Source organism: Klebsiella ornithinolytica NBRC 105727 = ATCC 31898, assembly GCF_001598295.1.
Taxonomy (GTDB): Bacteria; Pseudomonadota; Gammaproteobacteria; order Enterobacterales; family Enterobacteriaceae; genus Klebsiella; species Klebsiella ornithinolytica.
The window spans coordinates 56074-112993 of record NZ_BCYR01000003.1 but is presented as its reverse complement, the minus strand read 5'-3'; the positions used below and the strand labels follow the sequence as shown (position 1 = coordinate 112993).

53 protein-coding genes (2 of these 53 running past the window's edge) are annotated in these 56920 nt (G+C 57.4%); 27 read left to right on the top strand and 26 right to left on the bottom strand.

The features are described from left to right. From ROR01S_RS08075 to ROR01S_RS08060, 4 genes are all read right to left on the bottom strand, one after another. On the bottom strand, positions 1–29 hold the start of the coding sequence (locus tag ROR01S_RS08075; RefSeq protein WP_015584248.1) for a Zn-dependent oxidoreductase. Its footprint begins 985 nt before the window's first position; the window shows 29 of its 1014 coding nt (coding positions 1–29); the start codon lies at positions 27–29; its stop codon lies beyond the left edge, outside the window. A gap of 10 nt (positions 30–39) precedes the next feature. After that, positions 40–1254 carry a D-mannonate dehydratase ManD gene (gene manD / locus ROR01S_RS08070; RefSeq protein WP_004862427.1) on the bottom strand — a complete coding sequence of 405 codons (1215 nt, stop codon included), beginning with the start codon at positions 1252–1254 and terminating at the stop codon, positions 40–42. Between the two features lie 142 nt (positions 1255–1396). After that, entirely contained in the window at positions 1397–2680 is a 1284-nt protein-coding gene (locus ROR01S_RS08065) for an MFS transporter (protein WP_015584247.1), read from the bottom strand. 111 nt (positions 2681–2791) lie between these two features. After that, positions 2792–3118, bottom strand: a complete 327-nt coding sequence (locus ROR01S_RS08060) for a YnfA family protein (protein ID WP_004862432.1) — start codon at positions 3116–3118, stop codon at positions 2792–2794. A gap of 154 nt (positions 3119–3272) precedes the next feature. Between ROR01S_RS08060 and ROR01S_RS08055 the strand changes: the two genes are divergently transcribed. Both ROR01S_RS08055 and speG read left to right on the top strand, forming a co-directional pair. Next, the gene (locus ROR01S_RS08055) at positions 3273–3614 is read left to right on the top strand and encodes a DUF1283 family protein (protein WP_004862434.1); all 342 of its coding nucleotides are present in this window, start codon (positions 3273–3275) and stop codon (positions 3612–3614) included. Positions 3615–3675: 61 nt separating this feature from the next. After that, positions 3676–4236: a spermidine N1-acetyltransferase gene (gene speG / locus ROR01S_RS08050; protein WP_004862437.1), complete on the top strand. Its 561-nt coding sequence runs from the start codon at positions 3676–3678 to the stop codon at positions 4234–4236. Here the strand turns inward: speG and ROR01S_RS08045 are convergent. Beyond that, positions 4230–4907, bottom strand: coding sequence for a YnfC family lipoprotein (locus ROR01S_RS08045; protein ID WP_054829311.1), 678 nt, complete (start codon positions 4905–4907; stop codon positions 4230–4232). The genes speG and ROR01S_RS08045 overlap by 7 nt on opposite strands. 135 nt (positions 4908–5042) lie before the next feature. Here ROR01S_RS08045 and ROR01S_RS08040 point away from each other — a divergent pair, with 135 nt between their 5' ends. The 5 genes from ROR01S_RS08040 (at position 5043) to clcB (ending at position 10939) form a co-directional block, all read left to right on the top strand. After that, complete coding sequence (locus ROR01S_RS08040) at positions 5043–5306, top strand: DUF1161 domain-containing protein (RefSeq protein ID WP_004862440.1); 264 nt, start codon at positions 5043–5045, stop codon at positions 5304–5306. A 144-nt stretch (positions 5307–5450) separates the two neighbouring features. Further along, a complete protein-coding gene (ynfE, locus tag ROR01S_RS08035) occupies positions 5451–7901 on the top strand; it encodes a selenate/tellurate reductase subunit YnfE (protein ID WP_064359295.1) in 2451 nt (816 codons plus the stop codon). A 54-nt stretch (positions 7902–7955) separates the two neighbouring features. Further along, positions 7956–8813 (top strand): DmsC/YnfH family molybdoenzyme membrane anchor subunit, encoded by an 858-nt coding sequence (locus ROR01S_RS08030; protein ID WP_064359294.1) that lies wholly within the window; start codon positions 7956–7958, stop codon positions 8811–8813. Between the two features lie 42 nt (positions 8814–8855). Next, on the top strand, positions 8856–9464 hold the full coding sequence (dmsD, locus tag ROR01S_RS08025; protein ID WP_015584242.1) for a Tat proofreading chaperone DmsD: 609 nt from the start codon (positions 8856–8858) through the stop codon (positions 9462–9464). Positions 9465–9643: 179 nt separating this feature from the next. Next, a complete protein-coding gene (gene clcB, locus ROR01S_RS08020) occupies positions 9644–10939 on the top strand; it encodes a voltage-gated ClC-type chloride channel ClcB (RefSeq protein ID WP_064359293.1) in 1296 nt (431 codons plus the stop codon). Here the strand turns inward: clcB and bioD are convergent. From bioD to ynfL, 3 genes are all read right to left on the bottom strand, one after another. Next, a complete protein-coding gene (gene bioD, locus ROR01S_RS08015) occupies positions 10892–11587 on the bottom strand; it encodes a dethiobiotin synthase (protein ID WP_015584240.1) in 696 nt (231 codons plus the stop codon). The two genes, clcB and bioD, sit on opposite strands and share 48 nt — an antisense overlap. 127 nt (positions 11588–11714) lie before the next feature. Beyond that, complete coding sequence (gene mlc, locus ROR01S_RS08010; RefSeq protein WP_015584239.1) at positions 11715–12935, bottom strand: sugar metabolism global transcriptional regulator Mlc; 1221 nt, start codon at positions 12933–12935, stop codon at positions 11715–11717. Positions 12936–13059: 124 nt separating this feature from the next. Further along, positions 13060–13962 (bottom strand): multidrug efflux transcriptional activator YnfL/SxtR(Kp), encoded by a 903-nt coding sequence (ynfL, locus tag ROR01S_RS08005; RefSeq protein ID WP_064359292.1) that lies wholly within the window; start codon positions 13960–13962, stop codon positions 13060–13062. 117 nt (positions 13963–14079) lie between these two features. Between ynfL and ynfM the strand changes: the two genes are divergently transcribed. After that, complete coding sequence (gene ynfM, locus ROR01S_RS08000; RefSeq protein WP_004862448.1) at positions 14080–15330, top strand: multidrug efflux MFS transporter YnfM/SxtP(Kp); 1251 nt, start codon at positions 14080–14082, stop codon at positions 15328–15330. Positions 15331–15364: 34 nt separating this feature from the next. Here ynfM and ROR01S_RS27390 read toward each other — a convergent pair whose 3' ends face one another. Continuing rightward, a complete protein-coding gene (locus ROR01S_RS27390) occupies positions 15365–15457 on the bottom strand; it encodes a KPN_01571 family protein (protein ID WP_004862449.1) in 93 nt (30 codons plus the stop codon). Between the two features lie 266 nt (positions 15458–15723). Here ROR01S_RS27390 and ROR01S_RS07995 point away from each other — a divergent pair, with 266 nt between their 5' ends. From ROR01S_RS07995 to ydgU, 3 genes are all read left to right on the top strand, one after another. Further along, a complete protein-coding gene (locus ROR01S_RS07995) occupies positions 15724–17211 on the top strand; it encodes a carboxypeptidase M32 (protein ID WP_004862454.1) in 1488 nt (495 codons plus the stop codon). A gap of 183 nt (positions 17212–17394) precedes the next feature. Then, positions 17395–17871: an acid resistance repetitive basic protein Asr gene (gene asr / locus ROR01S_RS25910; protein WP_015584237.1), complete on the top strand. Its 477-nt coding sequence runs from the start codon at positions 17395–17397 to the stop codon at positions 17869–17871. 69 nt (positions 17872–17940) lie between these two features. Beyond that, complete coding sequence (gene ydgU / locus ROR01S_RS27810; RefSeq protein WP_099130682.1) at positions 17941–18024, top strand: small membrane protein YdgU; 84 nt, start codon at positions 17941–17943, stop codon at positions 18022–18024. Between the two features lie 184 nt (positions 18025–18208). Here the strand turns inward: ydgU and ROR01S_RS07985 are convergent, their stop codons facing one another. After that, positions 18209–18817: a LysE family translocator gene (locus tag ROR01S_RS07985; protein WP_004862458.1), complete on the bottom strand. Its 609-nt coding sequence runs from the start codon at positions 18815–18817 to the stop codon at positions 18209–18211. 117 nt (positions 18818–18934) lie between these two features. On the opposite strand from ROR01S_RS07985, the gene ROR01S_RS07980 reads away from it, so the two are divergent. Both ROR01S_RS07980 and ROR01S_RS07975 read left to right on the top strand, forming a co-directional pair. Continuing rightward, a complete protein-coding gene (locus tag ROR01S_RS07980) occupies positions 18935–19852 on the top strand; it encodes a LysR substrate-binding domain-containing protein (RefSeq protein WP_064359422.1) in 918 nt (305 codons plus the stop codon). Between the two features lie 661 nt (positions 19853–20513). Continuing rightward, complete coding sequence (locus ROR01S_RS07975) at positions 20514–21326, top strand: trypsin-like serine peptidase (RefSeq protein ID WP_004862464.1); 813 nt, start codon at positions 20514–20516, stop codon at positions 21324–21326. A gap of 4 nt (positions 21327–21330) precedes the next feature. Here the strand turns inward: ROR01S_RS07975 and ROR01S_RS07970 are convergent, their stop codons facing one another. The 4 genes from ROR01S_RS07970 to ROR01S_RS27805 form a co-directional block, all read right to left on the bottom strand. Beyond that, positions 21331–23487 carry a putative bifunctional diguanylate cyclase/phosphodiesterase gene (locus tag ROR01S_RS07970; protein WP_048024976.1) on the bottom strand — a complete coding sequence of 719 codons (2157 nt, stop codon included), beginning with the start codon at positions 23485–23487 and terminating at the stop codon, positions 21331–21333. A gap of 105 nt (positions 23488–23592) precedes the next feature. Beyond that, positions 23593–23922: a multidrug/spermidine efflux SMR transporter subunit MdtI gene (gene mdtI, locus ROR01S_RS07965; protein WP_004862469.1), complete on the bottom strand. Its 330-nt coding sequence runs from the start codon at positions 23920–23922 to the stop codon at positions 23593–23595. After that, entirely contained in the window at positions 23909–24271 is a 363-nt protein-coding gene (mdtJ, locus tag ROR01S_RS07960; RefSeq protein ID WP_004862471.1) for a multidrug/spermidine efflux SMR transporter subunit MdtJ, read from the bottom strand. Before mdtJ ends, mdtI begins: the two co-directional genes overlap by 14 nt. A 115-nt stretch (positions 24272–24386) precedes the next feature. Next, a complete protein-coding gene (locus ROR01S_RS27805; RefSeq protein WP_463732742.1) occupies positions 24387–24467 on the bottom strand; it encodes a hypothetical protein in 81 nt (26 codons plus the stop codon). A 353-nt stretch (positions 24468–24820) separates the two neighbouring features. Here ROR01S_RS27805 and ROR01S_RS07955 point away from each other — a divergent pair, with 353 nt between their 5' ends. The 9 genes from ROR01S_RS07955 (at position 24821) to mdcH (ending at position 33565) form a co-directional block, all read left to right on the top strand. Continuing rightward, entirely contained in the window at positions 24821–25852 is a 1032-nt protein-coding gene (locus ROR01S_RS07955; RefSeq protein WP_004862473.1) for an AI-2E family transporter, read from the top strand. Positions 25853–26363: 511 nt separating this feature from the next. Further along, complete coding sequence (gene mdcA / locus ROR01S_RS07950) at positions 26364–28019, top strand: malonate decarboxylase subunit alpha (protein WP_004862476.1); 1656 nt, start codon at positions 26364–26366, stop codon at positions 28017–28019. Beyond that, positions 28019–28879, top strand: a complete 861-nt coding sequence (locus tag ROR01S_RS07945; protein WP_064359291.1) for a triphosphoribosyl-dephospho-CoA synthase — start codon at positions 28019–28021, stop codon at positions 28877–28879. Before mdcA ends, ROR01S_RS07945 begins: the two co-directional genes overlap by 1 nt. A 10-nt stretch (positions 28880–28889) precedes the next feature. Continuing rightward, positions 28890–29189: a malonate decarboxylase acyl carrier protein gene (gene mdcC / locus ROR01S_RS07940; protein WP_004862481.1), complete on the top strand. Its 300-nt coding sequence runs from the start codon at positions 28890–28892 to the stop codon at positions 29187–29189. Continuing rightward, positions 29182–30015, top strand: coding sequence for a biotin-independent malonate decarboxylase subunit beta (locus ROR01S_RS07935; protein WP_064359290.1), 834 nt, complete (start codon positions 29182–29184; stop codon positions 30013–30015). Before mdcC ends, ROR01S_RS07935 begins: the two co-directional genes overlap by 8 nt. Then, a complete protein-coding gene (gene mdcE / locus ROR01S_RS07930) occupies positions 30015–30815 on the top strand; it encodes a biotin-independent malonate decarboxylase subunit gamma (RefSeq protein WP_064359421.1) in 801 nt (266 codons plus the stop codon). The genes ROR01S_RS07935 and mdcE overlap by 1 nt, the downstream gene beginning before the upstream one ends. 269 nt (positions 30816–31084) lie before the next feature. After that, positions 31085–32044 carry an AEC family transporter gene (locus ROR01S_RS07925; RefSeq protein ID WP_004862487.1) on the top strand — a complete coding sequence of 320 codons (960 nt, stop codon included), beginning with the start codon at positions 31085–31087 and terminating at the stop codon, positions 32042–32044. 1 nt (position 32045) lies between these two features. Beyond that, positions 32046–32666 (top strand): malonate decarboxylase holo-ACP synthase, encoded by a 621-nt coding sequence (locus ROR01S_RS07920; RefSeq protein WP_064359289.1) that lies wholly within the window; start codon positions 32046–32048, stop codon positions 32664–32666. Further along, a complete protein-coding gene (mdcH, locus tag ROR01S_RS07915; RefSeq protein ID WP_048024979.1) occupies positions 32663–33565 on the top strand; it encodes a malonate decarboxylase subunit epsilon in 903 nt (300 codons plus the stop codon). Before ROR01S_RS07920 ends, mdcH begins: the two co-directional genes overlap by 4 nt. On the opposite strand, the gene ROR01S_RS07910 is transcribed toward mdcH, so the two are convergent. From ROR01S_RS07910 to ROR01S_RS07895, 4 genes are all read right to left on the bottom strand, one after another. Next, on the bottom strand, positions 33555–34481 hold the full coding sequence (locus ROR01S_RS07910) for a LysR substrate-binding domain-containing protein (RefSeq protein ID WP_064359288.1): 927 nt from the start codon (positions 34479–34481) through the stop codon (positions 33555–33557). The genes mdcH and ROR01S_RS07910 overlap by 11 nt on opposite strands. A gap of 160 nt (positions 34482–34641) precedes the next feature. Further along, positions 34642–35844: a multidrug effflux MFS transporter gene (locus ROR01S_RS07905; RefSeq protein WP_004862496.1), complete on the bottom strand. Its 1203-nt coding sequence runs from the start codon at positions 35842–35844 to the stop codon at positions 34642–34644. A gap of 212 nt (positions 35845–36056) precedes the next feature. Next, positions 36057–37715, bottom strand: coding sequence for a malate dehydrogenase (quinone) (gene mqo / locus ROR01S_RS07900; protein WP_004862499.1), 1659 nt, complete (start codon positions 37713–37715; stop codon positions 36057–36059). A 271-nt stretch (positions 37716–37986) separates the two neighbouring features. Then, a complete protein-coding gene (locus tag ROR01S_RS07895; RefSeq protein WP_004862501.1) occupies positions 37987–38907 on the bottom strand; it encodes an N-acetylmuramic acid 6-phosphate etherase in 921 nt (306 codons plus the stop codon). A 173-nt stretch (positions 38908–39080) separates the two neighbouring features. Between ROR01S_RS07895 and ROR01S_RS07890 the strand changes: the two genes are divergently transcribed. Together ROR01S_RS07890 and dcuR are read left to right on the top strand one after the other, a co-directional pair. After that, complete coding sequence (locus ROR01S_RS07890; protein ID WP_064359287.1) at positions 39081–40700, top strand: sensor histidine kinase; 1620 nt, start codon at positions 39081–39083, stop codon at positions 40698–40700. Continuing rightward, positions 40697–41416: a two-component system response regulator DcuR gene (gene dcuR / locus ROR01S_RS07885; protein ID WP_004862505.1), complete on the top strand. Its 720-nt coding sequence runs from the start codon at positions 40697–40699 to the stop codon at positions 41414–41416. The genes ROR01S_RS07890 and dcuR overlap by 4 nt, the downstream gene beginning before the upstream one ends. On the opposite strand, the gene ROR01S_RS07880 is transcribed toward dcuR, so the two are convergent. Together ROR01S_RS07880 and ROR01S_RS07875 are read right to left on the bottom strand one after the other, a co-directional pair. Then, a complete protein-coding gene (locus ROR01S_RS07880) occupies positions 41397–42359 on the bottom strand; it encodes an FAD:protein FMN transferase (protein WP_032717606.1) in 963 nt (320 codons plus the stop codon). The two genes, dcuR and ROR01S_RS07880, sit on opposite strands and share 20 nt — an antisense overlap. Positions 42360–42441: 82 nt before the next feature. Then, positions 42442–45219, bottom strand: coding sequence for a flavocytochrome c (locus ROR01S_RS07875; protein WP_004862509.1), 2778 nt, complete (start codon positions 45217–45219; stop codon positions 42442–42444). A 636-nt stretch (positions 45220–45855) separates the two neighbouring features. Between ROR01S_RS07875 and ROR01S_RS07870 the strand changes: the two genes are divergently transcribed. Then, the gene (locus ROR01S_RS07870) at positions 45856–47367 is read left to right on the top strand and encodes an anion permease (protein WP_004862511.1); all 1512 of its coding nucleotides are present in this window, start codon (positions 45856–45858) and stop codon (positions 47365–47367) included. 54 nt (positions 47368–47421) lie between these two features. Further along, positions 47422–49071 (top strand): class I fumarate hydratase FumA, encoded by a 1650-nt coding sequence (gene fumA, locus ROR01S_RS07865; RefSeq protein WP_064359286.1) that lies wholly within the window; start codon positions 47422–47424, stop codon positions 49069–49071. A 442-nt stretch (positions 49072–49513) separates the two neighbouring features. On the opposite strand, the gene ROR01S_RS07860 is transcribed toward fumA, so the two are convergent. Genes ROR01S_RS07860 through ROR01S_RS07850 form a run of 3 tightly spaced genes read right to left on the bottom strand, consistent with a single transcriptional unit; the run spans position 49514 to position 52718 of the window. Further along, positions 49514–51049, bottom strand: coding sequence for a DHA2 family efflux MFS transporter permease subunit (locus tag ROR01S_RS07860; RefSeq protein ID WP_004862517.1), 1536 nt, complete (start codon positions 51047–51049; stop codon positions 49514–49516). 10 nt (positions 51050–51059) lie between these two features. After that, complete coding sequence (locus ROR01S_RS07855) at positions 51060–52238, bottom strand: HlyD family secretion protein (RefSeq protein ID WP_004862518.1); 1179 nt, start codon at positions 52236–52238, stop codon at positions 51060–51062. Positions 52239–52262: 24 nt separating this feature from the next. Next, positions 52263–52718 (bottom strand): MarR family transcriptional regulator, encoded by a 456-nt coding sequence (locus tag ROR01S_RS07850; RefSeq protein ID WP_015584227.1) that lies wholly within the window; start codon positions 52716–52718, stop codon positions 52263–52265. 283 nt (positions 52719–53001) lie between these two features. Here ROR01S_RS07850 and ROR01S_RS07840 point away from each other — a divergent pair, with 283 nt between their 5' ends. After that, the gene (locus tag ROR01S_RS07840; protein ID WP_064359420.1) at positions 53002–54621 is read left to right on the top strand and encodes a mechanosensitive ion channel family protein; all 1620 of its coding nucleotides are present in this window, start codon (positions 53002–53004) and stop codon (positions 54619–54621) included. A 41-nt stretch (positions 54622–54662) separates the two neighbouring features. Here ROR01S_RS07840 and pcaC read toward each other — a convergent pair whose 3' ends face one another. The 3 genes in view from pcaC to ROR01S_RS07825 are tightly spaced (each overlapping or abutting the next) and all read right to left on the bottom strand, a layout consistent with a single transcriptional unit that may run on beyond the window. Then, positions 54663–55052, bottom strand: coding sequence for a 4-carboxymuconolactone decarboxylase (pcaC, locus tag ROR01S_RS07835; protein ID WP_004862525.1), 390 nt, complete (start codon positions 55050–55052; stop codon positions 54663–54665). Next, entirely contained in the window at positions 55042–55809 is a 768-nt protein-coding gene (pcaD, locus tag ROR01S_RS07830; protein WP_004862527.1) for a 3-oxoadipate enol-lactonase, read from the bottom strand. Before pcaD ends, pcaC begins: the two co-directional genes overlap by 11 nt. Then, a protein-coding gene (locus ROR01S_RS07825; protein WP_015584223.1) for a 3-carboxy-cis,cis-muconate cycloisomerase crosses the window boundary here: on the bottom strand, positions 55799–56920 show its 3' portion. Its footprint extends 231 nt past the window's final position; only the last 1122 of its 1353 coding nucleotides appear in the window; the start codon falls outside the window, past its right edge — the gene reads right to left on this strand; it ends in the stop codon at positions 55799–55801. The genes pcaD and ROR01S_RS07825 overlap by 11 nt, the downstream gene beginning before the upstream one ends.

Genomic DNA, 56920 nt, shown 5'->3' with positions numbered 1-56920 from the left:
TTGGGTTGTCGTATCACGATGCTTTTCATTTTTATCTCCTTACCAGTTCCATAAGGTGCCGTCGTCCAGTCTGGCTACCGGCAGACAGGCGGGCTCATACGGGTATTTTGCTGCCCGTTTTTCATCAAACTCGATACCCAACCCCGGCTTTTCTCCTGGATGCATATAGCCGTTGTCAAAGGTCCAGCTGTGTGGGAAAACCTCCAGCATCTGCCCGGAATAACCCATATATTCCTGGACGCCGAAGTTCGGCACCCACAGGTCAAAATGAAGCGCCGCAGCCATGCAGATCGGCGACAGATCGGATGGCCCGTGCGAACCGGTACGGACCTGATAAAGCGAAGCAAAATCGGCAATGCGGCGCATGCCGGTAATCCCGCCAGCATGGGTGATAGTGGTGCGGATATAGTCGATCAGCTGTTCTTCAATCAGCTGCTTGCAATCCCAGATGCTGTTGAAGACTTCACCGACGGCAATGGGCGTCACGGTGTGCTGGCGAATCAGGCGGAAGCACGCCTGGTTCTCTGCCGGGGTAGGATCTTCCATCCAGAACAGGCGATACTCTTCGATGCTTTTACCAAAGCGAGCCGCTTCAATGGGCGTCAGCCGATGATGCATGTCGTGCAGCAGATGCTCGTTAAAGCCAAACTTTTCACGCACGGCGGCAAACAGCTGCGGCGTAAAATCCAGATATTTCTCCGTTGACCACAGCTGCTCTTCCGGCCACTGGCCCTTGGTCGCCGGCTCGTACGCCTGGCCTTTACCCTTCGCCATTCCATAGGTCGTTTTCATACCCGGAACGCCGCACTGCACGCGAATGGCCTTAAAGCCCATCTCCTGGTGGCGGGCATAGTCCTCCAGTACTTCATCGATGGAGTGCCCGGTGGTGTGGCAGTAAACCATCACGCCTTCTCGCGATGCACCGCCCAACAGCTGATACAAAGGCATCCCCGCCGCTTTCGCTTTTATATCCCACAGCGCCATATCGACGGCAGAAATAGCCGACATGGTGACCGGCCCACGGCGCCAGTACGCTCCTTTGTAGAAAAACTGCCAGATGTCTTCAATGCGGTGCGCATCGCGGCCAATAAGCTGCGGACAGAGATGATCCTGCAGATACGATGCCACGGAGAGCTCACGTCCGTTCAGCGTCGCATCCCCCAGCCCGACAACCCCGTCATCGGTGGTAATTTTAAGGGTGACAAAGTTACGTCCGGGGCAAGTGACGAAAACTTCAGCGGCAACGATCTTCATCTCTGTTTCCTTCCATCCTGACGATAAGTGATCAAAATTAAAGCATCAGACCTACTACCATACAAGTATGAAATTAGAAAAAGACGCGTTCGGTCACATTCTTCAGACGAGGTGAAGCGGCGCTGAGCGCCGCTTCTGTAGGCTAATGAATAGGGTCTTTTACAATGAAGAAGTAGCAAAGTGCGCCGGTAAAAGTCACACAGGCGGCAATGACCAGCGCAAGATTGAATGAGTGGGTGGTGTCGACGACCCAACCGGTAACGACCGGGGCAAAAGAGGCAAAAACGAAACTGCCGAAATTCTGAATCGCCGCCACCGAGGCAACTTTCTGCTCACTGACCAGCACCTGTACCAGCCCCCACGCCGAGGTTCCGGCAAAATGAACGCAGAACAGCGCCATCGAGATAAAAGCCACGGCCTGAGCCGGCGATGAGGACTGCACCACCAGCAGCGTGCCCAGCGCGGAAAGCAGCAGACCAACAACAATCGCGGTTTTGCGTGTCTTCGCCAGATCATATCCCCGGCGCGCCAGGGCATCGACGACAATACCATTAACCCACATGCCAACGGCAGCGGCCAGGAAAGGAATGGCCGCCACCCACCCCGTTTTTGCAAGACTGAGTCCCTGCTGCGCCTGAAGGTATCCCGGCAGCCAGGCAATATACAGCCAGCCGGTATAGTTCACGCCCGAAAAACCCAGAATCATGCCCCAGGTCGTCCGGCGTTTAAACAGCCCCAGCCACTCGCTAAAATTCAGCGTCGGACGCGCCTGCACCGGCGCCGCAAGGTAGAGCCGCTCATCCTGCTGCAGATCAAACTGCGCCCGGTTGCGATACCAGGCATACCAGCACAGACCCACCACAATACCCGCCAGACCAATAACCACGAACATCGTCCGCCAGCCCCAGGCAATCTGCATCAGCACCAGCGCTGGCGGCGCAATCGCCTGCCCTAATACCGTCGATGAGTTAAAGATCCCCACGGCCGTTCCGCGCTCTTTCTGAACATACCAGTCGTTGATCGATTTAACGCCCGCGGGCATAAACGGGGCTTCGCCAATGCCAAGACCAATACGCAGGAGAATAAAATGGCTGAATGAGTTCACCATCCCGGTCAGTGCCTGCATTAATGACCAAAAGATGAGTCCGGCCCCGAGCACAATGCGCGGGCCAAAGCGGTCCAACAGCATGCCTGAAGGTAGTTGAGCGAAACCATAGGATAGTGAAAACGCCGACAGCAGCACACCGAACTCGGTCGCACTCAGCCCCAAATCACCGCGAATAGCCTCTCCCGCGACGCTTAACGACGAACGATCGAGGAAATTGACGATGCCAGCGATAAACAGAAGCACCAGCGTCACATTCTGTACCCGGCGAATGCGAGCCGGTTTGGCGCCAGTCTGGCTGGCGAGAGTCTGGATAGCCATAGTTGTTCCTTACTGTAATTGACGATATGCATTTAACAGTAAGACAACAAGCCAACTACCATACAAGAATAAAGGTTAAAATTAGCGTGAACGATCACAGAAGAACGCGCGTTAAGCGCGTCCCCAGCCAGCGACAATAATCAACATGCCGCACAGCGCAATCAGCGCCCCTGCCCAGTCATAATGGCTAAGCTTAACGCCATCGACAAAACGCAGCCACAGCAGCGCGGTGCAGACATACACGCCGCCGTAAGCGGCATAAACCCGCCCGCTTGCTGCTGGATGCAGCGTCAGCAACCAGACAAACATCATCAGCGCCAGACCTGCCGGAATTAACAGCAGCGGCGTTGCGCCGCGTTTTAACCATAGCCAGGGTAAATAACATCCGAGAATTTCACAGAGCGCGGTGGCGAAGAAAAGCAGCGTTGTTTTGAACATTAAAGACACGTAAAGAGAGCAGGTTGTTGGCCCATTTTACGCAATAATCTGCCTCTTCCACACTCTTTTGTCGGGTATGCCGGCGAAAAGAGATGTAGTAAACTGCCTGCAGATTGCAGGGGCTTCCCCTTTTTATCACTCAAAGGAAATCGTGATGAAAATGACACAGAACACACGTTACTGCCTGACGGCTATGCTGGCGCTGAGCGCCGTACTCTTTACCGCATCGTCTTTCGCGCAAACCAGCAAGCTGGTGATTGAATCCGGCGATAGCGCACAAAGCCGCCAGCAGGCCGCCATGGAAAAAGAGCAGTGGAACGACACCCGCTCTTTGCGTCACAAGGTCAACACCCGCACCGAAAAAGAGTGGGACAAGGCTGACGTCGCTTTTGATGCGCAGGACAACTGCCAGAAAAGCACGAACGTCAACGCGTACTGGGAACCGAACACCCTGCGCTGCCTCGACCGCCGCACCGGTCGCGCTATTGCACCTTAATCCGTCACGCATCCATGGCGCCCGCGGGCGCGATATTTAGCTTTTATCGACAGGAACAGCCATGACCGACGCATACTCAATCAAACTTCGTCCGCTCGAGCGTGAAGACTTACGTTTTGTCCACCAGCTCGATAACAATGCCAGCGTGATGCGCTACTGGTTCGAAGAGCCCTACGAAGCTTTTGTTGAGCTCTCCGACCTTTACGATAAACACATTCACGATCAGAGCGAACGCCGGTTTGTTATCGAATGTAATGGTGAAAAAGCCGGGCTGGTGGAACTGGTTGAGATCAACCACGTCCATCGCCGCGCCGAATTTCAAATCATCATTTCACCGGATTATCAGGGAAAAGGTCTGGCGACGCGCGCCGCGAAGCTGGCGATGGACTACGGTTTTACCGTTCTCAATCTGTATAAACTGTATCTCATCGTCGACAGCGAAAATGAAAAAGCCATCCACATCTACCGCAAGCTTGGGTTTATGGTAGAGGGGGAGCTGATTCATGAATTTTTCATCAACGGCGAATACCGCAACACCATTCGTATGTGCCTGTTCCAGCACCAGTATATTAGCGAACACCGCACTCAGGGACAGTCGCTGCTGAAGCCCACGGCTCAGTAGTATTCGATACTGTTTTTGATGGTATAACGACGGGTCAGCGGCGGCTGGACGCTTTCATCGACCACCTGCAGCTGGCAATCAACCGGATTATCGTGGCTATCGTAGTCACAGGTTTGACGCACGTTCCCCAACTGACGATCGTTGAAGGTGCTGGTCGCCGTGTAGTCCAGCTTTTTACGTGGATCCTTCGCCGGCGTGGAGATCACCGTAAAACGCTCATTTTTCGCCACGGTGGTTTTACCGGTCGGATAACCTTCGCTGTCATACTGATAGGTGGCAGTCGTCTCTTTGCCACGCGCGGCCACCACAAAGCCGTTATCATCCGTCTCCCAGATAATGCCGGCCGACGGCAGTTCCGCGAGCTGGCATTTTCCCTGCAGGCGCAGGCGTTTCTCACGGGTGCGGGCGTCAAGATAGAAGTTGGCATCCAGCATCAGCGTCGCGCCGGTATTATTTTCCCGGTCCTCCAGGTCCAGCAGATCAAAACAGCCCTCCCTCGAGAGGCTCGCGCTCACCCGTTTTACCACCTCATCGTGTTCGTCGAGCAGCGTCTGGCTAAAATCTTTCACCGGACCACGCAGCGGATCGAACTCGAACTCATTGGAAAAACTCGCCATTTCCGGCGTAAATGCTTCTGGCTTCTTCTGCGCATCGCAGGCGCTGAGCACCATCACCGCCGATATCAGCAATAACCGTTTTTTCACGCCGAATCCCTTTTGTATACATTGCAATCATATTAGCAAATACAATTGTTTACACCAGTTCTGCTATGCTTAAATCTGGATAACATTAATAAGGAGTCTATGATGAAACGCTCTTTCTGGCTATGCGCCGCGCTGCTGCTGGGTTCAACCTCAGCGCTGGCCGCGCCCGATTCCTGCGAACGCGTGAAGAACGATATTCAACAAAAGATCGTCAATAACGGCGTGCCGGCCTCAGGCTTTACTTTAGCGATCGTGCCCAACGATCAACCCGATCAGCCCGGTGCCCAGGTTGTCGGCCACTGTGCTAACGACACCTTCAAAATTACCTATACCCGCAGCGCCGATTCAGACAGCGACGCCCGTTAACCTCTTATTTTCATTCGAAGGATATTATCCCTGAGTTGACCAGGGATAATATCCTTCTACCCCACTCTGGGTATGATTGCTCCCCCATACACCGGAAAATGATACCGGCGATCTTTCAGCGGCAACACAACGATGTGGTGAGCCATGTCCAGTCAGGAACATTCTGGCGGCGTCAGCCGACGCACGTTAATCAAATCGTCTGCGATAGGCTCACTGGCGCTTGCCGCCGGTGGACTCTCGCTTCCTTTTAGTCTGCGCTCCGCTGCGGCGGCCGTTCAGCAGGCGACACAGAGTGAAGAACGTATCGTCTGGGGCGCCTGTTCGGTAAACTGCGGCAGTCGCTGCGCGCTGCGTCTGCACGTGCGCGATAATGAAGTCACCTGGGTAGAAACGGATAATACCGGGATGGACAATTATGGCGACCATCAGGTACGCGCCTGTCTACGCGGCCGTTCCATTCGCCGGCGAATCAACCACCCGGATCGCCTGAATTACCCGATGAAACGCATCGGCAAACGCGGCGAAGGCAAGTTTGCGCGCATCAGCTGGGAAGAGGCGCTGGAGACAATTGCCGGCAATCTGCAAAGAGTCGTCAAAAACTACGGCAACGAGGCGGTTTACATTAACTATTCGTCGGGAATTGTCGGCGGCAATATGACCCGTTCCTCGCCTTCGGCCTCGCCGGTCACCCGTCTGATGAACTGCTATGGCGGGTCGCTGAATCAGTACGGCACCTACAGTACCGCCCAGATTGCCTGCGCCATGCCCTACACCTACGGCAGCAACGAGGGTAACAGCACCTCGGATATCGAAAACAGCAAACTGGTGGTGATGTTCGGCAACAACCCGGCGGAAACCCGCATGAGCGGCGGCGGCATCACCTGGTATCTGGAGCAGGCCAGAGAACGCTCCAACGCGCGGATGATTGTCATTGACCCCCGCTATACCGATACTGCCGCCGGGCGGGAAGATGAATGGATCCCCATCCGTCCGGGCACCGATGCCGCGCTGGTGGCCGGTATCGCCTGGGTACTGATTAGTGAGAATCTGGTCGATCGGCCGTTCCTCGATAAATACTGCGTCGGCTATGACGAAAAAACCCTTCCCGCCGGCGCCCCGCCAGACAGCCACTACAAAGCCTACATTCTCGGTCACGGTGAGGACGGGACCGCCAAAACGCCGCAGTGGGCGTCGCGTATCACCGGGATCCCCGTCGACCGAATCATTAAGCTGGCCCGGGAAATTGGAACCACCCGACCCGCCTGTATTTGCCAGGGCTGGGGACCGCAGCGCCAGGCTAACGGGGAACTGGCTTCCCGGGCGATCGCCATGCTGCCGATTCTGACCGGCAATGTCGGCATTAACGGCGGCAACAGCGGCGCGCGCGAATCGACCTATACCCTGACCATTGAGCGCCTGCCGGTGCTGGTCAATCCGGTCAAAACCGCCATCTCCTGCTTTAGCTGGACCGACGCCATCGCGCGCGGCCCGGAGATGACCGCGCTGCGTGACGGCGTCAGAGGCAAAGATAAGCTGGATGTCCCGATTAAGTTTATCTGGAACTATGCCGGGAATACCCTCGTCAACCAGCATTCTGATATCAACAAAACCCACGAAATTCTCAAGGACGAGAAAAAATGCGAAATGATCGTGGTGATCGAGAACTTTATGACCTCTTCGGCGAAGTATGCCGACATTCTGCTGCCGGACCTGATGACCGTCGAACAGGAAGACATCATCCCTAACGACTACGCCGGGAACATGGGCTACCTGATTTTTATTCAGCCCGCAACCGCGCCGAAATTCGAACGCAAACCGATCTACTGGATCCTCAGCGAAGTGGCAAAACGCCTCGGCGATGATATTCATCAACGATTTACCGAAGGTCGCACCCAGGAGCAGTGGCTCCAGTATCTGTACGCCAAAATGCTGGCCAGAGATCCCGCGCTACCCACCTATGAAGCCCTGAAAGCAATGGGGATTTATAAGCGTAAAGATCCGGACGGCCATTTTGTCGCCTATCGCGATTTTCGCGCGGACCCGATCGCGCACCCCTTAAAAACGCCCTCCGGCAAAATTGAGATTTACTCCAGTCAACTGGCGGATATTGCTGCCCGTTGGCAGTTGCAGAAGGATGAAACGATCAGCCCACTGCCGATCTACGCCTCCACTTTCGAAGGCTGGGATGACCCGCTGCGCGACCAGTTCCCGCTGCAGCTTTTCGGTTTTCACTACAAAGCCCGAACCCACTCCAGCTACGGCAACGTCGATGTGCTACAGGCCGCCTGCCGCCAGGAGGTGTGGATCAATCCGCTTGATGCCGGGAAGCGTGGAATTAAAAACGGCGATTTGGTGCGCGTCTTCAACCCGCGCGGCGAACTGCGTATTCCGGCGAAAGTCACGCCGCGTATCATGCCCGGCGTTGCGGCTATGGGCCAGGGAGCATGGCATGACGCCAACATGGACGGTGATCGCATCGATCGCGGCGCCTGCATTAATACCCTGACCACCCAGCGGCCCTCTCCGCTGGCAAAAGGAAATCCACAGCATACGAACCTCGTTGACATCGCCAGGGTCGAGGACACGGCGTCATGATCTCCTGGCTGCCAGGAGGCGCAGACGAGCCAACAGCCAGCAAGGAGATCGCCCATGGGTAGTGGATGGCATGAATGGCCGCTGGTGCTGTTTACGGTACTCGGTCAATGCGTGGCGGGAGCGACTATCGTCAGCGGTCTGGGATGGATATCGCTGACAGATAACTCCGAGGCCCGGCAGCGTCTGGTCAAACGCATGGTCTTTCTCTGGCTCATGATGGGGGTCGGTTTTCTGGCATCGGTTCTGCATCTGGGATCGCCGCTCCGGGCATTCAACTCTCTTCATCGCATTGGCGCCTCGGCGCTCAGTAATGAAATCGCCAGCGGCGCCCTGTTCTTCGCCGTCGGCGGCCTCTGGTGGTGGCTGGCGAGACTCGGCAAACTGCCTGCGGCCCTCGGCCGCCCCTGGCTGCTGCTGAGCATGCTGCTGGGCCTCATTTTTGTGCTGGCGATGACCCGGGTTTACCAGATTGAAACCGTCCCGACATGGTATAGTGGCGGCACGACAACATCCTTCTTTCTGACAATGGCGCTGACCGGGCCGCTGTTCGCCGCGCTGTTATTGCGGGCTGCGAATGTTGAGTTCAACGGGCGTTTTTTCGCCTCCTTGAGCGTGCTGGCGCTGTTTGCCAGCATCGCTCTGGTGATTATGCAGGGCGTTGAACTCAGCGACATTCAGAGCTCAATGCAGCGCGCCGGCGCGCTGGTGCCGAATTATGCCGCGTTACAGATCTGGCGCATCGCGCTGCTGGCGCTTGGCCTCGGCTGCTGGATCTGCCCGCTTTGCCGGAACAAAACCCCGCGCCCGACCAGTTTGTTCCTCGGACTGCTGCTGGTTCTGGCCGCAGAACTTATTGGCCGCGGTCTGTTTTATGCTCTGCATATGACCGTCGGCGTGGCGATTGCTGGTTAATATTCAGGCGTGGCACCGTCCCGCCGCAGTAAGGAAGAGTACATGATACAAGCTCACTACCGCGACGCCGTCGCGTTGAGCGCCCGCACCCTGGGCGCCCTGTTTTCATTTTCCCCGGAAAGCGCGCAGGCCGCGCCGCTGGTAGCGGCTCTGCAAGACGGCAGCTGGCAGGCTCAATGGCCTTATCCGCTAGCCGATTCGCTGGTGACCGGGTTCGCCGCCGCCAGCGATGAACCGCTCCCCCAGGCCTGGCAACGCCTGTTTATTGGTCCCTGGGCGCTGCCCGCCCCGCCGTGGGGTTCGGTCTGGCTGGATAAAGAGAATGTGCTGTTCGGCGACTCTACTCTGGCATTGCGGGAGTGGATGCGCGCGAACGGAATTGGTCACGCAACGCAAGGCCAGGAGCCGGAAGATCATTTTGGTACGCTCCTGCTGCTGGCCGCCTGGCTGTGCGAATCCGCGCAGGAGGAGGCGTTTTCGCAGCTTCTCGCCTGGCATCTGCTGCCCTGGTCCGGCCGGTTCCTCGAGGTGTTTATCGCCGGAGCCGAACACCCCTTTTATCATTCCCTCGGACAACTGGCGCAGGCGACGCTCGCCGAATGGCAACGCCAGCTCCCCATTGCCGTCGCCGACAAACCGCTTTATCGCTAAACGCACCGCCATGCCGGGAGGACTGGCATGGCGGCTTTTCAGTGACAACGTCACGCAGACAGATTTTTTAAGCCCCTTCATCCGCCCGCTGTTTCAGCACAAGCGGCATTTATAGCTTTTGCGTCTAAGCTTATTTCCTATCACAATAAGTCTATGTTTCCCGCTCACCGTAACCTCTGATGCACCGTCTGCACAATTATCCTGATGTTCAGGTCATGTTTCGTCGCCTGCTGATTGCGACGCTGGTCGGTATACTGGCGGCGCTGGCCGTTGCGTTATTTCATTCGGCGATGGCGATCCTGGAAGGGCTTTTTCTCAACGATCATAGCGGGAGTCTGGTCAATGCCGCCGACGGACTACCCGGCTGGCGACGTCTGCTCACGCCGGCGGCTGGCGGACTGGCTGCCGGCGCACTGCTCTGGTTCTGGCAATGTCGGACCCGCCAGCGCCCGCATGCGCCCACCGACTATATGGAGGCGCTCGATAGCGGAGACGGTCAGTTTGATACCCCCGCCAGCCTGGTTAAATCCCTGGCTTCCTTGTTGGTGGTGACTACCGGCAGCGCGATTGGTCGCGAAGGCGCGATGATTCTGCTGGCCGCACTGGCCGCGTCGCTGTTCGCCCGCCGCTTCACGCCAAAAGCAGAATGGAAGCTGTGGGTCGCCTGTGGGGCCGCCGCCGGGATGGCCAGCGCCTATCACGCGCCGCTGGCCGGAAGTCTGTTTATTGCCGAAATTTTATTTGGCACGCTGATGCTTGCGTCACTGGGTCCGGTGGTCATTTCCGCGGTTATCGCCCTGCTGCTCACGCAGTTGATGAACGGCGGCGCATCGCCGCTGTATCAGGTGGAGTTTCATGAGACGCTGACCGCTCTCCACTATGCGCTGATGCTGGCTACCGGACTGTTAGCCGGGCTTTGCGGACCGCTGTTTATCGCGATGATGAGCTACAGCCACCGCTGTTTTTTACGCATCAGGCTCTCGCCGCCGTGGCAGCTGGCGCTCGGCGGAATGATTGTCGGCCTGCTGTCACTGATCACGCCTGCGGTGTGGGGCAATGGTTACAGCACGGTACAGCATTATCTGCAGTCGCCGCCGCTGTTTAGCGCCATCGCGGTGGTCTTTGTGTGCAAACTGATAGCGGTGCTGGCCAGCAGCGGATCCGGCGCGCCGGGCGGCGTGTTTACCCCTACGCTGTTCGTCGGGCTGGCGATGGGCATGCTGTTTGCCAGCTTCAGCGGGCTGTGGCTGCACCACGATCAAGGACTGGCAATTATGATTGGTCTGACCGGAATGGCGGCCTTTCTGGCGGCCACAACGCATGCGCCGATTATGTCGACATTGATGATCTGTGAAATGACCGGGCAATACCTGCTACTGCCCGGTTTATTGATTGCCTGCGTACTGGCATCGGTGCTCTCCCGGACGTTACGCCAGGACTCTATCTACCGCCATCATGTCGCCGAGCATGGTTAAGTCAATATACTGGCTCAGCTCACGCTGTTCGGCGCGCGGCAGGTAAGGAAGTTCGCCGATCAGCGGCCCAGGCAGCTTTTTACTCAGCACCTCGATGATTTCAGCGTAATGCGCTAAGCCCGGGTTAATGCGGTTTGCCACCCAGCCAATCATCGGCAGACCGTCGTTAGCAATGGCCTGGGCGGTCAGCAGAGCGTGGTTGATGCAGCCTTCCTGGATGCCAACGACCATCACCACCGGAAGCTGCTCCTGGACCACCCATTCTGAAAGCGGACGCAGGTCGTTCATCAGACTCCGCCAGCCGCCGGTCCCCTCAACCACAACATGATCGACCTGCCCGCTGAGGCGCTGAAGACCATCCGACAGCAGCCCGTAGTTAATCGGGCAGCTGTGCGCCACGCTGCTCTCATCTTCGCTTAATGCTATGGGATTGACAGCATCATACGGTAACGCCAGCGACGACACGCTTTGTAAAATCAGCGCATCTTTGTTACGCAATCCGTCCGGCGTCTCTTTGCTGCCCTTCGCCACAGGCTTGTATCCCGCGACGCTTTTGCCGCTGGCAGCAAGTGCCTGCAACAGCGCACGAGAAACCACTGTCTTCCCGACAGAGGTGTCAGTACCTGTTATAAAGAAACGCTTAAACATCATTAACCCCACAGTTATGTTGATGATTTATACAGAAGAGAAGGAATAAACTGTGGGAAAAGTCTACGCGAAGCCGCCGGATACCAGCTTGAGATAGCGCAATTTTTGGTGTGACTATGAAAAAATGTTAACCCTGTAACAGTCGAATCAGCAGAGATCCGTTATAGAGGGCATCCTTCACCAGCGCTGCGCCGGCCATCGTTCCACGGTTAGAAAACTGCGTGCTTTCAACGCTAATATGCCGGCTGTAGGCGGGCAGAGATTGTTGCCGAATACAATCTGAAATGGCGGGAAATAAGATATCGGCCGCCAGACTAAACGGGGAGCCGATGAGGATTTTTTGCGGGTTGAACAGATTGACCATGATCGCCAGAATCCGCCCGACGTGCTGGCCCACGCCGCTAATAATATCCCGCGCCAGCAAATCGCCCTGCAGCGCCGCCTGGCACAGCCACTCCACGCTCAGCGGCTGCTGATGCAGCATCGAACTCATTGATTTAGTCATTCGTACCTGGGCCAGTTCCAGCACGCTTTCGACGCTGGCGATAGTCTCCAGACAACCGTGGTTACCGCAGTAGCATCGCTTGCCGTAGGGATCGACCTGAGTATGACCGATCTCGACCAGACTGCTGCTGCCCGCATGCAGCAGGCGACCATCGGTAATAACCCCGGCGCCGACGTTATGATCAATCACCACCTGAATGACGTCCCGCGCCCCGCGGGACGCGCCAAACAGCGATTCCGCCATCGTCCATGCGCTGATATCGTGCTGAATATAGACCGAGACGCCGGTGTGGTTCGCCAGAACCTCGCCAAGAGGCAGATCTTTGACCTCTTCATAAAATGGCATCCGATGAATCACGCCGTTTTCGGTATCAATGATGCCCGGCATGGTGACGGCGATGGCGGTCAGACGTTCCAGTTTCTTTTGATGGCGGATAAAGAACTGGTCGATATGCTCAACAACGCGCGTCAGGAACGGCTGTTCGTGCTGGAGCGCCAGCTCGAGCTGCTCCTCAACCACCAGTTTGCTGCTGAGATCGCGCAGCGCAAGGTGAATTTCACCGCGGCTGATTCGCACGGAGAGATAGTGCCAGGCCTCGGTCTCGACCATCAGCCCGACGGCGGGACGCCCGCGGCTCCCCGGCTCCTGGATTTCCGTCTCCTGAACCAGATGCGCTTCGAGCATTTCACGCACGATTTTAGTAATGCTGGCCGGCGCCAGTTGCGCAAAACGCGAGAGGTCGATGCGCGACACCGGGCCAAGCTGATCAATCAGGCGATATACTGCTCCTGCATTGGTCTGCTTTATTTGATCGATATGGCCTGGCTGACTGTCCGCTACCACCATTGACTCCCTTTATTTTCGCGCTTCGAAATAAACTTTTAGCTATGGTGAAGCACTTCGGTAGCACTCGTCAAATTTTTACTTAGCCTTGTGATTTACCGCACGTTTTTGACTGTTTTTAGTCTTAATTATTCACCGCAGCGGCGGCAAGAAGGTATTCACGAAAGCGTTGCGCCGCCTGACTCTGTTCATGATGCTTCGACCACACCAGCCACATTTCCGAAACCGCATCCTGTTCTTTAATGGGTAGCCAGCGCATCTCGTTGAGCTGCACCCGCTTAAACGACGCCGGTAATATCGATACCCCCAGCCCGGAAGCCACCAGGCCGATAATCGTCATCGCCTCGCCCACCTCCTGAGCGATCATCGGCGTCTGACCATAGCGTCGCATCAGCCCCAGAATGTCGTCGTACAGTCCGGTTCCGACGTGCGGGTCAAAAAAGACGAACGGTTCGCGGGCCAGTTCGATCAGGCTTACCGCCTCCTGACGCGCGAGGGGATGGTCGCTCGGCACCATCGCCAGCAGCGGTTCGCGCAGCACCCGTTCCCAGACCAGGGTCTCCGGCAGCTGCGTATTGCGCATCAGCCCCAGATCGAGGGCGCCTTCGTTCAGCGGCACAATCTGCTCGCGGGTATTGGTTTCCCGGGTCTGGATATGCACGTCCGGGTAGCGCCGGCGAAAGGTGGACAGCGTATCGGAAACCGCCTTGATGAACGGTGCGGAGGAGGTAAAGCCGATGTGTAGCTCCCCGGTTTCACCGTGATGCAGACGGCTTGCGCGCGCCGCCGCATCGTCGACCAGACTGAGAATGTGCCGACTGTCGGCAAGAAACTGGCGACCCGCCGCCGTCAGACTCACGCTGCGGTTGGTTCTGGCGAAGAGGCGTGCGCCAATCTGTTGTTCAAGTATCTGAATCTGCTGGCTTAACGGCGGCTGTGAAATGTTCAGCCGTGCCGCTGCCCGGCCAAAATGGAGCTCTTCGGCGACGGCAATGAAGTAGCGGAGATGACGCAGCTCGATTTTCATATCTAAAACGTCTTATTTGAGATTATTAATATATTAGACAGAATATTTACATTTTCATACCCTTAAAATGTGATCTGTGATGTTTCCTAACTCTGTGTTCTCAGCAAGGATTTTTCCGTGAGTCGTACAACTACCGTTGATACCGTGCCGGCAAGCGAGGTCAGCGACAATGTTATATCCCAGCCAAATCAGTTTATTAAGCGCGGTACCCCCCAGTTTATTCGGGTCACTCTCGCCCTCTTCTCCGCCGGTCTGGCCACTTTCGCCCTGCTTTACTGCGTTCAACCGATTCTGCCGGTGCTCTCGACCGAATTTGGCGTGACTCCCGCCAGTAGCAGCGTTTCGCTGTCGATTTCCACCGCGATGCTCGCCGTTGGCCTGCTGTTTACCGGCCCGCTTTCGGATGCTATCGGCCGTAAACAGGTGATGGTCACCGCGCTGGTGCTGGCCTCATGCTGTTCTTTACTGTCTACGATGATGTCGAGCTGGCACGGCATTTTGATTATGCGGGCGCTGATTGGCCTGTCGCTAAGCGGCGTGGCGGCAGTCGGGATGACCTATCTGAGTGAGGAGATCCACCCCAGCGTCGTCGCCTTTTCCATGGGACTGTACATCAGCGGCAACTCGATTGGCGGAATGAGCGGCCGTCTGCTGACCGGGGTTTTCACCGACTTTTTCGGCTGGCGCGTGGCGCTGGCGGTGATCAGCTGCTTCGCGTTAGCCTCGGCCATTATGTTCTGGCGAATCCTGCCGGAATCGCGACACTTCCGCCCGAGTTCGCTGCGCCCCAAAACCCTGCTGATTAACCTGCACCTGCACTGGCGCGATCGCGGGCTGCCGCTGCTGTTCCTCGAAGGATTCCTGCTGATGGGGTCTTTTGTCACCCTCTTCAACTACATTGGCTATCGCCTGATGATGTCGCCCTGGTCGCTGAGTCAGGCGGTGGTTGGCCTGCTCTCCGTCGCATATCTGACCGGGACCTGGAGTTCCCCGAAGGCCGGGGCAATGACCGCACGCTACGGCCGCGGCCCGGTGATGCTTGCCTTTACCGCCGTTATGCTGGCCGGGCTGACGCTGACCCTGTTCTCCTCTCTGTGGCTGATATTTGCGGGCATGCTGCTGTTCTCCGCCGGCTTCTTTGCCGCCCACTCGGTCGCCAGCAGCTGGATTGGTCCTCGTGCGCGCCGCGCCCGCGGCCAGGCATCGTCGCTGTACCTGTTCAGCTACTATCTCGGCTCCAGTATTGCGGGGACATTAGGCGGGGTATTCTGGCATAACTATGGCTGGAACGGCGTGGGTGGCTTTATCGCGCTGATGCTAATGGCCGCACTGCTTACCGGCGTTTGCCTGCACAAACGTCTGCAATAATCTCTCTTCACGTGGCCTTTATCGGCCACGTCTTTCACCACATGCCCAGTACCGACGACGCCCCCAATAGCTCTCTGACGGCATCGATAGACAGCAGTGCAATAAATAGCATAGTGAACGGATTCATAATGACTCCCGAACGACGGCCTGTGCCCAAAATAAGTTTAGCCGCTGCTCAAAAAGAATCCGCTATTCTGACCACATCAATGTGACAATATTTCGATCCTGCTCCCGGCCAGGCGAAAAAACTGGCGCGATAGTCCGTCCCCACCGATCGCTCTGCCGGACGGCCCGGCGAGCCTTGCGTCTCGTGTGGAAGATTGGCGCGGATCAGGATAGTGTAGAGGTCAACGGGCAACGCCTTTCGTTCACTCGCAACAGGCCAAACTAAACATGACTGACAACAAAAACTATCAGCAGCTTACCCGCACTTTCCAGCGTCTTTCCCGCTTCTCGCATCTCGGCGCTATCGCCGGCTGGGATATGTTCGCCATGATGCCGCCGGGCGGCAGCGCCGCGCGAGGCGAGGCTCTGGCAGAACTGGGCGTGCTGCAGCATCAAATCCTGACGGATAAGAGCGTGGCTGAAGCGCTGCGCAACGCACGCCAGGAAAATCTGAACGACGTTGAACAAGCGAATCTGCGCGAAATGACTCGCCAGTACGAACAGGCGGCGCTGCTGCCGGAAAGTCTGGTTGAGGCCAAATCGCTGGCAGGCAGCCGCTGCGAACATGCCTGGCGCAGCCAGCGCCCGGCGAACGACTGGGAAGGTTTCGCCGAAAACCTGCGCGAGGTGGTGAAGCTGAGCCGTGAAGAAGCGGCGATTCGCGCCGGGGCGAAAGGGTGCTCTCGCTATGATGCCCTGTTGGATATTTTCGAACCGGATATGACCAGCGCGCGGCTTGACGTGTTGTTTGCCGATCTCAAATCCTGGCTGCCGGCTCTGCTCGCCAGCGTCGTCGAAAAGCAGTCCCTGACCCCGCCGGTTGCGCCGCAGGGGCCGTTCCCGATCGCTGAACAGCGTGAGCTGGGACTGGAAGCCATGCGGATTCTGGGTTTTGATTTTGATGGCGGGCGTCTGGATATCAGCGCCCATCCGTTCTGCGGCGGCGTGCCGCAGGATGTGCGCATCACCACGCGCTATAACGAAGAGGATCTGCTCAGCGCCCTGTTCGGTGTGATTCATGAAACCGGTCATGCGCGCTATGAACAAAACCTGCCGCGTAAATGGCTCGATCAACCGGTGGCGCTGGCCCGCTCAACGGCGATCCACGAATCGCAAAGCCTGTTCTTCGAAATGCAGCTCGGACGCAGCGATGCCTTCCTGAAACGCCTGCTGCCGGCCGTGCGTCAGCGTTTTGGCGAACAGCCGGCCTTCAGCACTGAGAATTTCATTGCCTGGAACCAGCGCGTCAAGCCGGGTTATATCCGCGTGGATGCTGACGAGGTCAGCTATCCGGCCCATGTTATCCTGCGCTATGAGATCGAACGGGCGCTGATCGATGGTGACATCGAGGTAGACGATATTCCCGCGCTGTGGGATGAGAAAATGCAAAGCTGGCTGGGACTCTCTACCACCGGCAATTATCGTAATGGCTGTATGCAGGATATTCACTGGACCGATGGCGGGTTTGGTTACTTCCCTTCCTACACCCTCGGCGCCATGTACGCCGCGCAGCTGATGGCTGCCGCGAAGCGCGCGTTGCCGCAGCTGGAGGCCAACATTGCCAACGGTGATTTCACGACGCTGTTTGCCTGGCTACAGCAGAATATCTGGCAGCACGGCAGCCGGTTCAGCACCTCACAGCTGATCATTAACGCCACCGGGGAAGATCTGAACAGCGACTATTTCCGCCAGCATCTCAGCGCACGCTACCTGTAAATGCCTCCGTCGCGCCGGGGCACTCCCCGGCGCTCACCGAAATATCCTCGTCTCAGTTTCGGTTGTACATATCGTTACACGCCGATACCAAACACTCACGGAAAGCCAGAAAAGAGAGGCATATAGTTCTTTCAACAGCCCCGCAGTGGGGTTCACTGAAAAAACAATTTCGAGGATATCAGAATGAAAAAAGTATTAGCTCTGGTCGTTGCCGCTGCTATGGGTCTGTCTTCTGCTGCTTTCGCTGCTGACGCAGTAAGCACCACTCAGGCTCCGGCTGCTGCAACTCACAGCACCACTGCCAAAACCACTCATCATAAAAAACATCACAAAGCCGCTGCCAAACCGGCCGCTGAGCAGAAAGCTCAGGCCGCGAAAAAACACCACAAAGCCGCCGCCAAACCGGCCGCCGAACAGAAAGCTCAGGCCGCGAAAAAACATCACAAAGCCGCCGCCAAACCGGCCGCTGAACAGAAAGCCCAGGCCGCGAAAAAACACCACAAAGCAGCAACCAAACCAGTAGCCCAGAAAGCCCAGGCCGCGAAAAAACACCACAAAGCGGCAACCAAACCAGTAGCCCAGAAAGCTCAGGCTGCTAAAAAACACCACAAAACTACTAAACATCAGGCCGCTAAACCTGCTGCACAACCGGCTGCTTAATTCTTCCGGTAAGTCAGGTTAATCATAAACCGGCGCTGTTTCAGCGCCGTTTTTTTCTGGAGGGCACTTATGCTGCGGCGCTATCGTTTTGAGCTCATCCTGATCCTGTTAATTCTCTGCGCGCTGATTGCGACCCGCTTTTTCCTCTACTGAATAAGACGGCGCTTCATCACTCTGCGCAGCGACTCTCCGGCCCGACATCTCACCATGCTGTCACCGTCTACGTTGCTCCTCCTTGCCGCCCCGTCGGATTGCGCGGTGAATACCGCATCAATGCGCTGATTTTCATCACAAGGTCACGCCAGCAGACCGCTGCTCCTCCCGTAACGAGAAAGCGCTAATGACCTGCCAGCAGCCAGAAATGATACCCCACGCCATACACCCCAAGGATCAGCAAAAAGCAGGCGGCAATTGTCGTTAAGCGATGGGCATGCGCCGGGGCCAGCCAGCGCCGAATGGCGAGGATATAGAACGACAGCACCCCAAGATCGATAGCCACCCAGATGATGCTCAACAGACCAAGGCTCAGGCCAACATCACTGGTAATCTGGATAAACTGCGGGAAAAACGCGGCAAAGAACAGAATGTCCTTAGGATTACTCAGGGCGGTCACGAACCCCGACCACACGCCGCCTCGCGCGGTCGCCGCGCCAGGTGTCACAGGCGACGGACGCAGCATACTCAGAGCAAGCCACGTAATATAGATGGACCCCAGCGCCGCCAACAGCAGCAGAATGTCGGGATGGATCGCCACGGCGCCGGTCAACATTGCCGCCGCAACGGCCATCAACACCAGCGACGCGAGATTGCTGCCTATCATCGTACGCACTGCCGATGAAGCCCCGTCTCTGGCGGCGCAGCCGGTCACCAGTAGCACCACCGGGCCCGGCGTAGCAATCAGCGCCAGCACCGTCATGCTGTATCCCGCCATCAATGCATAGTTCATGATACTGACTCACTCTTTTTTTCAGGTCAGTGCATTTTCTACTTAGATTTCAGGATTGAAAAACGACAAATGGTGAGTTTGAATGTGAGTTTAACTCAATATAGAAAGCTGACCGATATGTCGATGCCGCCGCTGTATGCCCTCCGCGCTTTTGAAACCGCCGCCCGCCTTGGCTCCTTTAGCAAAGCCGCTGCGGCGCTGCACGTTACCCCCGGGGCGGTCAGCCGCCATATCAGCACGCTCGAGGCCTGGTTTGACTGCCAGCTGTTTACCCGTCAGGGGCCAAAAGTGGTGCTCACCGACGCGGGAAGGCAGCTCGCCAGCGCGCTGGCGGAAAACTTTGCCGCCATTGACAGCGCCTGCCAGACCTTGCGCCATCAGGCGGGCAAGCTGCGGCTGAAATCGCCGTCGACACTCACCATGCGCTGGCTGCTGGATGTGTTGCAGCGCTTTCGCCAGCAGCATCCGCGACCGGTCATAGAGATGAGCAGCGTGTGGATGGACAGAGACAGCGTAGACTTCAGCCGCGAGCCTTACGATTGCGCGATTCTGCTCGGCGATGGTCATTTCGGCGAAGAGACCTGCCACAGGCTGTTGTTTGCCGAATGGCTGGTTCCGATCTGCGCCCCGTCCATGGTCGAGGCCGCTCGCCAGAGATTATCCGCCTGCCCGCTGATTCATCCGACGACCGATCGCCGGGACTGGCGACGTTGGCTACAGCATGCCGGAGCGTTATCGCAGACCGGGATAAACCAGGGAATCGTCTTTGATAGTCTGGAACAAGGCACGATGGCGGCCATGAGCGGGCACGGGGTCTCGGTGGGCGATCTCTTTTTGAGTCTGCAAGCGATTCGCAACGGCCTGCTGGCGCTTCCGTTCCCGCAGGCCGTTGCCACCGGCGAGGGCTATTACCTGGTGTGGCCCAAAAAGAGACTTAATCCACAGCCTGTCGCCCTGCTGTATCACTTTTTACTCGAACACATCCCGGCGCCGTTCCCGGATGGATTAACCCGCCTGGGTCAGCCGCCAAAGTGACAGCGGTCCTGGCGGTTTACATAACATGTACCGCCTGCACAACCAGATATCCCGCCGCGCCCCAGATAAAAACCGACGCGAGAGAAACATAAACTAACGCACGAATACCTTTTTTAGACATACATCCTCCCGAAACCGGAGATAAGAATTAGCGGATATCATCGCCGGGGTAACATCTCTGTTTGTTCAACGGCAGAGAGGAATAACAATATTTGCGGTGAGAAAATGTTTCACATTGAAAGCAACTGAGAATGCTGTAAAGAAGTGCATTTTCCGCTGAAGAAGTGTCTGTTTTTACTGCTCGCCGTCGCGGTCTGCGCATGACACTCCCGATCCCTCCGCACGGCCCGCTTGCCTGTTTTTCGTCTGATTTGGTACTTTCCGTAACCCGATTTATGTTGCTTCCGCTAGCGCTTTCTGCGGAAATAACGCGATGGAAAGATGCGTGCTAACCGGTTGAGTTATCTTCATTCTTCCGCCAAAAAGAGCCGTTTTGAGGTAATTTTGTCCGCCGTGGGCTTTGATTAAAATTACTCTTAACTTTCATAAACTTAAATCTCCTGCTACTGTCAATATAGACAAAATCATCCCGGCGGCTTCATTCGCATGAAGTACGCAAAAGGATGCAATGTAGAAACATAATTTCTCCCCAGAGAGTGATATGCGTAGAGACGTACTGTTATTGCTGTGTTCATTTTGTTTGTTGTCCCCGTTTGCTCACGCTGATGATGACAGCATGAGTGCGAAAGATATCAAGACGCTTTTTTTCGGTCATGACGATCGCAAACCGGTCAACAATCCTGCCGAGGAACCCTGGGATGCCATTGGTCAATTAGAAACGGCCAGCGGCAATCTGTGTACCGCCACGCTCATTTCGCCGCATCTGGCGCTGACCGCCGGTCACTGTCTGCTGACGCCGCCAAAAGGCAAGCCGGATAAACCCGTTGCGCTGCGCTTTATTTCCCGCAAAGGCGGCTGGGTGTATGAGATTCACGGCATTGAAGGTCGCGTCGACCCGTCGCTGGGTAAGCGGCTCAAAGCCGATGGCGACGGCTGGATTGTCCCGTCGGCCGCTGCGCCCTGGGACTTTGGCTTAATCGTTTTACGCTACGCGCCGGGCGGCATCACGCCGATCCCGCTGTTTAGCGGCGATAAAGCCGATCTCACCGCCGCGCTGAAGGTGTCTGAGAGAAAAGTCACCCAGTCCGGCTACCCGGAAGACCATCTGGATAATTTATACAGCCATCAGGACTGCATTGTGACCGGCTGGGCGCAGACCACGGTGCTGTCTCATCAGTGCGATACGCTACCCGGCGACAGCGGTTCGCCGCTGCTGTTGAAAACCGATACCGGCTGGCAGGTCATTGCCGTACAGAGTTCAGCGCCCGGTCCGAAAGATCGCTGGCGGGCGGATAACCGGGCGATTTCGGTGACCGGTTTTCGTGACAAGCTGGAAGCGCTGGCCGGTGAGTAAACGATCAGCCCTGCTGCTGGCGCAGCTGTAGCAATGATGTGATCGGCATCGGTTCGCTGAAGTAAAAACCCTGCAACCGATCGCATCCCGCCCGCCGCAGCAGCGCCAGCTGCTGCTGATTCTCAACCCCTTCGGCCACCACCGTCATTCCCAGCGCTCCGGCGATACGCACGGTCCCGCGAACCAGTTCCGCGGCCTGGGCATCTACATCCACCAGCCCGGCCAACGATTTATCAATTTTAAGCGTGTCGAAGCGAAAACTGCGCAGATAGCCGATGCTGGAATAGCCAATGCCAAAATCATCCAGCGCAACCGCGGCCCCCAGCGCTTTCAAATTTTCAATCGCCGCAAGGGCGCGGGCGGGATTTTCCATCACATAGCTCTCGGTCACCTCGATTTGCAAACGGCGGGCCGGAAAATGGCAGCGGGCGAGCACCTGGACGACGCGCGTTTCAAACTCCGGGTCGCGAAACTGTGCGGGCGAGATATTCACCGACAGCGTCAATTCCCCGATGGACTGAAGATCGCAGCAGGCCCGGTAGAGCGCAAACTGCCCCAGCGCATAAATCAGACCGCTGCTTTCCGCGATGCCGATAAAGACATCCGGCGGCAGCGGCCCTTCCGGCCGACGCGGCCAGCGCAACAGCGCTTCGACCCCCTCCATCACCAGGGTATCGGCGTTAACAATCGGCTGGTACCAGACATCAAATTCATCGTTTTCCAGCCCCTGGCGAATGCCGTTTTCGATATTCAGCTGATATTGCCGGGTATCGTTGAGGGTCTCGTCATACCAGGAGGTACGCCCTTTCCCCGATTTTTTCGAGTGATACATCGCAATATCGGCCCGGCGAAACAGCTCGGTGCTCGGACAGGATGCGGGCGTGCCGCTGGCAATACCGATGCTGGCGCTGATGTAAATTTTCCGCTCATTAAGCTTCACCGGCGACTTCAGCATCTCCAGCACCGCCCACGCAAAAGCCGATGCATGATCCACCGCCTGCTCCCCGCTGATGGTCATGGCAAACTCATCGCCGCCCATACGGGCCAGCAGACCGTCGCCCGGCACCCGCTCCTGCAGCTCCCGCGCAATATGGGCAATCAGCGCGTCGCCGACCTCATGCCCGTAGTTGTCGTTGACATCCTTAAACCCGTCGAGATCAATAAACACCACGCACTGGGTCTCATGCTGCGACTTATCGCACTCCTGATTCAATCGCCCGATCAGCGCCCGGCGGTTGGGCAACTGGCTGAGCCAGTCGGTCAACGCGATTTTACGCGCCAGCTTCTCTCCACAGGAGAGTTTGTACAGCCCGAGGCAGCTGAAGAGAATAAACAGCAGGATCAGGCTGGCGGCCACCAGGGCGATAAGCCGGATACTGTTCGACGCCGCATGCGCCGCCTCCGCGCCGGGTAGACGCGGCTGCCAGCTGAGATAGCCAATGATCTCCCCGCCATGGGTACGCAGCGGAATGCTATATTCACCGCTGCCCTCCGTCTCATGCAGGCCGTTAATCTGAAAAGTATTCCCCAGTTTTTGCAGCATCTCGGCATTGATATGCCGGGTGACCACCAGGTAGCGACGCGTATCATCATGCACCTGTAAGCGCCCCAGCGTCGGGCGAATCAGTCCGATACCAATAAAGGCGATGCCTTCACGGGTGCGGGTAATACCGGCGTAGGCGCCTTTGCCGCTGCGCAATGCTTCAGCATGCCGGGCGATGAGCGATTGCAAACCGCTGCCAAAAAAGCGTATGTCGGTTTCGTTAAAGGCTTGGCTGCGAAACGATCCCCACAGCACGCGATAGTGCTGATCGAGCACAAAGGTACCGTCGTAAAGATTGTTGATTTTGAAGCCCGAGCCCCAGGAGTCATACAGCCAGCCGGTATTCAATACCGGGGCGTAGGTTTGTTTAACCGCGTCGTCCCAAATCGAGTTATCCAGTACCAGCGAGAGAACGCGGTTCACCGATGTCTGCACCGCGCCATCCACCGAAAGAACGGAGCGATGTCTGTCGATTTCATTTGTTTTAATACTAATCAGATGCTGGGAAAGATAGATTAAAGAAATAACAGAAACAATGAGGCCGATACCGGCGAGGAAGATCATGACCGAAAGCGTTTTGGCCGAGGGAAGATTACGCCAGCCAGGCAAATTAACCATTCTTTGTCCTCATCACGGCTAAAGGTAAACGCGCCGCCAGTACTCTTTTTTAAAGAATAATACAGAGAACAAATTTTGCCGCCCGCGGGAGCAGGCGGCATCACATTACGCCAGTTTAATCAGCACCATCCCGGTCACCAGCAATATCACGCCAATCCAGCCTTTATGATTTAAGCGTTGGCCGAACAGAATCCATCCTGCGGCAATCGTGGCGGCAATACCGAAACCGCCCCACAGCGCATAGGCCACCGACAGGTCAATGCCCTTCACCGCCTGCGAGAGCGCGCTGAAGGCACCCAGCACCGCCAGCAGCGACAGTATGCCGTATACTTTACGACGAAAACCGTCTGAAAATTTCAAAAAGACGTTAGCGACAATTTCCAGCACGATGGCCAGCGCCAGCCAGGCGCCGTGAATCCACTCAAACTGTTGCATGGGCCGCCTCCGTTGGCTGCTTCACCGCTTTTTGGGTACCGGATTTAATTAACACGATCCCGACCACCAGCGTCGCCAGCCCCGCCATTTTGATCGGCGAAAGCGCTTCATCAAACAGCAGGACGCTGAATAAAGTGATCAGCAAAATACCGATACCCTCCCACAGGGCATAGGCCACACCGAGGGCGATTTTTTTAACGGCAAAAGCCAGAAATATATAGGAAAGTGCAATCATCACCAGCATTAAAATAAAGCCGGTGTGTCCACCGCTGACGCTGGCCCATTTCATAGAAAGTGTGCCGGTAATTTCAGCAACGATTGCTAACGCTAATAAGATCCAATAAAACATAATCCTTCTCCTGCTAGAGAATATAATCCACCGCGGCTTACAGCGAAGGTAAACCGGAAAAATTCTGAGATTGTTTAGCCGTGCGCAGGGCGCCAGCTCAGGCAGAGAGAAAGGACTAAAGCGCGGAGCGCCAGTGTTGCTCGCCGGCAAAGCGGCAGCCAGGGAAGGAAACGGCAGGGTGAGTCGAAATATACATCCTGAACTGATTGTCCATAAAATTACAATTATCCGCGGTATTGCTTCTCGTCATTGCGGATGAGTATTGTCCTCGGTAGTTACACACAGTAAATTTGTACCATAATGCTACATTATACTCAAAGTCTTTGCACTTCTTTACGTCTGACATTTGATTTTGATTAGCTTTTACTGATGGCAATCGCCATTATGATGGCGCTTCACTTTTTTATTTTCGCCACCGAATTGTTTTCACCACCGTAGACGTTTTAGCCGGCGCAGTCATCCTGCCTGAGCGAGGCAGTTTTTGCTGATTTTACCCCGGCATTCGGGTCTACACTGTGAGGAAAACCGGTCATTTTTTCAGGGACACACATGGCTAAACCCATCATTACGCTTAATGGATTAAAGATTGTCATCATGCTGGGCATGCTGGTCATCATCCTCACCGGTATTCGCTTCGCCGCGGATATCATCGTCCCGTTCATCCTTGCGCTGTTCCTCGCCGTGGTCATTAACCCGGTGGTCCGGCTGATGATGCGCTGTCGGGTACCGCGCGTGCTGGCCATTTCGTTATTAATCAGCGCGATTGTCATGCTGGCGGTGGTTTTGCTGGCCTCATTAGGTACCTCGCTGAATGAACTGGCGCGCACGCTGCCGCAATACCGCACCTCCCTCAGCGAGCCGGTGCAAACCGTGACGCCCTGGCTACAGCGATTTGGGTTTACCGTTTCCGTTGTCGAGTTGAATAAATACATCGACCCCAACGCGGTCATGACGATGGTAACCAGCCTGCTTACCCAGCTGTCGAACGCAATGTCCTCAATCTTCCTCTTGCTGCTGACGGTGGTCTTTATGCTGCTGGAAGTGCCCCAGCTGCCGGCCAAGCTGCAACAATTGATGTCCAGACCGGTGGAAGGTATGGGCGCCATACAGCGCGCGATCGACAGCGTCTCTCACTACCTGGTGCTAAAAACCGCCATCAGTCTGGTCACCGGGATGGTGGTCTGGGGCATGCTGGTACTGCTGGACGTTCGCTTCGCCTTTATGTGGGGGCTGCTGGCCTTTGCCCTCAACTATATTCCAAATATTGGCTCGGTGCTGGCCGCCATTCCGCCTATTTTGCAGGTGCTGGTGTTCGGCGGACTGTACGACGCGCTGGTGGTACTCACAGGCTACCTGGTGATTAACCTGGTGTTCGGGAATATTCTTGAGCCGCGGATCATGGGGCGCGGTCTGGGGCTATCGACGCTGGTGGTATTTCTGTCGTTGATTTTCTGGGGATGGTTGCTCGGACCGGTAGGCATGCTGCTTTCCGTCCCATTGACAATCATTGTCAAAATCGCGCTTGAGCAGAGCCCCGGCGGGCGGAGTATCGCCGTGCTGCTGAGTGATTTAAGTAAATAGATTTTGTTCGCGCTGGCGGTACAAGGCCGCCAGCGGCAGATTTCCCTTCGTCGATGCGTAAACACGCTGCTGTTGGCGAATTTCTCATGCCAGACGATCCCGACCTCAGGGTGCTTCTGACATCCGCCCCCCGCCTCTTCTTAGCGCTGTCTGGCAAAACGAGCGGAGCATCGTCGGCCGACGGAAAGCGTTGCCGACACCCGGCATTTGCGCATTGTCAAAGATGTTCACGCTCATGCAATCAGCTCGATTCCCCCCAGCAACGCATGATATCTCCTGCTGGCACGCCCTCGCATGTCTGCATTTTGCCCTTTAATTCCTCTCCTTCTGGTCCTCCTCTAGCCGACACCTTGAACCTCTGCTTCGATCGCCGTCACATAATTTCCCTTAGAATTATTACTCTCAGGCTAACAATCCTTTAGCGGGCTTAATTGATGCGCTGCCCGGCGCGTCGCACACTAACTTCCACACCAGGACAATCAAAACGATCTGTCGAATCAGGAGGTTAATAATGAATGCCGAACAATCGCCGGGGCGCGTCTGGAACCGTCGTCGTACGGAAAAGCAGCGGCGACTGGCCGCCGCGAACGTCTCCGGTAAGGTTATCCCCACCGACCAGCTGGTCGAGGCGCTGGAACATCTGCTGGCACCGGGCGACCGCGTCGTACTGGAGGGCAATAACCAGAAACAGGCCGATTTTCTCTCCCGCATGCTTGCGGAAGTGAACCCGCAAACTATCCACGACCTGCATATGATCATGCCCAGCGTCGGGCGCAGCGAGCATCTGGATCTCTTTGAAAAAGGGATTGCCCGTAAGCTCGATTTCTCGTTCTCAGGTACCCAAAGCCTGCGGATTTCGCAGCTGCTGGAAGATGGTCTGCTGGAAATCGGCGCGATTCACACCTACATCGAACTTTACTCTCGCCTGTATGTCGACCTGTCACCCAACGTCGCGCTAATCGCCGGGTATAAAGCCGACCGCAAAGGCAACCTTTACACCGGACCCAGCACCGAAGATACCCCGGCGCTGGTCGAAGCCGCCGCCTTCCACGACGGGATCGTTATCGCCCAGGTGAACGAACTGGTCGACGACGAGTGCGATCTTCCGCGCGTCGATATCCCCGGCTCGTGGATAGACTACGTGGTGGTGGCCGATAAGCCGTTCTTTATTGAACCTCTCTTTACCCGCGACCCGCGCCTGATTAAACAAGAACATATTCTGATGGCGATGATGGCGATTAAAGGCATCTACGCGGAACATCAGGTGCAGTCTCTCAACCACGGGATCGGCTTTAACACCGCCGCCATTGAGCTGCTGCTCCCGACCTATGGTGAACAGCTGGGGCTGAAAGGCAAAATCTGTAAGCACTGGACGCTTAACCCGCATCCGACGCTGATCCCGGCCATCGAAAGCGGCTGGGTGGAAAGCGTCCACTGCTTCGGCGGCGAACTGGGGATGGAAGAGTACATCCGCGCCCGCCCGGATGTGTTCTTTACCGGCGCCGATGGCTCTATGCGTTCTAACCGCGCCTTCTGCCAACTGGCGGGTCAGTACGCGGTCGATATGTTTATCGGCTCCACCCTACAGGTTGATGGCCTCGCAAACTCCTCAACCGTCACCCGCGGACGGCTTTCCGGATTCGGCGGTGCGCCGAACATGGGTCATGACCCGCACGGTCGCCGCCACGCGACCCCGGCCTGGCTGAACATGATCACCGAACCTGACCCGATGCAGCGCGGCAAAAAGCTGGTGGTGCAGATGGTCGAAACCTTCCAGGCCGGCGTGAAGCCGACCTTTGTGGAAAAACTTGATGCGGTAGAGGTGGCGAAAACCTCCGGCATGCCTTTAGCCCCGGTAATGATCTACGGCGATGACGTCACCCACGTGCTGACCGAAGAGGGTATCGCCTATCTCTATCGCGCGGAAAGCCTGGAAGAGCGGCGGGCAATGGTCGCCGCCGTGGCCGGCATCACCGACATCGGTCTGGGCGTCGATGCCAGACGCGTCGCCGAACTACGTCGCAGCGGCAAAGTGGTCTATCCGGAAGATATCGGTATTCGCCGCAGCGATGCGACCCGTTCCCTGCTCGCCGCCGGCAGCGTTGCCGATCTGGTCGAATGGTCCGACGGTCTTTACAACCCACCTGCCAAATTCCGGAGCTGGTAATGAAACTCCTGTCACAGACTCATACCGGGCTGCAGGCCGAGACGCTGGCGTGGATCGCCCGCGACTGCCTGATCGACGAAGCGCGATTAAGCCCGAAGCCGGGTCTGGTGGACAGCCGGGGAAACGGCGCCCATCACGACCTGTCGTTAGATCTGATGGAGCGCTCGGCGCACAGCCTGACCCCGACGTTTCTGCAGCTGGCCCAGCAGAGCTGGCAGCGCCCGGCCGACATCGCCCTGCGCGAAACCATTGGCCGTTTAGGACGCGAAGGCGAACGGCAGATGATGGCGGCCACCGACGGCGTGAATACCCATCGCGGCGCAATTTGGGCTCTGGGATTACTGGTGAGCGCGAACGCGATGTTAAGCGCCAACGCCAGCGCGCAGCAGATTGCGGACACTGCCGCCCTGCTCGCCCGTCTGCCGGACAGCGCCGCGCCGAAGGTCTTCAGCAAAGGGCTGAAGGCGACGCACCGTTACCGGGTACCGGGCGCGCGTGAAGAGGCGCAGCAGGCCTTCCCGCACGTGGTGAAACTGGCGCTGCCCCAGCTGTTGCGCAGCCGCGCACAGGGCGCGGATGAAAACGCCGCTCGTCTTGACGCGCTGATAGCAATCATGACCTCGCTCAGCGATACCTGCGTGCTTTCACGCGCCGGAATGGCCGGTCTCAACGCGATGCAGACCGGCGCGCGCGCCGTGTTGCGTGCCGGCGGCAGCGCCACGGTTCAGGGCAGCAAAGCGCTCGCCGAACTCGACGCGCAGATGCTCGCCCTCAACGCTTCGCCCGGCGGCGCCGCCGATTTGCTCGCCGCCACGCTGTTTCTCGACAGGGTCAGCCAGCCCGCGTCTTGCTCAATTTAAAGAGGATGTTATGGAACACATTACATTGTCATTCCCTGCCAGCCGTACCCTCAGCGGTAAAGCTCTGGCAGGCGTCGTAGGCTCCGGTGATATGGAAGTGCTGTTCACCGCGGCCATCGGCGACACGCTCAACATCGATATCACCACCTCCGTAGACAACAGCACTCACCGCTGGAACGCGCTGTTTGACCGTCTGAATCTGATCAACGGCCTGCCTGCGGGCACGCTGATTATTCACGACTTCGGCGCGACGCCGGGCGTGGCGCGCATTCGCATCGAACAGGTTTTTGAGGAGGTTTCCCATGCGTAACGACCGCAGCTTTATTGAATTACGCGCCCGTGAACGTGCCCGGACGCTGCTTGATCAAGGCAGCTACCGCGAACTGCTCGATCCGTTCGCCGGCATGATGTCGCCGTGGCTCGCGCCGCAGGGCGTGGTACCGCAGTCCGACGACGGCATGGTGGTCGCTCGCGGCACCATCAACGGCCAGTCTGCGGTGGTCATTGCCATCGAAGGCACCTTCCAGGGCGGCAGCATGGGTGAAGTCTCCGGCGCGAAAATGGCGGCGGCACTGGAACTGGCGGCCGAAGACAACCGCAACGGCATCCCGACGCTGGCGGTTCTGTGCCTCGAAACCGGCGGCGTGCGCCTGCAGGAGGCCAACCTCGGCCTCGCGGCGATTGCCGACATTCATGCGGCGATTGTGGACCTGCGGCGCTACACCCCGGTGGTCGGCATTATCGCGGGCACCGTCGGCTGTTTCGGCGGGATGTCTATCGCCGCCGCCCTGTGCAGCTATCTGATTGTCACCCGCGAGGCGCGTCTGGGTCTCAACGGCCCGCAGGTTATCGAGCAGGAAGCCGGAATCGAAGAGTACGACTCCCGCGATCGCCCGTTTATCTGGAGCATGACCGGCGGCGAAATCCGTTATGCAAGCGGGCTGGTCGATGCGCTGGTCGGTGACGGCATCCATGCGGTGAAATCGGCAATGAATGAGGCCATTGCCAAAGGCGTCCCGGCACAACACCGCAGCGATAAATATGCGGATTACCTGGCCCGCCTGACCCACTTCGATACCCGCCAGCAGGCGGATACCGCGCAGATCAAACAGCTTTTTGCCCGGGAGGTGAAATGATGACTCAGTCCAATAGCCGTGGGGCCGTATGGCTGGAAAAACTGGCGCCGAACGCGCCGCGCATGAACGGCCTGTGCCCTTCAGTACAGGTCGCTGACGGTGAACTGAACGGCGCAAGCGTGCGCTTCATCGCCGTGGTGCCGGATGCCAACAACCACTACCCGCGCGCCGCCAAAGGTGAAGTGGGTCTGCTGGAAGGCTGGACGCTGGCGAAAGTGGTCAATGAAACCATCGATGCCGACGCCAACAGCGACGTAAAACGCCCGATAGTGGCGGTCATCGACGTCCCAAGCCAGGCCTATGGCCGCCGCGAAGAGGCGTTCGGTATCCACCAGGCGCTGGCCGGTGCCGCAGGCGCGTATGCAAAAGCGCGCCTGGCGGGTCATCCGGTGATCGGCCTGATCGTTGGTAAGGCAATGTCCGGCGCGTTTCTGGCGCACGGCTACCAGGCCAACCGCCTGATTGCCATCAACGACAAAGGCGTGCTGGTGCATGCGATGGGCAAAGCGTCCGCCGCGCGGATCACGCTACGCACCGTCGAGGCGCTGGAAAAACTGGCGGCGACCATTCCCCCCATGGCCTACGACGTCAGCAATTACGCCACGCTCGGTCTGCTCTCCGACCTGCTCAATCTCAGCAATCCGGATGCCCCGTCTGATGCTGACCTGGCACTGGTGGAGATCAGCGTGCAAAAGGCCATTTCCGATGCGCGCAAAGACCCAACGCTGAAAAACCGTCTCGGCGCGGAAAATCGCCGTAGCTCTGCCCTGGTCCGCGAGCGGATGCGCGCCAGCTGGTAACGGGCAACATCAGAAGTACGTAAAAAAAGACCTGCCGAAAGCGGCTACCGTCGGGCGCAGCATAGCGCCCACGGCTCGCGGCTTTTAGAAAACTAAAAACATCGCAATTAGCCCAATACGCTGAATCATTCACGCTGGCCCAAGGCGGCAGCTGAGTCAATCCCCATGAGCTGAGTTGAGTCAGTGACCGGGAGCCGGGAAGGCAGCCAACGCACAGGCAGCGTGAAGGACGACGCGTATCTCTTTTTTTATCTACAGGTGAGTACTCTATGACTTATGTAATTGTTCATGCCCTGGCGCCGATTTTTCTCATCATGCTGCTGGGCTTCTGGGCCGGCAAAGCCAAAATGGTCGACAATAAAAACGTGTCGCTGCTGAATATCTTCGTGATGGATTTTGCCCTGCCGGCCGCGCTGTTCAGCGCCACCGTACAGACGCCGTGGGCGGGAATCGTCGCGCAATCCCCGCTGATTGTGGTGCTGACCGGCGCCATGTGGGTGACCTATGCGGCGATCTACTTCCTGGCCACCGGCGTGTTTAAAAAGTCGCCGCAGGACGCGGCGGTGCTGACCCTCACCGTGGCGCTGCCGAACTATGCCGCACTCGGCCTGCCAATACTCGGTAGCGTGCTGGGCGAAAGCTCCGCCACCTCGCTGTCCGTGGCGGTATCCATTGCCTGCGGCTCGGTACTGATGACCCCGTTTTGCCTGCTGATCCTCGAACGTGAAAAAGCGCGCGCCGCCGGGGAAAACAGCGGTTCTACCCTGGCGATGCTACCGGTGCTGATGTGGCGCTCGCTGAAAAAACCTATCGTCATGGGCCCGCTGCTCGGCGTGATCCTTTCGGCGATTGGCATCACCATGCCAGACCTGCTGCTGGCGGCGATCAAACCGCTGGGCCTCTCAGCAACGGCTGCCGCGCTGTTCCTGACCGGGGTCATTCTGTCTGCCCGTAAGCTGAAGCTGAACGCGATGGTCGGCATCGCAACCATCGCCAAGCTGCTGATCCAGCCGTTTATCGCCTGGGGTATCGTTCTGGCATTCGGGCTGCACGGTTCGGTGGCGATCACCGCTATCCTGATGATTGCGCTGTCTGCCGGTTTCTTCGGCGTGGTGTTCGGCAACCGCTTTGGCGTCCAGTCACCGGATGCCGAAGCCGTGCTGCTGTTGAGCTCCGTTCTGTGTATCCTGTCGTTACCGCTGTTTATTACTCTGACTTCCGGACTCTGATATGACCTTTACCCCGCGCCCGCACGATTTACTGTGGCTGAACAACGCCAACGCCTTACTGACCATTGAGGAGGCGTGGGTGGCCACCCAGTGGCACCCCGGTTTGCCGGTGGTGGTGCGGCGCGATGTAAATGAAAACCATGATATTCCGGTGGGCGTGCGCGGCATGAAGCGCGAACAGCGCGCCGCCGGATGGGTGAAGGCAGAGGCGGTTTCCCGGGTGGTGACGCCGGAAGCGCTCACCGACCGCGAACGCCTGCTGCACTCGCCGTTTGTTTCCCAGCCGCCGGTTCAGGCGGCTATTTTACTGACGACCTTCGCGTGGCCGTGGCTGTGGGGCATTACCGGCAGCACCGGCTATGCGCTTGCCAGCGAAATTCCCGTTCTGCACGCCGACAGCGATCTCGATTTGCTGATCCGCGCCCCTATGCCGCTGACCGGGGATGAGCTACGGCAGTGGCAGACGCAGGTTGCGAAACTGCCGTGTCGGGCCGACACCCAGATTGAAACGCCGTTCGGCGCCTTTGCGTTGAATGAATGGCTGCGCGATGGCCGCGTATTGCTGAAAACGTCCCGGGGCGCGCGCCTGACCACTACGCCCTGGCACAGGGAGGAAGCATGAAAATTCTCTTTACCTTTCCCGGTCAGGGAAACCAGCGCCCGGGTATGCTCGGCGTCATCCCCCACCGTGAGGCGATCCTCGCCGAGGCCCGCAGCGTACTCGGGGAAGAGATCGTCACCTTAGATAGCGTCGAGGCGCTCAGGCACACCCGGGCCGTGCAGCTGTGCCTGCTTATCACCGGCGTCGCCTGGGCGCGGGAACTACAGCGCCAGGGGGTCCAGCCGGATATCGTCAGCGGGTTGTCGATCGGCGCCTTTCCTGCCGCAGTCATCGCCGGGGCGCTGGATTTCGCCAGCGCACTGCGCCTGGTGGCGCGACGCGGCGATTTAATGGAACAGGCCTATCCGCACGGTTACGGCCTGACCGCGATTATGGGGCTGACGCGGGATCGGGTGGAGGCGCTGCTGATCGCGGGAGAGACCTACATCGCTAACCTCAATGCCGACACGCAGATTGTGATTGCCGGCACCGATGAGGCGATGGCGCGCGTAGCGCAGAAAGCGCTGGCCATCGGCGCCACTAAAGCACAGCGGCTGGCGGTCAGCGTTCCCTCGCACTGCGCGCTGCTGGACGCCCCGGCAGCCGCGCTGGCGCAAGCCTTCACACAGGTCTCGTTGCAGCGCCCGCGCTGCGCTTACCTGAGCGGTTCCACCGCGCGGGTACTGTGGGATCCGCAGCGGATCGCCGACGATCTGGCGATGAATATGGCGCGGACGGTACGCTGGCAGGATGCCGTCGTCGCCGCCCAGGAGCGCGACGCCCGGCTGGCAATAGAGATGCCGCCCGGCGGTGTACTCACCTGCCTCACCCGCCAGGCGGGCTGGCAGGGAGAGAGTCTGGCGCTTGAGAGTAGCGGCGTGGCGGTCGTGCGTCATCTGGCGCAGCGGCTTAACGGTTAAGACTGCGGGCGTACATTCGCCCTTCTGCCGCCAGCGCCAGCAGATCGGCGTCACGTTCACGATGGTGGGCATAGACGATAGAGATCAGCTGGCGCATCTGGTAGGGTTCCGCCAGCTTTAACAGCTGCACATCGTTTTCATACACTTTCTTCATGCGTCCTGGCAGCAGCGCAAAACCGACGCCGGCCTGCACCAGGCTAATCATTGAGAAGATATCGTTCACCCGGGTCACAATTTCGGGTTCGAATCCCGCCACCTGAAAGGCTTCCTGGAACCCGGCATAGGTGGCAAATCCTTCGGCCAGCGAGACAAATTTGCGGTCTGCATAGTCGCGCAGGTCGGCAGGCAGCACGCTGTCGAGTTTTTCCGCCGCCGGTGCGGCGAGGAAAATATCGTCTTCAAACAGCGGGACCACATCAAAGGCAGTATTACTGAACTCCCCTTCATTGGTCGCGATCAGAATGGCGTCGAGAGCATCGTCTTCCAGCATATCCATCAGCATCTGGTTGGATCCCATGGTCAGATCGAGCTCCAGTTCGGGCCGTCGTAGCTTCATACCCATAATAATTCGCGGCACCGTCTCAAGAGTTAGCGAGTAGAGTGTGCCAATGCGCAGACGCCCCTGGCCGACGCCGGCCACCTTGCGCGTCGCTTCCAGCCCACGGGTCATTAAACTGGTGACATCCTGGCAGTACTCCAGCAGTGTCCAGGCCGCCGGCAGCGGCAGTAAATTTCGCCCCTTATGCACAAACAGCGAGCAGCCAACCCCCTCTTCAAGGGTATGCAGCGCCCGATGAACGCTCACCCCGCTGAGCTCCATGGCTTCGGCGGTTCTGGCAATATTCCCCTTAACCATAAACATCATAAATATCGACAGTTTGCGGAAGGTTATCTCCTGATTAATGTCGTCTTTCATTATTTTCGCCCCGTATTTCCGCTTTTTTCTTGTCAATTCAAGCCAGTATAACCACAATCCGCGGCGAAAGTTTTAACGGGGCGCAAGTTCAGGGCCTGTCGCATCTCCTCGCGGCGAGAACCGCTGCCGCCGTCGGTGATAAACCTGAACCGGCCTGAAATCAGGCGTTTAATTCATCAGGCAACGGTGCCGACGGCGTCCAGGCCAGCAGCAGGCTGGCAAGCGTAAAGGCCCCCATAATCCACGTCATCGTCCAGGGTGTACCATCATGTAATCCGGCCAGCAGCAGTGAAGAGACGATTCCGCTGCCATATTGCAGCGAGCCGATGAAGGCCGATGCCGAACCGGCAAACGCCCCCGCCTCATCCAGCGCTGCCGCCGTTGAGGTGGCGGCAATCACGCCGTTCATGGAGAAAAAGAGAAACACGCACAGGGCGATCCCAACGAGACCGCCGTGATGCAATTTGACGCTGAACGCCATCGCCGCCATCGCCAGAGAGGCCACAACCAGCGCCGCTTTGAGCAGATCCCCCAATGCATAACGCTGAACCAGACGGCGGTTAACCAGGCTCATGGTCATCACGCCGAGAATATTGACCGCAAATAGCCAGCCATAGTGCTGCGGTTCAACGCCGAAATAGCGAATATAGACATCCGGCGAACCGGTAATAAAAGCGTAAGCGGCGACGTAATAACAGGTCAGACTCAGGGTATAGCGCATGAAAATGCGATTGCGCAGCAGCTGCCCGTAGTGATGAAACGCCTTCAGCGGCGATCCCTGCTGGCGTCGCTCCGGCGGCAGCGTCTCCGGCAGCCAGCGTAGCGCCAGCAGCATCACCAGACCAATGCCCGCCAGTAGCCAGAAAATGGCATGCCAGCTGGTGACTCTTATCATCTGCCCGCCCATCAGCGGCCCGATAATCGGTGCAATGGCCATCACAATGGTCAGCGTCGAGAGCATCTGCGCGGCGCGGGTCCGGGCAAAGAGATCGCGTACCATCGCCCGCGCCAGCATGGGCCCGGTACAGGCCCCCAGAGCCTGAAAAACGCGCCAGAAAATAATCCGATCGATGCTGTCGGAGAGCGCGCAACCCGCGGAGCCGATGATAAACAGCACCATACCGATAAACAGCGGCGTGCGACGACCAAGACGGTCGCTCACCGGCCCCCAGATGAGCTGCGCCAGAGCAAAACCGATTAAAAAACCGGTAATCGTCAGTTCGGCGTCACCCTGCAATTCCGCCGCCATAACCGGCATGGCGGGCAGATAAATATCGGTGGATAACGAAGCGAACGCCATCAGCCCGCTTAAAATCAAAATAAACAGCGGTCCGCTGGCGGCGTTTTTTTGCGGCACAGTCATGTGAGATATCCGTCAGGAGAGAGTGATACAGAGCGAGGTATGTTAACGAGAAAGGAGCGGCGGATAATCCCCTGCCACCGTATCGAGGTTATGAGCCGCATTCATGAATAGGCGCGCAGAGGGTACACCGCGTGGATGGCAGGCGTATCCGCAAAAAAATGCCAGCTGGCGACAGACCAACTGGCATGCTTTGTGACGGACGTTATGTCAGATTACAGCGCCATATCGTGCTGTGCTGACTCCGCAGGTTTTGCTTCGGCCGGCTTCGCGGTGGTCACCGCTGGCTGAGTCTTGCTCATGTCGATGACCGGCGGTTTCACCAGCTGCAGCGTCGCAGCGGTATCATCCCACACCTGCTGCGTCAGCGCCGGGTTATCGTTCAGCTTCTGCCCGTAGCTCGGTACGATAGCATGAATGCGGTTCTGCCACTGCGCAGAAGCAAACTGCTCCGGGAACATCTGCTTAAGGACGTTAAGGGTGATCGGTGCCGCGGTGGATGCCCCCGGTGATGCCCCCAGCAGCGCCGAGATGGTTTTCTGTTGATCGACCACCACTTCGGTACCCAGCTTCAGGACTCCGCCCTTGTCGGCATCTTTCTTGATAATCTGCACGCGCTGGCCGGCCTGGATCAGTTTCCAGTCTTCTTTACGCGCGTCCGGATAGTACTCTTTCAGCGCCGCAAAGCGGTCATCATCGTTCAACATCACCTGGCTAATCAGGTATTTCACCAGATCGAAGTTGTCGAGCCCCACGTGGGTCATCGGCAGTACGTTATCGGTAGTGGTGGTGCTCAGCAGGTCCATAAAGGAACCATTTTTGAGGAATTTGGTCGAGAAAGTCGCAAACGGCCCGAACAGCACCACGCGCTTACCATCGATGAAACGGGCATCGAGGTGCGGAACCGACATCGGCGGTGCGCCAACGGAGGCCTGACCGTACACTTTTTCCAGATGTTGCTTCGTCACGTCCGGATTTTCCGTCATCAGGAAGGAGCCGCCGACCGGGAAGCCCGCGTAATTATCCGCTTCCGGAATGCCGGTTTTTTGCAGTAATTTCAGCGCGCCGCCGCCGGCACCGATAAAGACATATTTCGCATCGATCGCCTGTTCCTGACCGCTATTGACGTTTTTGATCGTCACGTGCCATGAATTATCGGCATTGCGTTTAAACCCGGTGACTTCAGAAGAGGTCTGCAGCGAGAAATTATTATTTTTCTTCAGGCTGCCGATCAGCTGACGGGTAATTTCGCCGTAGTTGACGTCGGTGCCAACCGGAGTCCAGGTCGCCGCCACTTTTTGTTGCGGATCGCGCCCTTCCATCACCAGCGGCGCCCACTGTTTAATTTGCGCGTGATCGGTGGAGAATTTCATACCCTGGAATAACGTCGTCTGCTGCAATGCGGTATACCGCTTTTGCAGATACTCCACATTATCACCCCAGACGAAACTCATATGCGGCGTGGAATTAATAAAGGCGTGCGGATCGTGCAAAATGCCGCGTTTGACTTGCGCCGTCCAGAACTGGCGGGAGATCATAAACTGCTCGTTAATATCCAGCGCTTTGCTGACATCAATGGAACCGTCCGCACGCTCCGGCGTATAGTTCAGCTCCATATTCGCTGAGTGGCCGGTCCCGGCGTTGTTCCAGCCGTTAGAGGATTCTAGCGCAACGCCATCCAGCTTCTCGACCATCACCTGTTTCCAGTCCGGCTGTAATTCCTGCAGCCAGGTGCCGAGGGAGGCGCTCATAATTCCGCCGCCGATCAGCAGGAAATCGGTTTTTTGAGCGGTATCAGTATTCGCATACGACGCGGTGCTGACAAACATCGCCAAGGCAGTCACAGATAAGATAGATTTTTTTATTGCAGGCATAATAGAATTATCGCATAGCACAATGAAATAAGTGCAAACATGTTAACGCATTTCTATTATATTTTAAAATATCATTTACATTTTCCGCACAGTTAATCAATTTCTGACAAATACTTTTTTAACTTAAAAAAGTAAAATATCGCGCGGAAAAATAAAAATCAGAAAATAACGGCGGCAATTAAGGGGTTAAATAATTTCCGCCGGTTTATTTAGTTATTTATCATCCCGTCGCCCTCGCGGCATTACGGCGCGCGATTGCGCGCCGCATCATTCAATTTACGCTGCTCAGCGTCGAACGCTTTGTCTCCTGCAGCGCGAGGCGCAAACGATCGTTATTTTCCGCCAGCAGATCCCGCGCCTGCCAGGCGTCGAGCCCGGTCATCAGCATCAGGATTGCCGTGCGCACATGCTGATTACAGCTGGCCAGCGCGGCTTTGGCCTCGCTGCGCGAGCAGTCGGTGGCCGTCATGACGATGGCAATCTGGCGCTCAGTCCAGCGCGGGCTGATGGCCTGCAGATCGACCCGCAGGTTGCTGTAAACCCTGCCGCTGCGAATCGCCAGCCCGGTAGTCAGCATCGTGAGGATCTGCCGCTGCGCCAGCTGCGCTTTCGGGTTACCGAACCCCGCCACCGCTTCTGGCCCGGTTTGCGGCGCGATAATGATATCCGCCAGCTGGGCGGCTTCACTCTCCGCTTGCTGCGTCAGTACCGCAATTGGCGCACCGAGCGACCAGGCGTGACGCATCGCGCCCCACACCCACGGCGTTTGTCCGCTAACCGTCAGCGCCAGCAGCATATCGTTGCTGGTGAAACGGATAGCCTGCAGCTCAAGCGCCCCGAGATCGTAATCGTTAGCGGCCGTCTCCATCTCCTGCAGCGCGGCTGCGGGGCCGCCGGCAATGAGGCCAACCAGCGAATGTTTCTCTTCCGGCGTATACTCGCTGACCGTCTGTAGCGCCGCGCGGCCGGATGCTCCGGCGCCGACAATCACCAGCCGCCCTCCCCGGCTCAGGGCTGCGGCGGCATTATCGACGAGACGGGCAACCTCCGGTAAACAGGCCCCGACGGCGTCGGCAATTTGCCGATTGTCTTTATGCAGCAGGGTCAGCATATCGAGGGTGGCGAGAGTGTCGATGTGGTGAGTTTCAGGGTGGCGTCGTTCCATCATTGATGCGGTTGGCTTACTGCTCATAAAAACCTCCTTTTAAATAACTCCATATTCACTATAAGGATATTTATTGCGAGGTCCTGCGAGTGAGGTCACGCTTCCCGGTTCTTTCAGCGTCTTTTTGCTTTTTTACATAGCTTTAAGAAATGGTTACCTTCAGCGATAATAGCCCTTCGCCGAACAGTTCAGGGGATGGTATGAAGGATATCGCGGAGTCAATTCCGCCCGCGCGCAAACGACTGATGAGTATGAAGCTGAGTACCGCCGTGACGCTCATGATTAGCAGCGTGATTGGTTCGGTACTGCTGCTGGTCTACGCGCTGTGGTTTATACAGATCAGCGATACCACCCGCGACGGCGTAAAAGATACGGCGCTGGCGGTTGCTCGCACGTTCTCCGATATGCCGGAAGTGAAGCAGGCCCTGACGCTGCCGCCGCAGAGCGGACTCATCCAGCCGCTGGCGCTGGCCATTACCCGGCGGAACGATCTGCTGTATGCGGTGGTGACCGATATGCATGGCGTGCGCTATTCGCATCCCAACGCCCGGCTTATTGGTAAACAGTTTATCGGCGAGGATATTCAACCCGCCTTTAACGGCAAAGAGAATGTCGCCGTCAATCACGGGGTGCTGGCTCCGGCGCTGCGCGTCTTTACGCCGGTATTCAACGACCAGCAGCAGCAAATTGGCGTGGTGGTGGTCGGGATTTCGCTGAGTAAAGTGGATGAGCAAATTGCCAAAGGCCGCTGGGATGTGCTGTTAACCGTGCTGTTCAGCGCCCTGGTCTGCGGAATCGGTACCTGGAGCCTGGTGCGCGGACTCAAGCGCGTGCTGCTGGGACTGGAGCCGCAGGAGATCTCTACGCAGTTTCAGCAGCGGCAGGCGATGCTCCATTCGTTAAAAGAAGGGGTTGTCGCGGTGGATGTCGAGGGTCGCGTCACGCTGATCAACCCGGCCGCCAGCGAGATCCTGCTTAGCGGCCCCGGCAAAGAGATTGCCCACACCCCGCTGCTGGCGGATCTGCAGGAGGTTTTGCAGACCGGCGAGCCGATTTACGACCGCGAACTCGACTGCAACGGCTTCCTGCTGATCAGCAACACCGTGCCGGTACGCAGCCAGAACGCTATCGTCGGCGCCATCAGTACCTTCCGTGATAAAACGGAAGTCAGCCAGCTGTTGCAGCGGCTGGACGGTATGGTTAACTATGTCGATGCGCTGCGCACGACCTCGCATGAATTTATGAATAAGCTGCATGTGATCCTCGGCCTGTTAAACATGAAAAGTTATGACAAGCTGGAGGAGTATGTTCTGCAAACCGCCCATACTTATCAGGCGGACATTGGCGAAATTCAGCACCGAATCAAATCACCGGTGGTCGCGGGCTTCCTGATTGGTAAAATCCAGCGCGCCAAAGAGCGCGGCTTCACCCTTAACTTAGCCGAAGAGAGCCTGGTGCCCGATTGCCCAAATGAAAAGCAGGTCACCGTGCTGGTCACCGTGCTGGGTAATCTGATTGAGAATGCGCTGGATGCCATGAGCGGACAAAGCGAGGGGGAAGTCGGCCTGCTGCTGCACTATCAGAACGGCTGGCTGAGCGGCGAAGTCAGCGATGACGGACCGGGCATCCCGCCGGCGAATATTGATGCCATCTTTAATAAAGGCTTCTCTACCAAGGGTGAGAATCGCGGCGTTGGCCTGTTTCTCGCCAGCCAGCAGCTCCGTGAACTGGGCGGCACGCTGGCCGTCGAGTCTGAGCCTGGCGTCTTTACCCAATTTTTTGTTCATCTTCCCTGGGATAGTAAAAGGAAACGTGCGTGATAAATGTATTAATTGTTGACGATGATGCCATGGTCGCCGAACTGAATCGCCTGTATGTGGCGAGAATTCCCGGCTTCCGCTGCTGTGGCACCGCGTCTACGCTGAGCAAGGCCCAGGAGATGGTTAACGATAGCGCACAGGAGATCGATCTGGTGCTGCTGGATGTCTACATGCAGCATGACAGCGGCCTGGATCTGCTGCCGACCATCCGCGCCTCTGGTCGCCCTATCGACGTGATTATGATTACCTCCGCCGCCGATGCCGCCACCGTGCAAACCTCGATGCACTACGGCGTCGTCGATTATCTGATCAAACCGTTCCAGTTTCCGCGCTTCGAAGAGGCGCTGACCGCCTGGCGCGAAAAACGCAAACTGATGACCGGACAGCCCTATTATGAACAGGCCGATGTTGACCGCCTGCTCCACGGCAACGCGCCGGAAGCCAGCGACGCGCGCAAGCTGCCGAAAGGCTTAACCGCCCAGACGCTGCGCACGCTGTGCCAGTGGATTGATGCCCATCCGGGCACCGAGTTTTCCACCGATGAACTGGCGGTGGCCGTCAATATTTCCCGCGTCTCCTGCCGGAAATACCTGATCTGGCTGGCACAGATTAATATTCTCTACACCAGCATTCACTACGGCGCGACCGGGCGGCCGGTCTATCGCTACCGGCTGGTCGCCGAGCAGTACAGCCTGCTTAAGCAGTACAGTCAGTAAGCCGGTAGCTGTCGTCGAGTAAGTGAAAACGAAAGCGGCGCTGTGATGAGAGGATAATGTCGCGATTTTTGGTGACGAAAATCGCCTCAATGTCTTCGCGATGGCGCAGCGCCGCACAGCCTTTTTCCACCCCAAGACCGAAGATCAACGTGGTCCAGATATCGCCGTCGAGCGAATCATCGGCAATAATGGTGACGCTCTCCAGCTCGTTATCAAGCGGATAGCCGGTGCGCGGGTCGAGAATATGGTGCCAGCGTCGACCATCCTGCTCAAAATAGCGCTCGTAAATGCCGGACGTCACCACCGACTGGCCGACGACGTCAATACTTCCCACCAGCGCATTATCGGCCGCGAACGGTTTTTTCAGCCCAATCGACCACGCCCCCAGGGTATGCACGTTGCCGCCGAGGTTAATCAGCGCCGCGTCGACGCCCTGGCGCTGCAGGTCATCGCGCACCCGGTCGGCAATGTAGCCTTTGGCAATCGCCCCAAGATCGATCTCCATTCCCGGCTGGGCGAGAAAAACGCTGCCGGCGGCGTCATCGAGGATCACATCCTGCGGGCGGGTCAGCGCTAAGCGCGCGGCGATATCCGCCGCCGCCGGAACGCTGTGGCCGTTAAAACCGATGCGCCATAGCTTCACCAGCGGGCCAATCGCCAGATTAAAGGCGCTCTCCTGCACCATGCTGGCCGCTTTCGCGCATTTGATCAGCTGATAAACCGGGCGGCTGACGCTGACCGGATGGCGGCCGGCGGCATGATTAATCCCCATCACCTCCGAGTGTGCGCGGTTGACGGTAAACAGGTCTTCGTAGCGTTTAATCAGTTGAAACGTGCGGGAAGCCAGGGCTTCATCGTGGGAAAACAGTTTGAGCAGGATGGGAGACCCCATCAAAACAGCGGAGTAGCTATAGAGGCGTTGATCGCCAGAGATACCAGACATCATTGAAGCTCCTCTGTGTCACCCGGACAGGCAGACGCCGCCGGGAATCGGCCGGGCGAACCCGGCCTGTTATCACTGAGCGTTAGCCTCTGGCGCGTTTTGCCGCCTGGTGGCCCGCCAGGGTACCAAAGATAATAATATCCGCCACGGCATTGCCGCCGATACGGTTGCCGCCGTGGATACCCCCGACCACTTCGCCCGCGGCATAAGCGCCGACAATCGGCTGATGATGAGTATCCAGGACCGCGGTGTCAGTATTAATGGTCACACCGCCCATAGTGTGGTGAACCCCCGGCGCGATGCGAATCGCATGGAACGGCCCCTGGTTAACCGGCGCGCGCAGCGCGGTGGTACGACCGAACTCTTCATCACGCTGATTTTCAACAAACCCGTTGTAGCGTTCCAGCGTGGCGAGGAAGGCATGGTAATCCATCCCCAGTTTCTCCGCCAGTTCGCGCGGCGAGCTGGCGCTGGTCACCAGACCTTTGGCGATATATTCGTCGGCCGCTTTGTTTTTTGCCCGGACATGTTCATCAAAGACGATGTAAGCATAATGCTCCGGTAGCGCGATGATCGCCGCAGACACTTTATCGCGGGTCTCCATTTCGTTGAAGAAGCGGTTACCCCGTTGATTGACCAGAATGGCGCCGCCGCCGCGAATCGATTCAGAAATCAGATACGACGTGTTCTGCTCAACGGTCGGGTGGATTTGAATTTCGCCCATATCAACGGTACCGGCGCCAATCCGTTCCAGCAGCGCAATGCCGCCGCCGGTCGCCCCCTTATGGTTGGTGGTGACAAAACCCGCCAGATCCGGGCGATATTTCACCACCATCGCGCTATTGGCGCTGAAGCCACCGGTCGCCATGACGATACTTTTGGTCTGCACCTCGATGCTTTCCTGCTCATCATTCAGCAGACGTACGCCGCTCACTTCGCCGTGAGCCATCAGGATCTCTTCCACCGACGTATCCAGCATCACATCGATGCCGCGTCGGGTGATATTGCGCACCAGACCGCTGATCAGATAGCCACCAACCGCAGATCCGTCACGCGGACGGTGAGTACGGTCGATACTCATCCCGCCGGTGGTGGTGATGTCATTCAGCATGATCCCACGACGCGCCAGCCATTCGATGGCCTCCGGGGCGTTTTCCACGAACCGACGCAGCAATTGCGGATTGTTTTTATTCTGCCCGCCTTTTAAGGTTTCCTGATAGAACAGCTCTTTGCTGTCCTCAATACCTTTTACCCGCTGGAAGCGCGTTTCCGCGGCGTTCATTCCGGCAGAGGCTTTAATGGTATTACCGCCGATGGTGGGCATTTTCTCTACGATCAGGACGCTTGCGCCTTCATCGTGCGCCTGAATGGCTGCCGCCAGGCCGGCGCCGCCGCTCCCGACCACCACCACGTCATAGCTTTTCGGCGTCAGGTCTGCGCCGCCCTCTTCCAGCGCCAGCGCTTTACTTGATTTCAGCATCGCTTTCGACACCGCTTTTTTCACCGCTTCACTTTGGCTGGTCGCGCCAGAAATCGCGTCCACGTGCGGCGTATTGGCGGTCAAAATGCGCTCGCGGATCTCTTCGAAACTGGTAGTGAACTCCACGTTCTGGACCGGGCCGGCGGCCAGTTCAATATCGGCGATGCGGTCATTTTCCAGACTGACGTTGATGACCAGTTCGTTGGCATCGTCCTGAACGGTTTCCACAAAAAGGCCGGGTTTAAACTTCGCATCGCCCATGCTCATGTCGCGGATCATGGCTTCTACCAGCGAGAAGCGCCACAGCGGCTCCGGGATATTCAGCGCTTCGCGCTGGGTGCTATCGATAAACAGCTCGAGATTTTCTCCCGCAGCAATCCGCGCCGCCCAGTCCGGATAGGCAATGCAGGCGCGGCCCACGGCAATCAGATCGTAACCATGATCCAGCCCCTGCTCCGCATCCGCGGCGTTCACCACGCCGCCAACGCCCATCACCGGGATTTGAGCCAGGGTGTCAGAGCGCAGCGCACAATATTTTTCAATCAACGGCGTCGGATCGCGGGTATCAACAATCGACGGACGCAGTGACGCGCCGACGGAGAAGTGCAGATAGTCGAGACCGCGCGCCGCCAGTTTTTCCAGCAGGTACATGGTGTCGTCAAAACGGATACCCGGCTCTTCCAGCTCTTCCGGGGAGAAGCGATAGCCGATAATAAAGGCATCGTCGGCGTACTGGCTCGCCATTTTGTGGGTAATGTCCAGCACCGCCAGCGGGAAACGCGCGCGGTTGTCGCGGCTGCCGCCCCACTGGTCATCGCGTTGGTTGGAGTTCGGGGAATAGAACTGCTGGATAAGATAGGTGTTAGCGCCGTGAATCTCCACGCCATCAAAACCGGCCAGAATGGCACGACGTACGCCGTCGCCAAATTTGGCGATCATGCCCTCAACTTCTTCACCGCTCAGCTCACGCGGCATCGCGGCACCTTCACGCGGTGCCGCCAGCGCGCTCGGCGCCACCGGTTGACGGCCGCCGATCAGCTGCGGATCGACCATACGCCCGCCGTGATAGATCTGCAGAATCGCTTTTGACCCTTCGGCTTTGATGGCGTCGGCGATTTTAGCCAGACCGGCAATTTTCTCGTCATTGTCGATGCCGATGGCGCCGGGGAAAGCCAGACCGTAATTATCAATAAAGCAGCACTCAACGATAATGGTGCCAATGCTGCCGGCACGAGCGCGATAGTATTCCACCAGTTCGCTGGTGACGCTGCCGTCAAAATAGCCGGTGCAGGTGGTCATCGGTGCCATTAACAAACGGTTTTTTAACTCAGTACCATTCGGTAAGGTAAAAGGACGCAATATACGTGGGTTACTGGTCATATTAACACTCCAGATTTTAAATATTGAAAATTCAGAATTGGGTGACGGAATTGTTTTTGGTTGTGTTTCTTAATTCCTGTTGTCATGCCCATAATATAGCGCTATTTTTAGTTACCAAACCAATTACGTTAGTTAAAAAACTATTTAATACCACCAATAACATCAGTACCTCCATTGTATTATTAATTAAAAATACAATTTTCACACAAAGCAAAACACCGATAACATACTCGCCACTTTTGTTAAATAACAAAACATACCAGACACAAAATAAAACTTATCAATATCATATAGATAGGATAGATTTTGTTTTAACGAACGTTTATAAATCAATTATCCATTAACATTTATCTATATTTTAAACAAATAAACACCTCATCCGTCAGGGTTATTTTGAAAATAAAAAAACACCTTCACACACCGTGTTTATTGATCTTGATCAATTGCAATAAAGCAACAAAGCGCAATATATAAATAACCAACAAATTAAATTTAACGCACAGAAAAAGGCGTTAAATAACCGTCACGAAAATCATCAAAACCAAAGATTAATAAGTAAAGAAAGTTTTGAAATTAAAAAAATCACCGGTTATGACGTGACGCAACCGTATTTTCAACTACTCGCAGATACTCATTATGAAAGAGAAACAGACAACCATACCGCCTGCCGGTGCCGCCAGTCCCAAGGCTGCAAATAAAAACCGCCTGCTGATGATGGCGCTGCCCATTATTGTTGCAGTTCTTTTACTCTTCGTGCCGGTGCCTGACGGGTTACCGCCTTATGCCTGGCACTACTTTGCTATCTTCGTTGGCGTCATTGTCGGGCTGATTTTTGAACCCCTGCCGGGCGCCGTGATCGGTATCACCGGGGTGGTGGTCATCGCCCTGTGCAGCCAGTGGCTGCTCTTCAACCCGGCGCAACTGGCCGACCCTAAATTCAAACTGGCCGGCGCCTCGTTTAAATGGGCGGTCAGCGGTTTTGGTAACTCCACCGTCTGGCTGATTTTCGGCGCCTTCATGTTCGCCGCTGGCTACGATAAAACCCAGTTTGGTCGCCGTCTGGCGCTGATCCTGGTGAAGTATCTGGGCCGCCGCAGCCTGACGCTGGGTTATGCCATTACCTTTGCTGACCTGCTGCTGGCACCGTTTACCCCGTCCAATACCGCGCGCAGCGGCGGGACAATCTACCCGATTATCGCCAACCTGCCGCCGCTGTACGGTTCTAAACCAAACGATCCCAGCGCGCGTCGTATCGGCTCCTACCTGATGTGGGTGGCCATTACCGCCGCCTGTATCACCAGTTCGATGTTCCTCTCCGCGCTGGCGCCAAACCTGCTGGCCCTCGCGCTGGTCAAAAGCATCGTTGGCATCAATATCTCGTGGGGCACCTGGTTTATCGCCTTCCTGCCGCTGGGTATCCTGCTGATTCTGGCTATGCCGCTGCTGGCTTACTGGTTCTATCCGCCGGAAGTGAAAGTCAACAACGAAGTGCCGCTGTGGGCCGCTCGTGAGCTGGAAAAGCTGGGCAAGCTGTCGCGCAATGAGATCCTGCTGCTGGTGTTCGTCTGCTTCGCCCTGACCATGTGGATTTTCGCCGCCGAGTGGATTGAACCGGCGCTGGCCGCCCTGCTGGTGATTGTGCTGATGCTGTGGACCGGCGTACTTTCGTGGAGCGATATCACCAACAATAAAGCGGCATGGAACACCTTTGTCTGGTTCGCAACGCTGGTGGCGCTGGCCGACGGCCTCTCCTCGACCGGTTTTATCGCCTGGCTGGGTAAAGAAGGTGGCGCGTTGATGAGCGGCATCTCCCCGGGGGTCGCCACTATCGTGCTGCTGCTGGCGTTCTACCTGCTGCACTACCTGTTCGCCAGCACCACCGCGCACACCACCGCGCTGCTGCCGGCGATGCTGACTATCGCCTCCACCATTCCGGGTATGAATATGCAGGTCTTCGTCCTGCTGATGGTCACCTCGCTCGGCGTGATGGGCATCATCACCCCGTACGGTACCGGTCCAAGCCCGATTTACTACGGCAGCGGCTACCTGCCAACCAAAGACTACTGGCGCCTCGGCACCATCTTCGGCGCCATCTTCCTGGCCGCCCTGCTGCTGATTGGCTATCCGTGGATGTCTATGATGTTCTGATTCATAACCGCCGGAGGCTCTCCTCCGGCGGTTTTACTCTTAGGGAGCAAAGCTATGTCGACTAAACCGTTTGTTTACCAGGAAGCCTTTCCGCTGGCAAAAGATGAGACCGAATACTATCTGCTGAGCAAAGAACATGTTTCCGTGGCCGAATTTGAAGGCCAGGAGATCCTGAAGGTTGAACCTGAAGCCCTGACCCTGCTGGCCCAGCAGGCCTTCCACGATGCGGCCTTTATGCTGCGCGTTTCCCATCAAAAGCAGGTTGCGTCAATCCTGCTCGACCCGGAAGCCAGCGAAAACGACAAATACGTCGCCCTGCAGTTCCTGCGCAATTCGGAAATTGCGGCGAAAGGCGTGCTGCCGACCTGCCAGGATACCGGTACCGCGATCATCATGGGTAAAAAAGGTCAGCGCGTCTGGACCGGCGGCGGCGATGAAGCGGCGCTGGCCCGCGGCGTTTACAACACCTATACCGAAGATAACCTGCGCTACTCGCAAAATGCTCCGCTGGATATGTACAAAGAGGTCAACACCGGGACTAACCTGCCGGCGCAGATCGATCTCTATAGCGTTGACGGCGACGAGTACAAATTTCTGTGCATGGCGAAAGGCGGCGGCTCAGCCAACAAAACCTATCTGTATCAGGAGACCAAAGCGCTGATTACCCCGGCGAAACTAAAAAACTACCTGGTTGAGAAGATGCGCACCCTCGGCACCGCGGCCTGTCCGCCGTACCATATCGCTTTCGTGATTGGCGGCACCTCGGCGGAATCGACGCTGAAAACCGTGAAGCTGGCATCGACCAAATATTATGATGGTCTGCCGACTGAAGGTAACGAACACGGCCAGGCGTTCCGCGATATTCAGCTGGAGCAAGAGCTGCTGCTGGAAGCGCAAAATCTCGGCCTCGGCGCCCAGTTCGGCGGCAAATACTTCGCCCACGATATCCGCGTAGTGCGTCTGCCGCGCCACGGAGCCTCCTGTCCGGTCGGCATGGGCGTCTCCTGCTCCGCTGACCGCAATATCAAGGCCAAAATCAACCGCCACGGTATCTGGATTGAGAAGCTGGAAAGCAATCCGGGCCAGTACATCCCGGAAGCGCTGCGTGAGCAAGGTGAAGGCCAGGTGGTCAGCATTAATCTGAATCAGCCGATGAGCGAGATCCTGGCGCAGCTGTCCGCCCATCCGGTCTCCACCCGTCTGACGCTGAACGGCACCATCATCGTGGCGCGCGATATCGCCCACGCGAAGCTGAAAGAGCTGCTGGATAACGGCGAAGCGCTGCCGCAGTACGTGAAAGATCACCCGATCTACTACGCCGGTCCGGCGAAAACTCCGGAAGGTTACGCCTCAGGTTCACTCGGCCCAACCACCGCAGGGCGCATGGACTCCTATGTTGATCTGCTGCAGTCCCACGGCGCCAGCATGGTGATGCTGGCAAAAGGCAACCGCAGCCAGCAGGTGACCGACGCCTGTCACAAACACGGCGGATTCTATCTCGGCAGCATTGGCGGCCCGGCGGCGGTACTCGCCCAGCAGAGTATTAAGAGCCTGGAGTGCGTGGCGTATCCGGAACTGGGGATGGAAGCTATCTGGAAAATCGAAGTGGAAGATTTCCCGGCCTTCATCCTGGTGGATGACAAAGGCAATGATTTCTTCCAGCAGATTCAGAACAAGCAGTGTAACGGCTGTGCCCAGCGGTAGTGTTGCCGGCTAAAGCCGGGCGCTGAGCTAAGAGGTATTCCGTTCACCCTACGTCAGGCAGAACATGCGGCCTCAGTGCGAGGTGACCGGGTTAAGGGGAAGATAACCGTCTTCCCCTTAACAATCCCCGCGGTCCCGCACGGAAATCGGTGCTGCGCACTGCGCTCACCTCCCGGCCTGCAGCCTGCGGTCGGCTCAACTCGACCTGCTCGCCCGTTCCGGGGCTCGCTCCTGTCTCGATTCGCCTCTTGCCGCCATCCCTGGCGGCCAGCCCTTGTCTTCCGGCCTTCGGTTCGCCGATTTCAGCGGGGTCCAGGGCCCCGCTGCACGCCTTTTCATCCCAAAATGTCCATCACTGCGGAGAGCAACAACGGTCGAGGAAAAAGCAGGCAACGATCGAATTAACAGACGCAGCTCGGGCTCGTTTTTTATCACCCCGCGGCTAGTGACCAGCCGAGGGGGCGCCCGGCGCTCCGGCACGACTGAACGGCGGCCGGGCAAACCAGATAACCACGATCAGCGCCATAAAGCCCCAGCCCAGCACCCAAAAATAGTCGATGGTCGACATCATGTAGGCCTGCTGCTCAATGCTCTTATCAATCAGCGCCATATGCTGCTGCGTGGCTCCGCCCATCTTGTCGATGTAGTCCACCGCAGCGGGATTATAGGCGGAGACGCTTTCCGTCAGGTTGGCATGGTGGAAAACTTCCCGCCGCGACCAGATCCAGGTGGTGAGCGACGACGCAAACGAGCCGCCCAGCACGCGGAAGAAGGTCGCCAGACCGGAGCCTTCCGCCACTTCTGCGCCGTTCAGGTTTGACAGCACAATCGTCGTGATAGGCATGAAGAAAAACGCCACGCCGATTCCCATGAACAGCTGCACTTCGGCGATAGTGCGGAAATCGACATCGGTATTGAACTGCGCGCGAATAAGGCAGGAGGCCCCCATCGTCAGGAACGAGAGCGAAGCCAGAATACGCAGGTCGAAATTATTGGCGTAGCGGCCAATAATCGGCGTCATTATCAGCGGCAGGATCCCCATCGGCGCGGCGGCCAGTCCGGCCCAGATCGCGGTGTAGCCCATCTGCGTTTGCAGCCACTGCGGCAGAATAATATTGATAGCAAAAAAAGCCGCGTAGCCCAGAGTCAGCGAGAGCGTACCAATCGCAAAATTGCGATCTTTGAACAAGCGCAGATTAACAATCGGATGACGCTCGCCCAGCTCCCAGATAACGAAAGACACCAGCGAGATGGCTGAAATCGTCGACATCACAACGATCTGCGAAGAGGCAAACCAGTCAAGATCGTTACCTTTATCAAGCACCACCTGCAGCAGCCCAACCCCAAGCACCAGCAGCGCAATCCCGATGTAATCAATGGGGGCGTGGGTGGTGGTCTCTTCCCGTTCACGCATCTGCGTCCAGACGACGATGGTGGCGAAGATGCCGATCGGTACGTTGATGTAGAAGATCCACGGCCAGGAGTAGTTGTCCGTTATCCAGCCGCCGGTAATCGGCCCGACAATCGGCGCCACCACGGTCACCATCGACAGGAGCGCCAGGGCCATACTGCGTTTACTGGCGGGGAAGATAACCAGCAGCAGCGTCTGACACATCGGGAACATAGGGCCGGCGAAAAAGCCCTGTAGCGCGCGGAAGATAATCAGCTCGGTCATACTGTGGGCAAATCCGCACAGGAATGAGGTCAGCGTAAACATCATCACCGAGCCAATAAACAGCTTTAACTGCCCGAAGCGGCGCGTAAACCAACCGGTCAGCGGCAGCGCGATAGCGTTACATACCGCAAATGAGGTGATCACCCATGTCCCCTGATCCGCGCTGACCCCGAGGTTGCCGGCAATCGTCGGCAACGCCACGTTGGCGATAGTGGAATCCAGCACCTGCATAAACGTGGCCAGAGACAGCGCGAGCACCGCCAGCCACATATTGGGCGGTGTAAAGGCAGCCTTATCGTGCATAACGTCTCTCTTAACGGGCGCCGGCGGCTACCGTTTTGCTGTTGTCATGAAGGATTTTAGCCACCAGTTTGTCCGCTTCTGCCAGCGGGTTTTGATACACATCGGTGGTGAAACGCGGGCTGCTAACGGTTTGCTGCGGCAGCAGGTGCCCGTCAGCGTCGCGAATATCGACGCTAACGTTCATCGACAGGCCGACGCGCAGCGGGTTTTTCTGCATATCATGGGGATCGAGCACGATACGGACCGGCAGACGCTGGACAATTTTGATCCAGTTACCGCTGGCGTTCTGTGCCGGCAGCAGCGAGAAAGCGCTACCGGTGCCAATGCCCAGGCTCTCGATGGTGCCGTGATACTCAACATCATCGCCGTACAGATCCGCGCTGAGCGTGACTTTTTGTCCGAGGCGCATCCCCTTCATCTGGCTCTCTTTGAAGTTGGCATCCACCCAGACTTCGTTCAGCGGCACGATAGCCATCAGCGTCGTGCCGGAATCAACGCGCATGCCAAGCTGCACCGCCCGCTTCGCCACATAGCCGCTGACCGGAGCCACGATGGTGCTACGGGAGTTGTCGAGATAGCGCTGACGGAGGGTGGCGACGGCACTTTTAATTTCCGGGTGGCTGTCGATTACGGTGTCATCCACCATGGCCATATTGGTGCGCAGCGCTTCCTGAGCGGCCAGAAGATCGCTTTGCGCGCTGGTGACTGCATCGCGGTAATGCGCCAGGTCTTCCGCGGCGATCGCCCCGCTCTGGAAGATTTTCTGCCGCCGCGCATAGTCGTTTTGCGCCGTTTGCAACGCCACTTTTTTTGCGGCGACCTGGGCGCGGTAGTTATCCGCGGTGCTGTACAGGCCGCGAACCTGGCGAACGGTATTCGCCAGACTGGCCTCCGCCTGCTGCAGCGCAATTTCGGTATCGCTGGGGTCGAGCAGCACCAGCGGCTGCCCCTTCTGCACGAAGTCGCCTTCATCCACCGTCACCTGAGTGACCGTACCGCCAATCTGCGGGGTGAGCGTCACCTGGTTACCATTGACATAGGCATCGTCGGTCGTTTCATAGTAGCGGGCGTACAGCAAATACCACGCCACCCCACCTCCGGCGGCGAGAAGCAGAATAATCAATAAAATAATAAAGTTTCGTTTGCGCTTGCTGCCGCGCTCAGCCTGTTGTACCGCAGTGGTTTCCATCTTGTCAGGACCTTTTTGAATGCATTAGCGATGAGGGGCGACGATCTCGTCTGGCAACATTTTGGTCATCAGATCGACCAGCTGTCGGGATTCATCGGGAGTCAGTCGGGCGGTGAGTTCGCTGATGATCGACACCAGCGCTTCATTGACAAAGCGCTCGCAAATCAGCAGCCCTTTGTCGGTCAATGCCAGAATCACCTGGCGTTTATCCTGTGGATTTGGGGAGCGGCTGATCAGCTCACGCTTGACCATTCGATCCACCATTCGGCTCATGGCGCCGGCGTCCATGACCAGGTTTTTACTGATTTCGACCGGGCTGTTAAAGCCTTTATAAATACTGATCAGCACCTTGAACTGCGCGGCGGTAATGTCCATGCCGGAGAAGTGCTGGCTAATCAGCTGGTCCTTGAACTGGTTAGCCAGATGGATCAACAAACCTAAGTGAAATCTATTGTTAATAATACCCGGATGGTTATTCATGATATTTGCCTGGTCAGTAATTACAATTGAAACTACTGACCAGGCATCTATTTGTCAACGTAGTGTCAAGAAGATCGCACATTTTGTCAGCGCCAAGGCCACCGCTCAGTACATTATGACGCGGCCCCCGACGCCGTTTGCCGGCCTCGTCCTCGATATTCGCGACCTGTCCGCCGCGCTTGTATTCGCTTATCGCTGGTCTATGCTCAAAGCAGGGCCTGGTCAGGGAGTGCCGTTGACCACCTGAAAAATAACGATAATTCTCTTTTTTTGGGTGCTGCATATGAACAAGATACAGGCGTTTTTTTTAGCCGCCCTCGCGCTATGCCTGGCGTTCCCCCTTTCGGCGGCAGAACCGCGCCAACAGCCCACAGAACGTGAACAGGCCCGTACGGTAAAAATTTTCCACCAGCCGATTGTGATGTTACAGGCGACCTTCGGCCAGACGACGCCCGAAGAGCGGGTGCTGCGGATTCGGAATACGCTACGTGCTTTTACCGAGGCGGATATCAGCCAGCCGCTGCAGGTTGTTCCGGTCACGCGCTACAACCTGCCGGGTCGTTTGTTCCTTATGAACGGTAAACCCATTATGTTGCTGAGCCAGGCCGACCTCGACGAAGGTGACGACCTGACCCTCGACCAGGCCAGCCAACGGGTTCTCGCCCGTATGGAGGCACAGCGCAGTGCGCTTCGGGAACAGTACAACACCCCCTACCTGGCGCTGGCGGTGGTTAAAGTGGTGGTCGGGGCGCTGCTGTTGGCCGCCTTTTATTACGTCGCCTGGCGCTCCTGGCGTCGGGTTCGCCGCTATTTTCTGCTGCAGATTCTGCAAAAGCGCGGCTGGATCCCCCAGAGCTGGCGGCGGTTTCTCGGCAATATCGAAACCAGACTCTATGCCCTGCTGATGGTCTTGCTTGGTACGGTGGCGCTCTATGCCTGGCTAAGCTGGGCCTTCGGCCTGTTCCCCTGGACGCGCGTGTGGAGCGAATCGCTGGGAGAGTGGTCGGTCCGCGTCCTGCAGGAGATTGCGCTGTCGATAGTCTCGGCGCTACCCGGCCTGCTGATTGTTCTGATTATCCTGCTGATCACCTGGTTTATTATCCGTCTGGTAAAACTGCTGCTCAGTCAGGTGGAAGCCGGTCGTCTGCAAATTCCGGGTCTGCATCCGGAAACGGTAGGCGCGACGCGTAAACTTATCTCGGTGGTCATCTGGCTGTTCGCCCTCTCCGCCGCTTACCCCTTTTTGCCTGGCGCCAACTCGCTGGCTTTTAAAGGCATTAGCGTCTTTTTCGGTCTGATGTTAACCCTGGGATCGGCGGGAGTCATGAACCATGCCATGAGCGGTCTGGTGCTGATTTACTCGCGCGCGCTGCGCAAAGGCGATGTGATTCGGATTGCCGATAATGAGGGTAAGGTCAGTGAAATTGGGATGCTGGCCACCAAAATCGTCACCCGGGAAAACTATATCGTGACGGTGCCAAACGCCGTAGTAGTCAGCGGAAAAATCACCAACCTCAGCGCCCAAAACAGCGAAGCCGGCCTTAATCTGACCACCGGCGTCACCATCGGCTACGACACGCCGTGGCGACAGGTTCAGGCGATGCTGGAACTGGCGGCCCGCCGCGCGCCGGGTATCGACCACCGCCAGCCGCCGCTGGTGCGTCAGCTTGGCCTGATGGACTGGTACGTCTCCTATGAGCTGCAGGTCCTGCTAATGGCGGAAACCTCGCTGGCCGACGGGCGTACCGCACTGCACAGCAATATTCAGGATGTATTTAATGAATTTGGCGTGCAGATCATGTCGCCGAACTTTGTCATGCAGCCGAAGGGAGCCGTGATGGTGGCGAAAGAGGACTGGTACGCCGCGCCGGCGGCGAAAGATCCGCAGACAACAGAGGGATAAATCACGATGCTGGCCGGTAAAGACCGGCCAGCAGAGCCGCATCAGGCCGGTTTCCCGTCCAGCTCATCAAACACCTGCTGCGCAAGATGCATCGTGGCATTGGCAGCAGGCAGCCCGCAGTACAGCGCCGAGTGCATAATCAACTCTTTCAGCTCATCGCGGGTCACGCCATTATTAAACGCCGCGCGCAAATGCATTTTCAGCTCCGCTTCACGGTTCAGCGCAATCAGCATGGCGATAGTTATCATGCTGCGGGTATGGTGATCCAGCCCCGGTCGGGTCCAGGTTTCTCCCCACGCATAGCGGGTAATGAAATCCTGAAACTCGTCATTGAGCGGCGTCAGATTGTGCAGCGTGCGCTCGACGTGGGCATCGCCCAGCACTTTGCGCCGAACGTTCATGCCCTGCTGGTAACGGGTTTTATCGTCCACGATCGCCCTCCTGCAAAAAAGCCAACAGCGCCGCGCTAAAGGCCCCCGGCGACTCGATGCTGGACAGATGTGAGGCGGAAACCACCACCACCTGCGACGCGGGGATCTGCTGATGTAAAAAATGCGCATCGGCAACGGTAGTGACAGGGTCACTTTCACCGGCAATAATCAGCGTCGGCACGCGAATTTGTCCGACTTCGCTGCGTAAATCGGCTGCCGCCAGCGCTTCGCAGCACTCGGCATACCCTTCGGCATTGCTATGGGTCAGCTGATGGCACAGCGCCTCAACCACCTCCGGCGCCTTCTGACGGAAGGCGTGCGTGAACCAGCGGTCCGCCGCACCGGCGGCCACCACGTCCATTCCCTCCTGGCGCACGGCACGCGAACGGGAAAGCCAGCTGGCCTGATCGCCAATCCGCGCCGCCGTGTTGGCCACCGCGATACCGTAGAAACGATCCGCGGCAAAACGCCCCAGCCATAGCCCGGTCAGGCCGCCCATCGAGATGCCGCAAAACCAGGCTTTGGCGATATTGAGATGATCGAGCAGCGCAATCACATCTTCCCCAAGCTGCGCCAGCGTGACCTTGCCCGACTTTTGGGTTTTACCATGGCCGTGGGTGTCATAGCGCAGCACGCGGAACCGTTGGGTTAAGGCCGCCATCTGCGGCTGCCACATTGCGCGGGTGGTCCCGAGCGAGTTAGAAAGCACAATGACCGGCGCGCCTTCCGGCCCGTCCAGCTGATAATCAAGGTTCATTACGTTGCTCCTTGTAACGCGCCACGACCTGGCGCACAAAACGTTCGGCGCTGCCGGTGGCCGTGGCCGGATCCAGCAGCTGCGTTAAACGGGGGGGCGAAAGATGCTGGCTGACCAGCGGGTCGTTCTCCAGCAACGCCTGCAGCGGGCGGGATTCGTCGATCGCCTGGCGGCACAGCGCCTCAATACGGTGATGGGCATCGGCTTTGCCAATAAACGCCGCCAGCGCCAGCGTCACCGCCTCGGCCATAATCAGTCCGTGGGTTATCTCCAGGTCGGCCCGCATTTTCTGCGGGAAGACCTGCATATCGCGAACCAGCGCATCGCTTTGCGCCAGTGCTCCACCCACCAGCATAATCAGCTCCGGGAGGGTCTCCCATTCCGCCTGCCAGCCGCCAAGGGCGCGTTCATGCTGCTGAATCTGGCCGGCGTAAAGCGTCGCCACCAGTCCAGGCGTGCGCTGGGCCGCGGTTAAAATCGCGCTACAGGCGATTGGGTTGCGTTTGTGCGGCATGGTCGACGATCCGCCGCGCCCTTCCGCAACCGGTTCGCTGACTTCCGCCACTTCGGTTTGCATCAGCAGGGAAAAATCGTTCGCAAATTTGCCCAGCGTGCCGCACAGTCCCGCAAACCAGGCCCCCACTTCCAGCAACCGGTCACGCTGACTGTGCCACGGCGTATCCGGCAGAGTCAGCCCGAGCAGGCTGGCAAGCGCCGCCGCAACCGGCGATGCGTCGGCCTTTAGCGAATCCAGGGTACCCGCCGCGCCGCCAAACTGCAGCACCAGCACCCGCGGACGCATCTCCCGCAAACGCTGCTGCCAGCGCAGCAGCGCATCAAGCGTCCCCGCCAGCTTCAGGCCAAAGGTGACCGGCAGCGCGTGCTGCATCCAGGTACGACCGGGCATTACCGTGTTCTGATAGCGTTCAGCCTGGGTGGCGAAGCCGTCAATCAGCTGTTGCAACAGACGTTCCGTTTCGTCCAGCGCGCCGCGCAGCTGCAAGACCAGCCCGCTGTCGATGGCATCCTGGCTGGTCGCCCCCCAGTGAACGTAGCGTGCCGCACCGGCATCCTGCGTCTTCACCCGTGCGGTGAGCTGCTTCACCAGCGG

What these genes read in the sequence shown, in the direction of transcription:
- mdcC (WP_004862481.1), top strand. Translation starts at nt 28,890, where the DNA reads ATGGAACACATTACATTGTCATTCCCTGCCAGCCGTACCCTCAGCGGT.
- ROR01S_RS07925 (WP_004862487.1), top strand. Translation starts at nt 31,085, where the DNA reads ATGACTTATGTAATTGTTCATGCCCTGGCGCCGATTTTTCTCATCATG.
- fumA (WP_064359286.1), top strand. Translation starts at nt 47,422, where the DNA reads ATGTCGACTAAACCGTTTGTTTACCAGGAAGCCTTTCCGCTGGCAAAA.
- ROR01S_RS07920 (WP_064359289.1), top strand. Translation starts at nt 32,046, where the DNA reads ATGACCTTTACCCCGCGCCCGCACGATTTACTGTGGCTGAACAACGCC.
- ROR01S_RS08060 (WP_004862432.1), bottom strand. Translation starts at nt 3,118, where the DNA reads ATGTTCAAAACAACGCTGCTTTTCTTCGCCACCGCGCTCTGTGAAATT.
- clcB (WP_064359293.1), top strand. Translation starts at nt 9,644, where the DNA reads ATGCACCGTCTGCACAATTATCCTGATGTTCAGGTCATGTTTCGTCGC.
- ROR01S_RS07980 (WP_064359422.1), top strand. Translation starts at nt 18,935, where the DNA reads ATGTCGATGCCGCCGCTGTATGCCCTCCGCGCTTTTGAAACCGCCGCC.
- manD (WP_004862427.1), bottom strand. Translation starts at nt 1,254, where the DNA reads ATGAAGATCGTTGCCGCTGAAGTTTTCGTCACTTGCCCCGGACGTAAC.
- ROR01S_RS07995 (WP_004862454.1), top strand. Translation starts at nt 15,724, where the DNA reads ATGACTGACAACAAAAACTATCAGCAGCTTACCCGCACTTTCCAGCGT.
- speG (WP_004862437.1), top strand. Translation starts at nt 3,676, where the DNA reads ATGACCGACGCATACTCAATCAAACTTCGTCCGCTCGAGCGTGAAGAC.
- dmsD (WP_015584242.1), top strand. Translation starts at nt 8,856, where the DNA reads ATGATACAAGCTCACTACCGCGACGCCGTCGCGTTGAGCGCCCGCACC.
- mdtJ (WP_004862471.1), bottom strand. Translation starts at nt 24,271, where the DNA reads ATGTTTTATTGGATCTTATTAGCGTTAGCAATCGTTGCTGAAATTACC.
- ROR01S_RS08045 (WP_054829311.1), bottom strand. Translation starts at nt 4,907, where the DNA reads ATGGTGCTCAGCGCCTGCGATGCGCAGAAGAAGCCAGAAGCATTTACG.
- ROR01S_RS07860 (WP_004862517.1), bottom strand. Translation starts at nt 51,049, where the DNA reads ATGCACGATAAGGCTGCCTTTACACCGCCCAATATGTGGCTGGCGGTG.
- ROR01S_RS07895 (WP_004862501.1), bottom strand. Translation starts at nt 38,907, where the DNA reads ATGAGCAGTAAGCCAACCGCATCAATGATGGAACGACGCCACCCTGAA.
- ROR01S_RS07945 (WP_064359291.1), top strand. Translation starts at nt 28,019, where the DNA reads ATGAAACTCCTGTCACAGACTCATACCGGGCTGCAGGCCGAGACGCTG.
- pcaD (WP_004862527.1), bottom strand. Translation starts at nt 55,809, where the DNA reads ATGAACCTTGATTATCAGCTGGACGGGCCGGAAGGCGCGCCGGTCATT.
- ROR01S_RS07910 (WP_064359288.1), bottom strand. Translation starts at nt 34,481, where the DNA reads ATGAAAGACGACATTAATCAGGAGATAACCTTCCGCAAACTGTCGATA.
- ROR01S_RS07850 (WP_015584227.1), bottom strand. Translation starts at nt 52,718, where the DNA reads ATGAATAACCATCCGGGTATTATTAACAATAGATTTCACTTAGGTTTG.
- ROR01S_RS07870 (WP_004862511.1), top strand. Translation starts at nt 45,856, where the DNA reads ATGAAAGAGAAACAGACAACCATACCGCCTGCCGGTGCCGCCAGTCCC.
- ROR01S_RS07840 (WP_064359420.1), top strand. Translation starts at nt 53,002, where the DNA reads ATGAACAAGATACAGGCGTTTTTTTTAGCCGCCCTCGCGCTATGCCTG.
- bioD (WP_015584240.1), bottom strand. Translation starts at nt 11,587, where the DNA reads ATGTTTAAGCGTTTCTTTATAACAGGTACTGACACCTCTGTCGGGAAG.
- ROR01S_RS27805 (WP_463732742.1), bottom strand. Translation starts at nt 24,467, where the DNA reads ATGTATATTTCGACTCACCCTGCCGTTTCCTTCCCTGGCTGCCGCTTT.
- ROR01S_RS07880 (WP_032717606.1), bottom strand. Translation starts at nt 42,359, where the DNA reads ATGTCTGGTATCTCTGGCGATCAACGCCTCTATAGCTACTCCGCTGTT.
- mdcE (WP_064359421.1), top strand. Translation starts at nt 30,015, where the DNA reads ATGACTCAGTCCAATAGCCGTGGGGCCGTATGGCTGGAAAAACTGGCG.
- ROR01S_RS07905 (WP_004862496.1), bottom strand. Translation starts at nt 35,844, where the DNA reads ATGACTGTGCCGCAAAAAAACGCCGCCAGCGGACCGCTGTTTATTTTG.
- mdcH (WP_048024979.1), top strand. Translation starts at nt 32,663, where the DNA reads ATGAAAATTCTCTTTACCTTTCCCGGTCAGGGAAACCAGCGCCCGGGT.
- ROR01S_RS07875 (WP_004862509.1), bottom strand. Translation starts at nt 45,219, where the DNA reads ATGACCAGTAACCCACGTATATTGCGTCCTTTTACCTTACCGAATGGT.
- ynfL (WP_064359292.1), bottom strand. Translation starts at nt 13,962, where the DNA reads ATGAAAATCGAGCTGCGTCATCTCCGCTACTTCATTGCCGTCGCCGAA.
- ROR01S_RS07955 (WP_004862473.1), top strand. Translation starts at nt 24,821, where the DNA reads ATGGCTAAACCCATCATTACGCTTAATGGATTAAAGATTGTCATCATG.
- ROR01S_RS07890 (WP_064359287.1), top strand. Translation starts at nt 39,081, where the DNA reads ATGAAGGATATCGCGGAGTCAATTCCGCCCGCGCGCAAACGACTGATG.
- ydgU (WP_099130682.1), top strand. Translation starts at nt 17,941, where the DNA reads ATGCTGCGGCGCTATCGTTTTGAGCTCATCCTGATCCTGTTAATTCTC.
- ynfE (WP_064359295.1), top strand. Translation starts at nt 5,451, where the DNA reads ATGTCCAGTCAGGAACATTCTGGCGGCGTCAGCCGACGCACGTTAATC.
- ROR01S_RS07985 (WP_004862458.1), bottom strand. Translation starts at nt 18,817, where the DNA reads ATGAACTATGCATTGATGGCGGGATACAGCATGACGGTGCTGGCGCTG.
- ROR01S_RS08065 (WP_015584247.1), bottom strand. Translation starts at nt 2,680, where the DNA reads ATGGCTATCCAGACTCTCGCCAGCCAGACTGGCGCCAAACCGGCTCGC.
- ROR01S_RS08055 (WP_004862434.1), top strand. Translation starts at nt 3,273, where the DNA reads ATGAAAATGACACAGAACACACGTTACTGCCTGACGGCTATGCTGGCG.
- mdcA (WP_004862476.1), top strand. Translation starts at nt 26,364, where the DNA reads ATGAATGCCGAACAATCGCCGGGGCGCGTCTGGAACCGTCGTCGTACG.
- ROR01S_RS07935 (WP_064359290.1), top strand. Translation starts at nt 29,182, where the DNA reads ATGCGTAACGACCGCAGCTTTATTGAATTACGCGCCCGTGAACGTGCC.
- mdtI (WP_004862469.1), bottom strand. Translation starts at nt 23,922, where the DNA reads ATGCAACAGTTTGAGTGGATTCACGGCGCCTGGCTGGCGCTGGCCATC.
- asr (WP_015584237.1), top strand. Translation starts at nt 17,395, where the DNA reads ATGAAAAAAGTATTAGCTCTGGTCGTTGCCGCTGCTATGGGTCTGTCT.
- ROR01S_RS27390 (WP_004862449.1), bottom strand. Translation starts at nt 15,457, where the DNA reads ATGAATCCGTTCACTATGCTATTTATTGCACTGCTGTCTATCGATGCC.
- ROR01S_RS07975 (WP_004862464.1), top strand. Translation starts at nt 20,514, where the DNA reads ATGCGTAGAGACGTACTGTTATTGCTGTGTTCATTTTGTTTGTTGTCC.
- ROR01S_RS08030 (WP_064359294.1), top strand. Translation starts at nt 7,956, where the DNA reads ATGGGTAGTGGATGGCATGAATGGCCGCTGGTGCTGTTTACGGTACTC.
- ROR01S_RS08040 (WP_004862440.1), top strand. Translation starts at nt 5,043, where the DNA reads ATGAAACGCTCTTTCTGGCTATGCGCCGCGCTGCTGCTGGGTTCAACC.
- ROR01S_RS07970 (WP_048024976.1), bottom strand. Translation starts at nt 23,487, where the DNA reads ATGGTTAATTTGCCTGGCTGGCGTAATCTTCCCTCGGCCAAAACGCTT.
- ROR01S_RS07855 (WP_004862518.1), bottom strand. Translation starts at nt 52,238, where the DNA reads ATGGAAACCACTGCGGTACAACAGGCTGAGCGCGGCAGCAAGCGCAAA.
- mqo (WP_004862499.1), bottom strand. Translation starts at nt 37,715, where the DNA reads ATGCCTGCAATAAAAAAATCTATCTTATCTGTGACTGCCTTGGCGATG.